Raw genomic sequence first — 55,108 nt, 5'->3', positions numbered from 1 at the left:
CGCGGGCGAGAATTCGCGACAACTGGTGCAGGGCTGCCTTGCTCGGGCCGTAGGCGTACGCCTGTTCGCCAAAGGAGGCGATGCCCGCCACCGAGCCGATATTGATGATCCGCGCCGGGTTCTGTTCTGAGCCGGCTTTGCGCAGCAGCGGCAGGCATTGCTGGATGCAGGTGAAGACCGAGGTCACGTTCAGTTGCATGACCTTTTCCCAACCCTTGGCCGGGTAGCTTTCCAGCGGGGCTCCCCAGGTGGTGCCGGCGTTGTTCACCAGAATATCCAGCTGGCCGATCTGCTGTTCCAGGCGTGCGACCAACTGTTGCACGCCGTCCTCAGTGGCCAGGTTGGCGGCCAGGCCCTGGCACTGCCCCAGGGCGCTGAGTTCTTCGGCGGTTTGCCGGCAGGCTTCGGCATCCCGGGCACAGACATAGACGCTGGCGCCGGCGTCAACAAAGGCCTTGGCAATCATTTTGCCGATGCCACGAGTGCCGCCGGTCACCAGGGCGGTGCGGCCTTGCATGGAGAAATAAGGGTGCATGGCGAGTCCTGAGGGCTTGGGATCAGTGCATACCCTAGTCGTCAGACGGGTGTAGCGAAGCCACTATTTTTGCAGGGAATACAGCGTCATGCGCAGAGGCGGTGACCGCAGTCGGCCGCCTCTGGAGGAGGGCTCAGAGCAGGTTCTCAGGGACGAACGCGCAGGGTCAGGCCCTTGAGGAAGTTGCGCAGCAACTGGTCGCCGCAAGGACGGTAGTTGGTGTGGCCGAACTTGCGGAACAGGGCGCTCAACTCAGGCTTGGACACCGGGAACTCGGCCGCCTTGAGGATGGCGTGCATGTCGTCTTCCTTGAGTTCGAAGGCCACCCGCAGCTTCTTGAGGATGATGTTGTTGGTCACCGGTACTTCGATCGGTTGCGGCGGACGGCTTTCGTCCTTGCCGCGCTTGAAAATCACCAGGCCATCAAGGAAGTGCGCCATGACCTCGTCCGGGCAGCGGACGAAGCCTTCCTCGTCTTCTTCTTTCTTGTCGAGGTAGGTCACGAGGTCGGCCAGGGTGACGTTCATACCGCCGAGCTTGATGATCTCGACCACTTTCTTGTCGCTGATGTCGAGCATGTAGCGCACGCTGCGCAGTACGTCGTTATGAATCATGGCTTGTGTCCTGATCAATGCGTCTGGAGCGCCGCGCAAGGGGCGCGGCGTCGGAATGGGGGGCTTAGAACTTTTCTTTGGCCGACAGGTAGCGCCACTGGCCCAACGGCACCTTGCCGATGGACACGCCGCCGATACGGATCCGGCGAATGGCTACCACTTTCAGGCCCACGGCTTCGCAGAGTTGGGCGATCACGCCCGGTTGCGGGTTCTTCATGGCGAAGCGCAGGCGATTTTCGTTCTGCCAGCTGGCTTTGACGGCCGGCAATTCCCGGCCTTTGTAGCTCAGGCCGTGGTTCAGGCGATTGAGGCCGTGGGCCACCATCTCGCCGGAAACCTCGATCACGTATTCCTGCTCGATCTTCGCCGAGTCGGCGGTGAGCTTGCGCAGGATCTTCCAGTCCTGGGTGAACACCAGCAGGCCGCTGGCGTTGGCCTGCAGGTCGGCGCTGGCGGTCAGGCGCAGGAAGTGACCCTTGAGCGGACGTTTGCCGTAGCGGTGCTCTTCGGACAAGGAGGCCGCGCCGAGGGATTGCATGGCGCTGTCCAGGTCCTGGCCGGCGGGTACGTTGAGCAGCAGGGTTACGGGCTCCGGCGCGGTGGCCTTGGCCTCCGGGTCGAGCTCGACCTTCTGGTTCTCGACCTTGAATTGCGGCTCGTCGATGACCTCGCCGTCCACGGTGACCCAGCCGCCCTCAATGAACAGCTCAGCCTCCCGGCGGGAACAGCCGACGAGTTCGATGAGGCGTTTGGAGAGACGAATCGGGTCAGTCATGACAGGGGCCGTAACAAAAGTGGGTACGCATTGTACCTGCCTGGCGCCGGTTAATCGCGGGTCCATTTGCAGGCTGTGGCTTTTAGCCGCGTAACGCGTGCAGCGACTGTTGCTTCAAACGCAGATGCAGTAACGGATAGGGTTGCCCCATGCCGTCGTGCTCGGTGCGGCCGATGATCTCGAAACCCTGCTTGAAGTAGAAGCCTACGGCTTGGGGGTTCTGTTCGTTGACGTCGAGCTGGTCGGCATTCAGGTGCTCGATGGCGTACCACAGCAGTTGCCTGCCCAGGCCCTGGCCACGGTGCACCGGATCGATAAACAGCATCTCCACCTTGCCCGCGGCCACCCCGGCAAAACCGGTGATGTGCTGACGCGAATCCCGCGTGCAGATCAGCATCACCGCGTCCAGGTAGCGGGTCAGCACCAGCTTTTTCAAGACCTGGATGTAGCTCTCTGGGAGGAAGTCATGGGTGGCGCGCACCGAGTCTTCCCAGACCTGGGTCAGTTCCGGGTAGTCGGTGTGTCGTGGGGTGTGGATGACCGAATGTGGGCGCATGCCGCCTGCTCCTGATGAAGGGATCGACGTCGATCCCAGAGCAAACGATAGACCTAAAAAAGCCCCGCATCTCGTCAGAGGGCGGGGCTTTTCAGTTTTTACGCCTTACAGGGTTTCGGCCCAGAGGTCGTACTCGTCGGCGTCGGTGACTCGGCACCAGACCTTGTCACCCGGCTTCAGGTCGCCGGCGCCGTCGATGAACACGTTGCCGTCGATTTCCGGGGCGTCGAAGAAGCAGCGGCCTACGGCGCCTTGCTCGTCGACTTCATCGATCAGCACTTCGATCTCTTTACCGATGCGCTGTTGCAGGCGGGCCGAGCTGATGGCCTGCTGGTGCGCCATGAAGCGCTCCCAACGGTCCTGCTTGACCTCGTCCGGCACCACGTCCAGGTCCAGATCATTGGCGGGTGCGCCTTCTACCGGCGAGTACTGGAAGCAGCCGACGCGGTCCAGCTGGGCTTCGGTCAGCCAGTTCAGCAGGTACTGGAAGTCTTCTTCGGTTTCACCGGGGAAGCCGACGATAAAGGTCGAGCGGATGATCAGCTCGGGGCAGATTTCGCGCCAGTTCTTGATCCGCGCCAGGGTCTTGTCTTCGAAGGCCGGGCGTTTCATCGACTTCAGCACTTTCGGGCTGGCGTGCTGGAACGGGATATCCAGGTACGGCAGGATCTTGCCGGCGGCCATCAGCGGGATCAGTTCGTCAACGTGTGGGTACGGGTACACGTAGTGCAGGCGGACCCAAACGCCCAGGGTGCTCAGCGCCTCGCAGAGTTCGGTCATGCGGGTCTTCACCGGCGCGCCGTTCCAGAACCCGGTGCGGTACTTGACGTCGACGCCGTAGGCGCTGGTGTCCTGGGAGATCACCAGCAGCTCTTTCACGCCGGACTTGACCAGGCGCTGGGCTTCGTCGAGCACGTCGCCCACCGGGCGGCTGACCAGTTTGCCGCGCATCGACGGGATGATGCAGAAGCTGCAGCTGTGGTTGCAGCCTTCGGAAATCTTCAGGTACGCGTAGTGGCGCGGGGTCAGCTTGATGCCTTGTGGCGGCACCAGGTCGATCAGCGGGTTGTGGTCCTGGCGCGGCGGCACCACTTCGTGCACGGCATTGACCACCTGCTCGTACTGCTGCGGGCCGGTCACCGCCAGCACGCTAGGGTGCACGTTACGGATGTTGCCTTCTTCCACGCCCATGCAGCCGGTGACGATGACCTTGCCGTTTTCCTTGATGGCTTCGCCAATCACTTCCAGGGATTCGGCCTTGGCCGAGTCGATGAAGCCGCAGGTGTTGACCACCACGACGTCGGCATCCTGGTAGGTGGACACCACGTCATAGCCTTCCATGCGCAGTTGAGTGAGGATGCGCTCGGAATCGACCAGGGCTTTTGGGCAACCCAGGGATACAAAACCGACTTTCGGGTTGGCCGGCGCGGTGGTGGTGGACATGTCTAACCTCGGTATTGGGTGTCGCGTCACTTGGGGGGCAAGTGCGACGGTTGGGCGCTGGCTGCGCCTCTGATCAAAAAGTGCGCAATTCTAGCGATGGTCGACCGACTTGACCAGCTTTATGCAGGGGAAATACGACGAGCGCTGCGCTATGCTTCGCGCCGTTGCGCCATTACAAATCTCGCAGTCAACAGTTCGTCTGTAACCGCAAGTAAAACAGCGCATGCTGCAGGGCGCCTGGCGCGGGTTGAACGACCCGACGCGTGGTCGGCGTCATGCTTTTCATATCAAGCCCCAGTCTGGGCAGTAGGAGTGGTTGATGGGTCAGGCAAGTAGTCAGGCGGCGAGTGGCGAGCACTCCGGCGGCAAGCCTCTGGGGATGCTGGTGGCGGCGGTCGGGGTGGTGTATGGCGATATCGGCACCAGTCCGCTCTACACCCTCAAGGAGGTGTTTGCCGGCCATTATGGGGTTCAGGTCAATCACGACGGGGTGTTTGGCATCCTGGCCCTGATTTTCTGGTCGTTGGTCTGGGTCGTCTCGATCAAGTATGTACTGTTCGTCCTGCGGGCCGACAACCAGGGCGAGGGCGGCATCATGGCCCTGACCGCGCTGGCCAGGCGGGCTGCCGGCTCCTATCCGCGCTTGCGTTCGATGCTGGTGATTCTGGGCCTGATCGGTGCGGCCCTGTTCTATGGCGACAGCATGATCACCCCGGCGATTTCGGTGTTGTCGGCGGTAGAGGGGCTTGAGCTGGCATTCAGCGGCCTGGAACACTGGGTGGTGCCGATGGCGCTGGTGGTACTGGTGGCCTTGTTCCTGATCCAGAAACACGGCACTGATCGCATCGGCAAACTGTTTGGCCCGGTGATGGTGGCGTGGTTCGTGGTCCTGGGCGGGCTGGGGGTCAACGGCATTCTCCAGCACCCGGAAGTGCTGCAGGCGCTGAATCCGATGTGGGGCGTGCGCTTCTTCATTGTCCACCCGGGCATGGGGGTCGCCATCCTCGGGGCGGTGGTTCTGGCATTGACCGGTGCCGAAGCCTTGTACGCCGACATGGGACACTTCGGGCGCAAGCCTATTGCCCGGGCTTGGTTCGCCCTGGTGCTGCCGGCGCTGGTGCTGAACTACTTCGGCCAGGGCGCGCTGCTGCTGGAGAACCCAGAGGCCGCCCGCAACCCCTTCTACCTGCTGGCGCCGAGCTGGGCCCTGATTCCACTGGTGGTGCTGTCTACCCTGGCCACAGTGATCGCGTCTCAAGCGGTGATTTCCGGGGCCTTCTCCCTGACTCGCCAAGCGATCCAGTTGGGTTACATCCCGCGGATGCACATTCAGCACACTTCCAGCGCCGAGCAGGGGCAGATCTACATCGGCGCAGTGAACTGGGCGTTGATGGTGGGTGTGATCCTGCTGGTGCTCGGTTTTGAGTCCTCCGGTGCCCTGGCTTCGGCCTACGGCGTGGCAGTGACCGGGACCATGCTGATCACTAGCATTCTGGTGTCGGCGGTGATCTTGTTGCTGTGGAAATGGCCGCCGCTGCTGGTGGTGCCGCTGCTGGTGGGGTTCCTCCTGGTGGACGGGCTGTTTTTCGCCGCCAACGTGCCGAAGATCTTCCAGGGCGGCGCTTTCCCGGTACTGGCGGGGATCGTACTGTTTCTGCTCATGACCACCTGGAAACGCGGCAAGGAGTTGCTGGTGGATCGCCTGGACGAAGGTGGCCTGCCACTGCCGATCTTTATCGGCAGTATTCGCGTACAGCCACCCCATCGGGTGCAGGGCACCGCTGTGTTCCTCACGGCCCGTCCGGACGCAGTGCCCCATGCCTTGCTGCACAACTTGCTGCACAACCAGGTGCTGCACGAGCAAGTGGTACTGCTGACGGTGGTCTACGAGGATATTCCGCGGGTGCCGGCGCAACGGCGCTTTGAGGTCGATTCGTACGGCGAGGGTTTCTTCCGGGTCATCCTGCATTTCGGCTTTACTGATGAGCCGGATGTGCCGGAAGCTTTGAAGCTGTGCCATCTGGATGATTTGGACTTCAGCCCGATGCGCACTACTTACTTCCTCAGCCGCGAGACGGTTATCGCTTCCAAGCTGGTGGGCATGGCCCGTTGGCGCGAGGCGCTGTTCGCCTTCATGCTGAAAAACGCTAACGGTAACCTGCGCTTTTTCAACCTGCCGGTGAACCGGGTGATCGAGCTGGGGACCCAGGTCGAGATGTAGGCCCTTGGGGGGAGCTGCAAGCTTCAAGCTATAAGCGGCAGCTGTTCTGCTTGCCGCTTGCCGCTTGCCGCTTGCTACTGCTTCTGCGCACCAGGCTGTAGGAGCTGGCTTCCCAGCGATCGGCCTACTGTGATCGCCGGCGAGCCGGCTCCTACTGTGTTCGGGGTTATTCGGCCTTGGCCTGGCGCTTCTCGATGATCTCTACCAATCGCTTGGCCAGGGCCGGGTAGTTCTCGTCGAAGTGGTGGCCGCCAGGCAGTTTCATGGCTTCGCCCACGGCAGTTTTGTCGGTGCAGCCGCTTTCGTCGGTCTCTTCTTCGCCGTAGATGCACACCACCTTGGCCGGCGGCAGCTTGGCCATTTCCGGGCCGGTGGCGGCTTCTTTGCCGGCGTTGCCGAGCCAGCCTTCCACTTCGATTTCGAAGCTGCCGGTGCGGGCGAAAGCCAGCAGGATGATTGCGTCGACGCGTTGCTGCTCGGTTTCGGCCAGGCGGTTGTAGATCGCTGGCAATACGTCTGCACCAAACGAGTAACCGGTCAGGATGAAGCGTTTGGTGCCCCATTTCTGCCGATAGTGCTGCATCAGTTCGGCGAGGTCGAGAGCGCTCTGCTCCGGGCTCTTGTGCTGCCAGTAATAGCGCAGGGTGTCGATGCCCACCACCGGGTAACCGATCTTGGCCATTTCGCCGGCCACGTCACGGTCGAGGTCGCGCCAGCCACCGTCACCGGAAAGGAACAGGGTCACGGTGTCTTTGGCTTGCCCTGCCGGAACTTCCACCACTGGAATCTGCAGACCGCCATTGGCCTTGTCGCCGCCGACGAGGATCTTGCGCAGTTCGTTGTTCAGTACTTGCGGCAGATTGATGTCGTAGTCGCTGATGCTGGTTTCGGCGTTCGGTTGATCGCGCACGAAACCCGCGCTGGCGTCGTCCGGGTTGTCGTTCCATGCCACCAGCCAGTGGCCGTGGGCGGCGGATTTTGGCAACAGGTGAGTGCAGCCAGGTTTTTCCAGGGCGAGGTCGACGGAGATGGCTTGAGCCTTGTCGTCCTTCTGCTCGGCCAACCAGCGCCAGGCCAGTACCGCGCCAGGGCCGATACCGCTGACCAGCGTTGCCGGGCCGTTCAGTTCACGCAGGCCGGTTTGCAGGGCGCGGCTTTGCAGCAGGCAGTCATTGGGCAGAATCACCTGAACGATCTGCGCCGAGGCGCTGCGGCTCAGGGTGCTCAGTTGTTTGTCGCTGAGTTTTTGCTCTTCGGTCACGGCCACCAGCACCTGAGCCTTGGGCTTGGTGCCAGGGATGACGCGGGTCATGGCGGTGCCATCGGCCGGCTTCAGCTGTTCGAGGGTCGGTTCAGGTACCGGGCGTTTGAGGTACCAGAAACCGCCGCCGGCAATCACGGCCAGCACGATCAGTGCGGCCAGGATGTACTTGAGGGAGCGTCGAATCATCAGCGTTTCACCAATCCAGTCAGGCCGCCCGCAATCAGGGCAGCGGTGTCAGCCAGCGCCACCAGCGGATCCAGTCCGGCGGGCACAGCCATGTAACGGGGTTCCCAGTCGGGCTGGAACTTGTCTTTGAAGCGGCGCAACCCTTGGAAGTTGTACAACTGCTCGCCACGACGGAACACCATCGAGCCCAGGCGCTGGGTCAGCGGCGCGCCACGGCGTGGTTGCAGGCCCGACAGGGGCACCATGCCCAGGCTGAAGCGAGCGTAGTCATGGCTCTTATAGTGCTGGATCAGGCCGACCATCATGAATTCCATGGTCAGCTTCGGCGCGTCCGGGTGGGCGCGCATCAGGTCGAGGCTGGCCAGGTCATGACTGTAGGTCTCAAGCAGGTTGGCAAAGGCCACCGGGCGCCCTTCGAAGCGGATGATGGCGATACGGAAGTGCTTGAGGTAGTCATCGCTGAAGCGGCCCAAGGAGAAGCCTTTTTCCCGCACGTTCTTGCCGGTCAGCCAAGCATCGGAAATGACCTTCAACTCGTCCATCGGCGCCTGGCCGGGCTCGTGGATTTCCAGGGACAGGCCATCGCGGGTACCGCGGTTCCAGGTGTAGCGCAGGTCCTTCATCTCTTTGCCCTTGGCTTCGAGATCAAAGCGTTTCAAGTCCACCCGGGCTTCTTCACCCAGCTTGATGGCGGTCAGGCCGATGTCCATGTAGTACGGCAGGTTCTCCGCACGGACCTGGTAGAACACTGGTCGCGCGTGGTGCAGGTCGCACAGGTCCCGGAACTGCCAGATCATCTCGGCGCGCTGCTGGGTCGGCCCGATGGGGTCGTACAGCGCCACCAGGCTGCGGCCGCGACGGGCATACATGAGGAAGGCGTCGTCGTTGGGGTGGAACAGCAGTGCCTTGTCGCCGGTGAGGGCCAGGCCGCCGTCGGGTTGCGACGAGGCCATCAGGATCTTCGCAGCGCGATCCAGTTCTTCGGTGTTGGGTAGGTGGATGACTGGGCGAGCAGTGCGCAGCAACCAGGTCAGGGACACCACCACCAGCAGCACTGCAGCACCCAGCAGCGAGCGCAGGCCGCGAGGGGCGTCGGCGTCGAGGGTGAATTGCCACCAGAGTTGGTGGCTGTAGGGCACGTCCTGATAGGCGAACAACAGCAGCCAGATCGAGGCACCGAGCACGCAGACGCTGGCCACCAGGTACAGCGGCGAGAAGGGCAGTTCGGTCAGTCGGCTCGGGCGATAGAACGAGCGGCGGAACACGGCCAGCAAGCTGGCGGTGAGGGTCATCAGGCTGGCTTCTTCCCAGTCGAAACCCTTGAGCAGAGAGAGCAGGGCGCCCACCAGCAGTAGAATGGTGGTCAGCATCCAGGCCGCCGACAGGCGTCGACGCAACCCTTGGGCCAGCAGCAGGCAAAGCACGCCGATCAGGCTGGCACCGAAGTGCGAAGCGTCCACCAGGCGGTGCGGAATCAGAAAGCCGATATGTTGCAGGCGGGTATCGATCTCCGGGGTTGCACCAGAGAACAGCAGGACCACGCCGGAGAGGAACACCAATACCGCGAGAATCGGCGCTGCCAGGCCTGAGGCCACGCGTAATGACTGGCGGGATTGGAACAGGCGCTGGGCTTCATTGATCAGCAGCAGCACACAGGCCACCAGCATCGGCAGCACCACGTAGATCAGGCGGTACAGCAGCAAGGCGGCGGCCAATGGGGCAGCGCCCAGTTGGTCGGCGAAGGCGGCCAGCAGAATCGCCTCGAACACCCCGACACCGCCGGGCACGTGGCTGAGTACGCCTGCGGCCAGGGCCAGCAGGTAAATCAGCAGGAATGCACCGAAAGGCGGGGCTTCGGGCAGCAGCAGGTACAGCACGGTGGCGGCTGCGGCGACGTCGAGGGCAGTGATGATCAGTTGCAGGAACGTCAGGCGTCGACCCGGCAGGCGTAGGGTGCGGCGCCCCGCCTTGACCAGCAGGTTGTCGGCGTATGGCTGTTCCGGCAGGCGGCGGCGATAAATGCCAATGGCCAGGACCGTGCCCAACAACAGCACGGCGATGGCAATGCCACCCAGGAGGCCTTCCGACAGATGCAGCGCTGCCGAAGCCGCAGGCAGGTTGCTCAGGGTGGCCAGGGCTGCCAGAGGCGGCAAGGCACAACCCAGGGACAGACTGGCGAACAGGGTCATGTGGGCGACGTCAGAGGCCCCCAGGCCGTGGCGCGCATACAGCCGGTAACGCACTGAGCCGCCCGAGAGCAGCGACAGGCCGATGGCATTGCCAATGGCGAAGGCGGTGAAGCCGCCCAGGGCCAGGGTGCGGGCTGGCAGATTTACCCCGGCATACCGGCTGGCGGACCATTCATAGCCCAGCAGGATAATAAAACCGGCAATGGTCGCCCCCAGTGCGCCGAGCAAGGCTGGTTTCGGCACCTCAAGAATCGAGTCGTGCAGGGCATATAGGTCGAGTTCGCTGAGCAAGTGGCGGCAGGCGATCAAGGCGATCGCGAACAGCAGCAGCGTCACAGCCAGGCCGATCGGCTGGCGGTATTTGCTCAACAGGTCCAGCCAGCGCAAGCGAGTGACTGTGATCGGTGGGGTTGTCGTGACGGTATCGGTGTCTTGTGAATCAGACGAGTTGGCGCGCATCAATCACCTCTTGGATTGTGCGCGACAGGATGGGGGTATCCAGCCAAGTTACCAATCCCTGTAGAAAAAATAATTTCAAATATTAACGCGTCTCACCGTCGTCCGGCGACCCTGCTTGAGCAAGGTTGAAAGGGGTGTTTGACACTGAGCATAGCCGTTATGGGCATGCAGTCACGGACGCGCTGACGGTTCGCTGCAGACTGACAGATCATTGTTGCGAAAGGACTTTTTCAACAGATACAAAAAAGGCCACTCTTTCGAGTAGCCTTTTTTGATGTTTGGTTGCGGGAGCCGGATTTGAACCGACGACCTTCGGGTTATGAGCCCGACGAGCTACCAGACTGCTCCATCCCGCGTCTGTGTGGCGGCATTCTACAGAGGAACGCTGGGGTGTCAATCGCTAAATTTTAAAAAGTGCTTGAGGTTCAATCGCTTAGCGCGCTGAGCAAGGTTGCTGAAGAGGCATTGGAGTAGGCGGGGCGGGGCTTGTAGCCCGATTGACCATTTTTGAACACAGGGTCAAATAAATGCGTTGGCGGGCTGGCGCTGATCGTTCGGTCACTCAAGGCACTGGTGCTATATACAGTTGCCAGTGCGATACTGGCGCCCCACTTTGCTGTCAGCGTTTTATCCGTCCATGAACACTGCCTTTAAATGATGCAGCGAAAAATCATCCATATCGATTGCGACTGCTTCTACGCCGCCATCGAAATGCGCGATGACCCGCAACTGGCCGGCAAGCCGCTGGCAGTGGGCGGCTCGGCGGAGCGGCGCGGTGTGATCGCGACCTGCAATTATGAAGCGCGCGCCTATGGCGTGCGTTCGGCCATGTCTTCTCGGCATGCTCTGTCCCTTTGCCCGGACTTGGTGATCGTCAAGCCGCGCATGGACGCCTATCGCGAGGCATCGAAGGAAATCCACACGATTTTTCGCGACTACACCGACCTGATCGAGCCCTTGTCCCTGGACGAGGCCTATCTGGATGTCTCCGACAGCCCGAGCTTTGCCGGCAGCGCCACGCGCATTGCCCAAGACATTCGTCGGCGCGTGTCCAATCAGTTGCACATCACCGTGTCGGCGGGCGTGGCGCCGAACAAATTCCTGGCCAAGATCGCCAGTGACTGGAAGAAGCCCAACGGGCTGTTTGTGATCACTCCCGACCAGGTCGAGGATTTTGTCTCGGCATTGCCAGTGAAAAAGCTGCACGGCGTCGGCAAGGTCACGGCGGACAAGCTGGGGCGCCTGGGCATCGTCGACTGCCTGCAGTTGCGCGATTGGAGCAAGCTGGCCCTGGTGCGTGAGTTCGGCAGTTTTGGCGAGCGCCTGTGGAGTCTGGCCCGGGGGATTGACGAGCGGGCGGTGCAGAACGACAGCCGCCGGCAATCCATCAGCGTCGAAAACACCTACGACGTCGACCTTCCGGACCTCGACAGTTGCCTGGAGAAACTCCCCGAGTTGATGGAAACCCTGGCGGGCCGCATTGAACGGATCGACAGCAGCTATCGCCCGGGCAAGCCGTTCGTCAAAGTGAAATTCCACGACTTCACCCAGACCACCCTGGAGCAGGCGGGGGCAGGTCGGGACTTGGAGAGTTATCGGCAGTTGCTGACGCAGGCGTTCAAGCGTGGTGGCAAGCCGGTGCGGTTGCTGGGGATTGGGGTGCGTCTGCAGGATCTGCGTGGCGGTCACGAACAGCTGGAGCTGTTTCGGGGCGTGTTGTAGGGGCCGGCAAAGCGGCCCATACAGGGATCAGTGGTTGCCGGGGTCGGCGACCAGTCGACCGGCATTCTTGGTCAGGGACTTGAGAAACTCGCTCTGCAGTTCCGGATCGTTGCGGGTCAGCTCGATCAGGCTCTGCTCCAGCTCGCTGGCTTCCTCTTCCAGGCCCAGCTCCGACAGACGTTTGACCCGGTGTACCCACTGGCTCACTTCGTCGTCTTCCAGGTCGTCGTAAATCAACCCGTGGGCTTCCACCAGTTTGCCGCGCAGGGTGCTGCTCAGGCTCAGGGACGAATCGGAGTGCACTTCGTCCTGGGCATCTTCAACACTGATCTGCAGGGTGCTGATGCGGTTCAGATCCTGTTCGGAGAAGGGGCTGTCCAGCAGGTTCAGGCGCAGTACGCCGTTGCGATCGGTGCTCAGCTCGTGGGTTAGCTTGCCGGCCTTGACCTCCACCGGACGCTCGCTCCACGGCAGGCTGGAATACTCCAGGCGCTTGTCGCGCTGGACTTCATCGATGCCCGCCAGGTTCTGCTGCGCGCGACCGTGGGATTGCACGTTCATGAACGGGTTGAGCCCCGACACGCCGTAGCTGATCCAGTCCTTGGTGACGCTGTCCGGCAGGCTGCCCAGCGCAAACACGTTGACGATGTTGGCGCCGACCCCGGCGACCACCGCTACCGCGCCCATCGGCACCTCGTAGAGTTCTCGCCAGGGTTGGTAGGGCGTGTAGCGATCGTAGCGACGTGTGACTTCGAACTCAGTGACTTCGAAGGTCTTTTGCTCGTGGATCCGCACCCGACGCTGCGGCAGCTCAAGCACCTTAGGCTCACCGACATCGATCTGCAGGCTATGGTCGAGCAATTTGCGCTCGACCCGCTCCTCGTGCTCGCTGCGTTGTGACATGTGGTTGGCACAGCCGCTGACCAGCAGGGCGCCGCACAAGGCGGCACCACCGAGGCCTAAGGTGTTTCGCTTGAACATGACTTCTCTTGATCTGGTTTCAGCGACGGATACGGGCTTGGAGGAAGGGCAGGACGTCAGCCACCGGCAACGCTTGTGCCTCGGCTTCGGTACGGCTCTTGTATTCCAGGTTGCCTTCGGCGAGGCCGCGGTCACTGACCACGATCCGGTGAGGAATGCCGATCAGCTCCATGTCCGCGAACTTGATGCCGGGGCTGGTTTTCTTGTCACGGTCGTCCAGCAGCACTTCGAAGCCGGCGGCGGTGAGTTCCGCGTAGAGCTTGTCGGTGGCTTCGCGAACCTGCTCGGTTTCATAGCGCAGGGGCACCAGGGCGATCTGGAATGGCGCCAGGGTGTCGCTCCAGATGATGCCGTTGGCGTCGTTGTTCTGCTCGATGGCGGCAGCTACCACGCGGGAAACGCCGATGCCGTAGCAGCCCATTTCCAAGGTGACCGGCTTGCCGTTATCGCCCAGCACTTCGCACTTCATCGCCTTGCTGTACTTGTTGCCCAGCTGGAAGATGTGCCCGACTTCGATGCCGCGTTTGATTTCCAGGGTGCCTTTGCCGTCTGGGCTCGGGTCGCCGGCCACCACGTTGCGCAGGTCGGCAACGGTCGGTACGGGCAGGTCGCGTTCCCAGTTGACGCCGAAGTAGTGCTTGTCGTCGATGTTGGCACCGATGCCGAAGTCGCTCATCAGCTCGACCGAGCGGTCGATGATGATCGGCAATGGCAGGTTCAGCGGACCCAGGGAGCCAGCGCCAGCGCCAATGGCGTCGCGCAGTTCGGAGTCCGTGGCCATGACCAGCGGGCTGGCTACGCCAGGCTGCTGGGCGGCTTTGATTTCATTGAGCTCGTGGTCGCCGCGGATTACCAGGGCGATCAGCTTGCCTTCTTCCTCGGCGCGCACGATCAGGGTCTTGATGGTCTTTTCAATCGGCAGATTGAATTTCTCCACCAGGGCCGCGATGGTCTTGGTTTCGGGCGTGTCCACCAGGCGCAGCTCTTCAGCCGGCGCTGGACGGGAGGTTTCCCGTGGCACGGCTTCGGCTTTCTCGATGTTCGCCGCGTAGTCGGAACCGTTGCTGAAGACGATATCGTCTTCGCCGGATTCGGCCAGTACGTGGAATTCGTGGGAGCCGGCACCACCGATGGAGCCGTTGTCCGCTTCAACCGGGCGGAAGTTCAGGCCGAGGCGGCTGAACACGTTGCAGTAGGCCTGGTGCATGCGGTCGTAGGTGACCTGCAGCGACGCCTGGTCGGCGTGGAAGGAATACGCGTCCTTCATGATGAATTCGCGGCCGCGCATCAAGCCGAAGCGTGGGCGGATCTCATCACGGAATTTGGTCTGGATCTGGTACAGGTTGAGCGGCAGTTGCTTGTAGCTGCTCAGCTCGTTGCGGGCCAGGTCGGTGATCACTTCTTCGTGGGTCGGGCCCGCGCAGAAATCGCGACCGTGACGGTCTTTGAAGCGCAGCAGCTCAGGGCCGTATTCTTCCCAGCGACCGGATTCCTGCCACAGCTCAGCCGGTTGAGTGCTCGGCATCAACACTTCAAGCGAGCCGGCGGCGTTCATTTCTTCGCGAACGATGGCTTCAACCTTGCGCATCACCCGCAGGCCCATGGGGAGCCAGGTGTACAGGCCGGAGGCCAGTTTGCGGATCATGCCGGCGCGCAGCATCAACTGATGGCTGATCACGACCGCATCGGAAGGCGTTTCTTTCTGTGTGGCGAGCAAAAATTGACTGGTGCGCATGGTAGGCCGTTGTCGGTTGCTGAAGACTAGAAATGACGGAGCATTGTACGGGCGAGTTCCGCTGGCGTACAGGATTGCGGCCGGAGGGCGCCAGGGGCTCGGGCAAAAGCGCGCAAGCCCCTGGGTTTCCTACGATTCTTCTTTGTTTACCGCGTTGTTCGGCGCGGGTTCTACCGCATCTGCCGGCGCTGCGCGGCGACTTTCCTGGAACCAGTGCAGGGCGATCAGGATCAGGGTCGGCACGCCCAGCAAGGCGGTGATCATGAAGAAGTCGTGGTAGCCGAACTTCTCCACCATCACTCCCGAGTAGCCGCCGATCAGCCGTGGCAGGAGCAGCATGATGGAGCTGAGCAGGGCGTATTGGGTGGCGGAGAACTTGAGGTTGGTCAGGCTCGACAGGTAGGCGACGAAGGCTGAGGTGGCCAGGCCGGAACTGAAGTTATCAAGGGATATGGTTACCACCAGCATCTGCAGGTTGGGCCCCATGTCCGCGAGCATCAGGAACAGTAGGTTGGTGCCGGCCGAGGCAGCGCCGCCGATGAACAGGATCGGCAGAATGCCGAAGCGCACGATCAACAGGCCGCCCATGCCGGCGCCGACCAGGGTCATGATCAGGCCGAAGATCTTGCTGACGCTGGCGATCTGGTCCTTGGTGAAGCCCTGGTCAATATAGAAGACGTTGGCCATCACCCCCATGACCGTATCGGACATGCGGTAGGTGGCGATCAGCCCCAGCAGCAGGAAGGCCTGCCAGCGGTAGCGCAGGATGAAGTCGTTGACCGGTGTCAGCACCGGCGCCAGGCCGCGGCGGCCCATGGCCGACAGGCACAACGCAGTCAGGGTGGTGTAGAGGATGGCCCGCAGGAAGGCGCGGTCTTCCAGCAGCAGGTCCAGCGGGCTGACCCCATTGAACAGCACGCTGGCGAAGTCGGTGTTGTACAGCTGGGTGCACATGGCCGGCACCGAGACCAGCAACACGATCAGCACGAACACCGAGACCAGCTGGTGCACGAAGCTGTAGCGCCCAGCTGAGAGTTGGGTGCGCAGCGGCACGGGCGGTTCACGCATAAACAGGGTGGTCAGCAAGGCGGGAATCATCAGTACGCCGAACAGCACGTAGGTGCCGGCCCAGGCTGAGTGCTTGTAGCTGAAACCGGTGGAGCCAAAACCTTCGGCAAAGAACAGGGCGCCGGCAGTGGCCAGCAGGGCGGCCACCCGATAGCCGGACATATAGCTGGCTGCCAAGGCTGCCTGGCGGCTTTCATCGGCGATTTCCAGGCGATAGGCGTCGACCGCGATGTCTTGGGTGGCGGAGGCAAAGGCCACAAGCACAGCAATGGCGATCAGCCAGGACAGGTGCTTTTGCGGGTCGCAAAAACCCATGCCGACCAGCCCGAGAATCACCAGGGTTTGCGACAGGACCAGCCACGAGCGGCGGCGTCCGAGCTTGCCCAGCAAGGGCAGGCGCCATTGGTCGAGCAGTGGCGACCAGACCCATTTGAAGGCGTAGGCAAGGCCGATCAGGCTGGCGTAACCGATGGTTTCGCGGGCCACACCAGCCTCGCGCAGCCAGACGGAGAGAGTCGAGAACACCAGCATGTAGGGCAAGCCGGCGGCGAAACCAAGCAGCAACAGCACGAGCGTCGAGGGGCTGGCATAGGCGGCGAGCGCGGCGCGCCAGGTTTTACGGGGCATGGGCTGGAATCTGCCTCAAGAAGTACGGAAACAAAGCGCGCACTCTAACCGCTGTGCTCTACCGGGCGCCAGCCATGGTGCTGAATATCCACGCGATTGTTGCGGATGAATACGCCTTCGCTGCGCAAGCGGGCGCGCTGTTCGTCGCCTGAGGGGCTGCCCAGTGGCAGGCTGATGCGTCCACCTGCGCCCAGAACTCGGTGCCAGGGCAGGCTGGTCTCGGCGGGCAATTGGCTGAGGGTGCGCCCAACCCAGCGCGCCGCGCGGCCCAGGCCGGCCATTTCGGCCAGTTGGCCATAACTCACGACCTTGCCCGCGGGTACTTGGGCCAGGGTCAGGTAGAGCGCGGTGCGGCGAATGTCGGCGGGGCTTTGAGCGTCCTCGATAGGGTCGGTCACGGGCGCGTTTCCTGATGGGCGGTCGGTCGTTGGTCGGTGGTGCTGCTGAATACGAAATGCGTATTGAACTCGGTTGCAATACCCGGGTCAGTCCAGACTGAGGTTTTTATCCTGCGGGATAATGACGTTTTTTTCCGCAAAATCGAGCCCTGTGTCCGCTTATGTTGCCCAGAACCCTGTTGTGCCTAGCTGTTTTCAGTGCCTCCACGCCCTTGCTGGCTGACACCGTGTGGTTGAAAAACGGTGACCGGTTGAGCGGCAAGATCCGGGTGTTCGACGGTGGCAAGCTGTTGATCCAGACCGATTACGGCGGCTCCATCAGTATTGACTGGAAGCAGGTCAAGACACTGGAGAGTGATCAGGAATTGCTGGTTAAGCAGGATGCTTACAGTGGCGAGAAGGCCAAGTCACTCAAGGCTTCGGACGATGGCAAAGTGGTGTTGGCCAATGGCGAGCCGAAGACCGTGGAGTTGGCCAGTATTCAACAGATCATGAAGCCCAAACCCGTGGTTGAAGACCTGGTGTGGAAGGGCAACGTGGATGTCGCCATGGATTACCAGCGGGCGGAAAAAGACACGGACGACTACGACGTCAACTTCAAGACCACGGCGCGTCATGGCCGCTGGCGGCACACCGCCGAGGGCGAATACAACCGTGAGTTCCAGGATGACGTGGTGACCACCGATAACTGGGGCGCTGAATATGCGCTGGACCGCTTCCTGACCGAGAAATGGTTCTGGCAGGGGCGCTTGAGCTATAAGCGTGACAAGGTCGAAGACCTCGCGCAGCAACGAGTGGTGGGTACCGGTCCGGGTTACCAGTTCTGGGATGACGAGCTGGGCGCTTTCTCCCTGGGCTCGCTGCTTAACCGCACCGACTATGAATATGCCGATGGTGGCAAAGACAACTTCTACTCCCTGGCCATGAAGTGGAATTACAACCGTTACCTGATCGGCAAGCGGGTCGAGTTTTTCACCAATGGCGAGGTGGGGCGGCCGTTGTCGAATGTGGCTGACTACGCGCTGGATGCCGAAATGGGCTTGCGTTACAAGGTTACCGACTGGGCTTCGCTCAATCTCAAGGCCGAGAAGGACGTGATCAGCGGGACCCAAGACAGCGATTTGAGCAAGACCCGCTACACCGCAGGTTTCGGCGTGACCTGGTAAATACAGGCGCGCTTTTGGCAGTGCTGGCTTGAGGGAGCAGGCCGGCGAGCAAGAGAAAAACCATTGGGCACAAACCTACGGGCACAAAAAAGCCCCGCTGTTGAGGGCGGGGCTTTTTACTGGATCAGTACAAGTTAGATAACTTGAACTTCTTCAGCTTGCATGCCTTTCTGACCGCGGGTAGCGATGAAAGAAACCTGTTGGCCTTCTTTCAGGCTTTTGAAGCCGTCGGATTGGATTGCTTTGAAGTGTACGAACAGGTCGTCACCGGATTGTGGAGTGATGAAGCCGAAGCCTTTTTCATCGTTGAACCACTTAACGGTACCGGTTTGGCGATTAGACATGGTGTATCTCCTTGGACAAAGTTAACTGCGACTCAGGAAAAGCCCTGGCCGAGACTGAGTGCAAAGAGCAGGAAAAATTCTTGGAGATGGTTGGATCGAAATTCAACATCGTGTAGAGATTCTCAGTGACACAAGCAACACAGTGGCGCCACCTTAACCCTTTTTCCCTAACGTGCCAATGATCTTTGCGAAGGTTTCTCAGTTTTCGTGACTGACGGTGATCTTGTCGCTCGCAAGGCCTTGTGGATTGTGGGTATCGGCGAGAAAAACCGCCCAGACTTTGAACCCGACGACGCGCCCCGGTAAGATGCCGGACAGAATTTTTCCACCTCGCTATTCAGGACACCCGCCATGAGCATCAAATCGGACAAGTGGATTCGCCGCATGGCGCAAGAGCACGGCATGATCGAACCCTTTGTCGAGCGCCAGATGCGGGGCGAAGGCGCTGACCGGCTGATCTCCTTCGGTGTGTCGAGCTATGGTTACGACGTGCGTTGCGCCGACGAATTCAAGGTATTCACCAACATCAACTCGGCCACCGTCGATCCGAAAAACTTCGATGAAAAGAGCTTTGTCGATATCAAGAGCGACGTGTGCATCATCCCGCCGAACTCCTTCGCCCTGGCCCGCACCGTCGAGTACTTCCGTATTCCACGCAATGTGCTGACCATCTGCCTGGGCAAGAGCACCTACGCCCGTTGCGGCATCATCGTCAACGTGACGCCGCTCGAACCCGAGTGGGAAGGCCACGTGACCCTGGAGTTCTCCAACACCACCACCTTGCCGGCGAAAATCTACGCCAACGAGGGCGTGGCGCAGATGTTGTTCCTGGAGTCGGACGAAGAGTGTGAAGTGTCCTACAAGGACCGTGGCGGCAAGTACCAGGGCCAGCGTGGCGTCACTCTGCCGCGTACCTGAGTTCGTCCTCCTGACGAACCGTGGGAATTCCTGAGCGGGCAGGCACTCTATTGGGTGTACTGCTCCGGTTCGCGCAAGGCGTACCGGGCACAGCTCAGGAGTGCCCTATGAAGATCGATCCGCGAATAAGTGCAGCACTGGCCAAGCTTGAGCCCAATCAGGTGGGCGTATTGGCCTGGTCCTTGTTGGCCCATCCTCCCATAAGTCTGGCAGGCGGCATTCCCGGTCAGCCCGATCCTGACTACCCACAACCCACTGAACCGACCGAACCTGGCGAGCCCACCTTGCCGGACGAACCGCCTCCCGCGCCTGTGGCGTGAGCCTTGAGCGTGATGCGCCCCGCCCGTCGAGAATCCTGGGAGTCCGTCTGGCGGGGCCACTCAGCGCTTATTTAAGGTTGCCGCTGAGAAACTGCTGCAAGCGCTCGCTTTTTGGATGCCCCAGTACTTCCTCGGGTGTGCCTTCTTCTTCTACCAGGCCTTTGTGCAGAAACAGCACCTGGCTGGATACCTTTCGGGCGAAGCTCATTTCATGGGTGACCATAATCATGGTCCGGCCTTCTTCGGCCAGGCCTTGGATCACCTTGAGCACTTCGCCCACCAGTTCCGGGTCCAGGGCCGAGGTGGGTTCGTCGAACAGCATGACTTCCGGTTCCATGGCCAGGGCCCGGGCAATCGCCACCCGTTGTTGCTGGCCGCCGGAGAGGAACGCCGGGTATTGGTCGGCGACGCGCGCCGGCAGGCCGACCTTGTCCAGGTAGCGCCGTGCCCGCTCTTCCGCCTCCTGCTTGCCGACGCCCAGCACTCGGCGCGGAGCCATGGTGATGTTCTCCAGTACGGTCATGTGGCTCCACAGGTTGAAGTGCTGGAAGACCATGGCCAGGCGAGTGCGGATTCGTTGCAGTTCGGCGTCGTCGGCCACGCGCATGCCGTGGCGGTCGCTAACCATGCGGATCTGTTGGCCGTCCAGGCTCATGGCGCCGTCGTCAGGGGTTTCCAGGAAGTTGATGCAACGCAGAAAGGTGCTTTTGCCCGAGCCGCTGGCGCCGATCAGGCTGATCACGTCACCGGTCTTGGCCTTGAGCGAAACGCCTTTGAGCACTTGGTTGTCGCCATAGCATTTGTGCAGGCCTTCGATGGTCAGTTTGTACATGGGGCGTGCATCCTCAAGGCGAAAGTAGGTAGCCGGTGCGATAGGCCTGTTGGCCGGCAATGTGAGCAACCACCATGCCGGCAGTGGCCATGCGTCGCAGCGAGCGGGCGTAGAGCAGCCCGGCGTTCTGGCAGTGCACCGGGGTTACCCGATCGGTGATCGGATCGATGATTTGCGCCACCTCCTGGCCGGCTTCCAGGTACTCCCCCGGCAGCACGCTGAACACCAGCAGGCCGCCCTGCGGAGTGGCGACCGGCTCCACCGCCGCCAGGGGCGTGGCCGGGTAGGGCAGCTCTGGCAGCGGCGGCGCCTGGCCGTCGATGGCGCCGAAGTGGGTCAGGTAATCCAGCAGGGCCTGGCAGTCGAGGCTGGCCAGGCCGTGATTGACGTCGCCCTGGCCGCGCAGCTCCAGGGTCACGGAGAAGCTGCCTTGGGGGATGGCATAGCGATCGCCGAAGCGTTGCTGCAATTGCCACCACAGCAGGGTGAAGCATTCGTCGAACGACTGACCGCCCGAATCAGTGGCCAGCAGGCTGGCTTCCGAACCGATGTAGCGCGCCAACGGCTCCACCTCGGGCCAGGCTTGCGGGGTGGTGTACAGGTGGGCCACGGCTTCGAAATCGCAATGCAGGTCCAGCACCATGTCCGCATCGCAGGCCAGGCGTTGCAGGGCCAGGCGTTGGGATTGCAATTGGGTGGCGGGTGCCTGGCGGGCCAGGGCTTCGCGCAAACTGCCGCGGATCTGCTCGAGGTTGTGTTGCGGGTCGTCGCTCAGCAGCCCCTCGACCCGGTCGCCGACCTCGTCACTGAGGTCGACGAACCAGCGATTGAAGTTCTGCCCGCTCTCCAGTTCGTAGCGCCCCAATGGAACGTCCATCAGCACCTGCTCCAGGCCCACCGGGTTGGCCACAGGGACCAGGACGATTTCGCTGCGCAGGCGCCCGGCGGCTTCCAGCTCGCTCAGGCGTTGCTTGAGGTGCCAGGCCACCAGCATGCCGGGCAATTCATCGGCATGCAGGGACGACTGGATGTAGATCTTGCCCGGCCCCTCGGTGGGCCCGAAGTGAAAACTGTGGATCTGCCGCGCAGTGCCCGGCACCGGGGCAAGCAGGTCATGAGTCTGGTGGCGCATGGGTGGTTCGATTCTCGCAGCAGGTTCTAGTGAGTCGGTCCGAGGAAGGCCAGCCAGCGACGCTCGGCGAGGCGAAACAGCCCCACCAGGGCAAAGGTCACGCCCAGATAGATCAGCGCGGCAATGCCGAAGGACTGGAAGGTCAGGAAAGTCGCCGAGTTGGCATCACGGGCGACTTTCAGCACATCCGGAATGGTTGCGGTGAAGGCCACGGTGGTGGAGTGCAGCATCAGGATCACTTCGTTGCTGTAGTAAGGCAGCGAGCGCCGCAGCGCCGAGGGCATGATCACGTAGGCGTACAGTTTCCAGCCGCTCAGCCCATAGGCTTTGGCGGCTTCCACTTCGCCGTGGGCCATGCTGCGGATCGCCCCGGCAAAAATCTCCGTGGTGTAGGCGCAGGTGTTGAGGGCGAAGGCCAGGATGGTGCAGTTCATGGCGTCGCGAAAAAATGCATCCAGCACCGGCTGGGCGCGGATCGCCGCGATGCTGTAGATCCCCGTGTAGCAAATCAGCAACTGGATATACAGCGGCGTGCCCCGGAACAGGTAGGTGTAGAACTGCACTGGCCAGCGGACATAGCGCTTGGGCGAGACACGGGCGATGGACAGCGGGATCGACACCAGGAAACCGATGCAGATCGAGGCGCTGAGCAGCCACAGGGTCATGGCCAGGCCGGTGATGTTGTAGCCGTCGCTATAAAGGAAGGGGCGCCAGTATTCCTGCAAGAGCTCGATCATCGCACGGCCTCCCGGGAACCTGCGGCGTAGCGGCGTTCAAGCCAGCGCAGGACGACGTTGGACGCGCTGGTGATCAGCAGGTAGATCAGCGCCGCGATGACCAGGAAATAAAACAGTTGATACGTGCTTTTGCCCGCGTCCTGGGCCGCCTTGACCAAGTCCGCCAGGCCGATGATCGACACCAGGGCCGTGGCCTTGAGCATGACCATCCAGTTGTTGCCGATGCCCGGCAGGGCAAAACGCATCATTTGCGGGAAGACCACGAAGCGAAAGCGCTGGGCGCGTTTCAGGCCGTAGGCCGTCGCTGCTTCCACCTGGCCGCGGGGCACGGCGAGGATGGCGCCGCGGAAGGTTTCCGTGAAATAGGCACCATAGATAAAGCCCAGGGTGATGACCCCGGCGCTGAATGGGTTGATTTCGATGTATTCCCATTCCATGAAGTCGGTAAAGGAGGTCAGCCAGGTTTGTAGGCTGTAGAAAATCAGCAGCATCAGCACCAGGTCCGGCACCCCGCGAATCAGCGTGGTGTAGAGCTGGGCCGGGACCCGCAGCAGTTTCAGGCGGGACAATTTGGCGCTGGCGCCGATCAGGCCGAGCAGGACGCTCACCAGCAGCGACAGTACCGAGAGCTTGATGGTCATCCAGGTGCCTTCCAGCAACAAGGGGCCGAAGCCCTTCAGGCTGAATGCTGAAAGCCCTAGGCTTTGCAGGAGTTCTTCGAACATAAATCGGGGACCTGTGGCGATAAAAAAAGCGCCCATCGGGAGATGGGCGCCAGGGCATTATTTACCGCTGTAGAGGTTCAGATCGCCGAAGTGCTTTTTCTGGATAGTGGCGTAGGTGCCATCATCGTGTAACGCTTTGATACCTTTATCCAGAAGGGCTTTCAGCTCTTTGTTACCTTTCGAGATGCCGACGGCGGTCTTGGAAGGGAGCAATGGATCATCCACCGGCTTGCTGACCTCGTAGTCAGCCCCTTGTGGCGACTTCAGGAAGCCCAGCTCGGCTTGCAGCATGTCTTGGATCGAGGCGTCCAGGCGGCCGGAAATCAGGTCGGAGTAAACCTGGTCCTGGTTCTGGTAGGCCTGGGTCTTGACCCCGGCCTTGTCCAGCACGGCCTTGGCGTAGGCTTCCTGGATGGTGCCTTGCTCGTAACCCACGGTCTTGCCTTTCAGGGAGGCGGTTTCTTCGGTCAGCCCCGAGCCTTTCTTGAACACGAAGGACGTCGGGCCGGAGAACAGTTCGTTGGAGAAGTCGATGACCTTTTCCCGCGCCGGGGTCACGGTCATGGACGAGATCACGCCGTCGAATTTGTTGGCCTTGAGGCCGGGGATCATGCCGTCGAAGTCGCTTTCAACCCACTTGCACTTGACCTTCAGCTCCGCGCAGATGGCGTTGCCCAGGTCGATGTCGAAGCCCACCAGGCTGCCGTCGGCTGCTTTGGACTCAAATGGGGCGTACGACGGGTCCACGCCAAAGCGCAGTTCCTTGTAGTCCTTGGCCAGGGCGGAGCCGGCGGCCATGCAGAGTGCCAGTGCAGAAAGGGTCAGCAATGCTTTTTTCATTATTCAATCCCTAAAAACCAATATGAGCGCTTGTGGCGCATGAGTACTGTTACTGGAACGCATCAGACTCAATGAAAGTAGCAATTTCCGAACCAGAGTCCCGAACAAGCGTTTTAAAAGGTGGGGAGAGAGGTGCTTGAGCATCGCTGCCGCCCTGAAATCGGGCGCGACGAAATGCCTGCCTCAATACAGGGCGAAGGGGTAAGCAAGGGGGAGGTCGCGGGCAAGCCCGCTCCTGCACCAGTGCAGGGCGGGCTTGGGCGAGGTTACTTGCCGGGCACCAGGGTCAGGCGGGTTTTGCCGTAGCTGCGCTCGAAGTTCTGCGGTTGCAGCGGCAGGCTCAGGTACTGGCCCTTGAGCCAGCCGTCGATGCCGTTGGCGTAGAAAGGGCTGGCCGGATTGCCCGACTGGCCCGTGCTGTTCATGGCGGTCAGCGGTTCGAGCTGGCCGAAGTCGACGATAAAGCGCAGGGCCGGGGTATCGCTGACAGCGAAGTCCTGGCCCCAACGATAGGCCGCACCGTTCAGGGTGCTGTGGTCGCCACCCGCTTGCAACGGCGCGCGCAGGGCTTGGCCATTGGCGGCGTTCCATTGGTAGCTGTGCAGCTTGCCCCATTGCCAGGCCTTGCGGTCGGCGCCCATCAGGCTTTCTCCGGCACTGATGCTGGCCGCCAGGCTGCGGGCGAGGATCGCCGGCTTGTCTTCCTTCTGCGGGGTCCGCGAGTCGTCCCAGAACGGGCTGTCTTCGCGGCCCAGCAGGTGGTCGGCCTGGGCCGAGTAGGACAGTTGGGCGTTGCTGACGAAGGCTTTCCAGGTGGCGCTGGATTCCGGGCCCAGTTTGTCGAGGAAGATCTGCTTCGCGCTTTCCTGCAGGAACAGTTCATAAATAGCCGCGTCCGCCGAGCTGGCGCTGACCCGGCCATCGAATGCCATCAGTCGGCTGTAGGCTTCGCGAGCCTTGCTGCGTTCTGCGTCCGGCAGGGCATCGATGGCCTTTTTCAGCGGCTGTGCCATGCCCGGTGCTTCAAACATGGCCTTCAGTTTGGCAGCGAAGGTGCTGCCCTGGTCGTACTGCAGGGCCACCAGGGCGCGGTTGTCGAGTTTGCCCCGGCCCGCCAGTTCAGCCTGGCGCTCGGCCCGCTCCGGGTAGTACCAGGAGTTGGACAGTTGCATGCCGTAACCCTGGGTGATCACCCGTTGGTTGGCCGTGCCCAGCCAGCCCTTGGTGGGGTCCTGGTCGTAAGGGTGGAGCATCGGGTCGGCGTAACCGTCCCAATCGTAGCGCCCGTCCCAGCCCGGCGATGGCAGCAGGCCCTGGCCTTCACGGCGATTGGGGAAGCGGCCGGTGACTTGCCAGCCGATGTTGCTGGCGTCGGCGAACACCATGTTCAGGGCAATGGCGCGGATCTCGCGGCTGGCGTCCGACGCCTTCTCGACGTTCTGCGCCCGGGACAGGTCGAAGAACGCGTCGAGGCTCTTGTCGTCCTTGAAGTCGGGCATTTGCAGGGCCAGGCCGTAGCCACTGGTCAGCGCATTGGCACCGCCCAGGGCACTGTTGAGCAGTGGGCCGTGACGGGTTTCATAGACGGCTTCGCGGATCGGTCGCTGGCCTTTGACGAAGTAGGTTTCATTGCGCACGGTGACCGGCTGCCATTTGCCGCCGGCTTCGTAGTACAGGGCGTTGCCCTGGCGCTTGAGTTTTTCCAGGAACAGGTCCTGGTTGTCACCGTTCACCGAACTCAGGCTCCAGGCCACCTTGCCGTTGAACCCCTGGAGAATGGCTGGCAGGCCGGCGATCGAGGCGCCTGCGGCCTGGTATTTCGGCGCGCGGATCTGCACGTAGTGCCAGGCCGGCAGATAGCTGTCCACAGCCAGCAGGCTTTTGCCACTGCGGCTGCGCTGGGGAGCGACGGCCAGGTTGCTGCCAGTGGCGATGCCCAGGGTGTTGAGGCGGGCCAGTCGTTCGGTGGCGGCGCTGACCTCGGCCAGGCCGGCGACCTTGAGCGGCAGGCCTTTGAGTTTTTCGCTTTCGCCCAAGGGCAGCGGCTCATCCGGGTAGCTCGGGGTCAGCCAGGGCAGCTTGTCGCTGCCCACTTGCTGAGCCAGCACCAGAGCGTTGATCTCCTCCTGCAGATTGGCCGACTGGCCGAAATTCAGCAGGCAGAAGATCAGGGCCGAGTCTTCAGGCTTCCAGTACTCGGGCTTGTAGCCGGTGGCGGCCAGGTCTGGCGGCAGCTTGTCGCGGTAGCGGAACAGGTAGGCATTGACGCCCCGGGCATAGACTTCGAAGAAGCGCTTGATGCGCGGCGACGAGGCTTTGTACAGCTCGTCGGCGTTCTTGCGCAGGTTCACCGCACGCATCAGGCGGTCGACTTCCAGGGCGTCGGCCCCGGACATTTCTGCCAGGCGGCCTTGGGCCAACAGGCGCAGGGTGACCATCTGGCTGATGCGGTCGCTGGCCTGGACATAACCCAGGGTGAACAGGGCGTCGTGGAAGCTATTGCTTTCGATCAGCGGCACGCCTGTGGCATTGCGGCGTACCGAGACGTTTTGCGCCAGGCCTTTGAGCGGCTGCACGCCAGAGGTGGGTGGCAGGCTGTCCTGGGTGTTCCATGACTGGCAACCGGCCAGGCTGAGAACGCCGGCCACTGCCGCGGCCACGCCGAGCCGGGGAAGAAAAAGTGAGAGGGCTGGCGAGGCCATGGCAAAGCTCCTGCGGGGGTTGCGTCGATAAAGGCGCTACGTTAGTGAGCGCAACAGTGCCGCGCAAGCAGGGTTTGCGGGTATTTGCAGGTTGCAAGACAAATAGCCGGCTCCGGCGGCCGTTTGCCGGAGCCAGCCGGCTTTATGCCTTGGGCGGATTGACCTGGGCCACCAGTGCGTAGGCTCGCTCGGTGGCGGGTCGTGCCTTGATCCGATTGAACCAGCGCTGCACGTTGGGGAAGTCCTCCAAGTGCTGGCCCTGCCATTGATGGGAGACGATCCACGGGTAAATCGCCATGTCAGCGATGCTGTAGTCCTGGCCGGCGACGAACTCGCGATCCGCCAGGCGACGGTCCAGCACCCCGTACAGGCGGGCGGTTTCATCGACATAACGCTTGATCGCGTAGGGGATTTTCTCGGGGGCGAAGCGACTGAAGTGGTGGTTCTGCCCGGCCATTGGTCCCAGGCCACCCATCTGCCAGAACAGCCATTGCAGGGCTTCCTGGCGACCGCGCAGGTCAGTGGGCAAAAATTTCCCGGTTTTTTCCGCCAGGTACAGCAGGATGGCCCCGGACTCGAACAGCGACAGCGGCGCACCGCCATCGTCGGGTTGCTGATCGACAATGGCCGGGATGCGGTTGTTGGGCGCGATCTTGAGGAATTCGGGTTTGAACTGCTCGCCCTGGCTGATGTTCACCGGGTGCAGGTTGTAGGGCAGGCCGGCCTCTTCAAGAAACAGGGAAATCTTGTGGCCGTTGGGGGTGGTCCAGTAATACAGGTCGATCATGCAGCTCTCCAGAAGGGATGGGTCTTTATGGAAGGACAGCAAATGCCGGCATTAGGTCGTCCTGTCTGCTGTGTATCGCTTGCCTGTGGGTGAAAGGTGATGTTGAAGTGCGGGAAATTCAATGACTCGCAAGAGAAAAGCCGCCATGGAGTTCAAAGGCAACGCCACCCTGATCCTTATCGACCAGCAACAGGGCATTCATCACCCCAAGCTGGGGCGTCGCAACAATCCGCAGGCCGAAGATTGCATGGCCGAGTTGCTGGCCCTGTGGCGGGAAAGCCTGCGCCCGGTGATTCACGTGCAGCACCTGTCACGCTCGCCGGACTCGGTGTTCTGGCCGGGGCAGTCGGGGGTGGAGTTTCAGCCGCGCTTTGTGCCGATGGTGCATGAGGCGGTGATTCAGAAGCAGGTGCCGGATGCCTTCAGTGGCACGACCCTGGAAGCGGACTTGCGGCGGGCGGGGGTGGAGCAATTGGTGATCGTCGGGGTGGCCACCAATAACTCGGTGGAGTCGACGGCACGCACGGCGGGCAACCTGGGGTTTGTCACCTGGGTGGTGGAAGACGCTTGCTACACCTTCGACAAGCCGGACTTCTATGGCCGAGCCCGTACAGCCGAAGAGGTGCATGCCATGTCCCTGGCCAACCTGCACGGTGAATATGCCACCGTGGTCCGGCTGTCGGAGATGCTGTAAGAGCCGCCGGGGCGGCTCTTACAAGGGCATCATGCGCCGTGGCACTTCTTGAATTTCTTGGCGCTGCCGCATGGGCAAGGGTCGTTGCGGCCGACGTCTTTCAAGGTATTGCGCACAGGCTCCTGAGGGGCGTGGTTGCAATGCGGGCCGTGAACATGGCCATGGTCGTGATCATGATGGTCGTGATGGTCATGATCGTGGTTGCAATCTGGGCCATGGACATGGGGTTGCTGGGTCATCGAGGTCACTCCGGAAAATAATCGGCGGGAATTATCTCGCCATTGCGCTTCAGGTGCACGTCCTTGCCGATGAATAATCCGGTTTCCAGCTCACCTTCCAGGCGATAAGGGATAGGGCGCTGGGGTTTGCGCAGCAATTTCACCACGTCGCGGATCTGCGGCCAGAGGTTGGTGCGCACCGGTACCTTGAAATAGCCGCTGCGGTGAGGGCCGACGGTGAACCAGTGTTCGTGCTCGCCCTCGGCCAGCAGGAAGCGCTGCAAATGGATGCGGTAACTCAGGTGGCGCACCGTCAAATCGTCGTCATTAGGGTTGTCGACGCGAAAGTGCAGGTTGAAGCGCTGCTCCAGCAGGTTGGCCTTGACCACCTCTACCTTGACCAGATGCACCGCCGGGTCTCGGTCCTGGTCGCCCCACCAGGACATGCAGCCCGACAAGCTCAAGGCCCAGAGCAGACTGACAGTCCTTAGTACGTGCCGCCGAGTGAGCATGCCGTTACTCCGTTTTAACTCCCAATCAGGCAACCGTGGGCGCGGGGTAAGGGGGTGGCGTTATTGGCCGAAGTAACCGTCGCAGCATTTCTTGAACTTCTGGCCGCTGGCGCAGGGGCAAGCGTCGTTGCGCCCGGCCTTGACCGCGACCGTGGGGTCGATGAAATACCAGCGCCCGTCATTCTGCACGAAGGAGGAGCGTTCGCGGTGGCTGTGTTCGCCCTGGCTGTCGTGCCAGCGTGCGGTGAAGGTGACGAAGGCGTGTTCGGGCTGGCCGCCGAAAACTTCCGAGCTTTCCACCTCAAGGCCCAGCCAGGTGCTTTGCAGGCTCCAGTCCTTGATGGACGTGCGATCCAGCCCGTCCTGCTGGGCCGGCAATGTGGTCTGCACCAGGTAATCCACCAGGCCCAGGACATAGGCGCTGTAGCGCGAACGCATCAGCGCCTCGGCGCAGGGCGCAGGATGGCCCGAATGATAGTGGCCGCAGCAGGCATCCAGCAGGTTGCCGCTGCCGCAGGGACAAATAGAAGCACTCATTGCATTACCACCAGTACTTGCCGAAGTTTTCCGGGTTTGCCCAGAACCTTGAGTTGAGCCAGTCGGGCACCTGTTTGTAGTCAAGCAGATCGTAGGTAAACAGGGTCAGTTCCTGCGCTTCACGCTGGAAGCGCTCGCTGGCTTGCAGGGCCAGGGAGAAGAAGTCGGTGTCCAGCCAGCCGCAGGCGTCCAGGTCGGCCAGCACCGCGATGCGGCTGGCGTTGAGGTTACGGATCCCGCCCAGCAGGTTCAGGCCGTCGCGCTTGGGCAAGTGCTCCAGGCAATCCACCGCCAGGGCCAGGTCGAAGCGGCGTGCAGCCAGCTCCGGCGGCAAAGGGCCAGGGGCCGCCTGGGCCACGCAGGTGTCGGGGTGGGCTTGCTTGAATGCCTCAAGGGCCGGGAAGTCACTGGCGCCGATCAGCAACAGCTGTTGCGGTGCATAACGGTCCAGTAAAGCCGCCAGAGCTTGCTGGGGCGTGCGCGAAGAAATGCCAGCGGTCATCGTCGATCCTCAATCAGAACTGCAAAGACTAGCGCGCCGGCCCCTGCTGGCCTAGAGCGGTTTTTCACTTAAACCCCGGGCGCCCGTAATTGTTGGGCCAAAGCCGAGATGGCCTATTGCTGGCGGAGATTAAAAGCGCGGTCTTTACTCCGATGATCGGCTTCGGGCCGATCCCCTCAGGAGAAACTAGATGAGCATCATTCGGACAGCATTACCCTTGGTTCTGCTAACCAGTGTGTTGACTGGTTGTGCAGGCTTGCAGAAAACCGACTGGCCGACCTGCGCCGCAGTCGGCGGCGTGACCGGTGCCGCCCTCGGCGCCACCGAGAGTGCATCGTGGGCCGGCGGTGGTGCCTTGGTGGTGGGTGGCTTGGCCGGCGCCTATTGCTGGGTGCACGGCGATGGCGATGAAGACGGTGATGGCGTCCCGGACAGCCGCGACAAGTGCCCGCATACGCCCAAGGGTGTGCAGGTCGATGCCAATGGCTGCCCGCCACCGGTGCCGGTCGCCGTGGTCGAAGAAGTGGTGGTGGTCAAGGAAGAAACCATCGTCATTCGCGATGTGCACTTCCAGTTCGACTCGGCCAAGCTGACCGCCGCCGACCAGAGCAAGCTCGGCACCATCGTCACCCGCCTGAAACAAGAAGCGCCGACTGCACAGCTTCGGGTGACTGGCCACACCGACAGCGTCGGCAGTGACGTCTACAACCAGAAACTCTCGGAGAAGCGCGCCCATTCGGTGGTGGAGTACCTGATCAACAACGGCATTCCACGGGCCAGTTTCGTCTCGGTCTCCGGTGCCGGTGAAAGTCAGCCGGTGGCCGACAATAAAACCGCTGACGGGCGCGCCTTGAACCGCCGCACGGAAATTCAGATCAACCGCTGAAGCCCTTTGTCTACGCGGCTTGTGTAGCTGCCGATGGCGGTCTTTACTCCAGTGTTACCGGTCTCTCCGGTGACACTGGAGCATTCTTGATGAACGTTCTCTCTCGGACCGTGTTGCCGGTCCTGCTGTTCGGCAGCCTGCTCACAGGTTGCGCAACCCACAGCGATGGCACTGCCCCCCTCAATCAACGGACGTGGCCGATCTGCAGCCTGCTTGGCGGGCTGGTGGGCGGTGGGCTGGGCGCGATCGAAAGCGCGGGCTGGGCCGCCGGCGGTGCGGCCCTGGGGGTGATCGGTGGTGGCCTCATCTGCTACGCCCAGGACGGTGATGAAGACGGTGATGGTGTCTTCGATCGCCGCGACCGTTGCGCTGACACCCCCGCCAATACCCCGGTGGACAATCGCGGTTGCCCGTTGCCTCAGTACCCGGCGGCCAAGGCTCCTGCGCCCGAGCCTGCACCGGCCACCGAGGTGATCACCCTCAGCGATCAGGGCCATGTGCTGTTTGCCTTTGACTCTGCGGAATTGACCGCCGAGGCCCGTAACCAATTGCAGGGGCTGATGGCCAAGTTGGCCCATGCCGATGTGGTGAGCATCAAGGTGATTGGCCACACCGACAGCCAGGGGTCGGACGCCTATAACCAGGCGCTCTCCGAGCGTCGCGCCAGCAGTGTCGCGGCCTTTTTGCTCAGCCAGGGCCTGGCGCCGAACAAGCTCACCAGTCAGGGCCTGGGGGAAAGCCAGCCGGTCGCGGATAACGCCACCGAACAAGGGCGGGCATTGAACCGCAGGGTTGAACTGCATCTGCAGCGCTGATGCTTGGCGCCGGGTCGGCGATCCTCGTCGATCCGGCGGCTAAAGCGTGGTCTTGAGAAGAATTTTCATCCCCCACTGGCTTATCGCCGAGATAAGTCGTTACTGTGCGTCCAAAGAAAAAAGCGCAAGGGGGGGCATATGAAAATCGTGTGGGGGTTGGGGAAGTTTCTGACCTTGGTGTTTTGGCTGGTGGTCCTGATCAATCTGGCCAGGCCCTTGATCAACCCGTTTCACCTATTGGTCAACCTGGCGGGCAGCTTGTTGCTGCTGACCCATGTGCTGGAGTTGCTGCTGTTCAATGGCAGCCTCAAAGGACGTATCCACCCTTGGCGTGACCGCCTGCACATTTTGCTGGTGGGGATTTTCCATGTGCAAACCCTTCCGGCCCCTGTTTCGGTGGAGGCCGATCATGCATAAGTATTGCCTGCTGGCGTTGTTCTGCAGCCCCTTGGCCCTGGCTCAAGCCGTGACGGTGGAAACCAACTCCCTGATGCGTTTGCCCAATACCACCAGCACCCTGCAACTGGAGCGGTTGAGCGTCGCCGATTACGGCACCCTGCTGATTCCTGCCAACGTCACCCAAGTGCAGATCGGCGAGTTGCACCTGGGCCGCGAGGCACGTATTGCCATCGTTCCCGCCGAGCAGGCGTTGCAATTGAGTGTGCAGCGCGCCGAACTGGAGCCGGGCAGCCAGATCACCTCGCGCGGGGCGCCGGGCACCTATCAGAAGGCGGCCAAGCCAGGGCGTAATTTGAGCCTGCGGATTGAGTCGCTGACGGCCGATGAATTGTCGGTGGATGCCCGTGGCGGTGCCGGGGCTCCGGGGTATGTCGGGCTCGACGGGGCCAATGGCAAGGAACCAGGGTGCACCTGGGGTCAGGCCGGGCGGGGTGCCGATGGCGACAGTGGTGGTGATGGCCGGCCGGGTGCGCCGGGCGCTCAGGTGCGGGTGGAATTGCCGCGGGACTATCCGGACGCGCAGATCAAGGTCTGGGTCGATGGCGGTGTCGGTGGTGTCGCCGGTGCGGGCGGCAAGCCGGGGGCCGGTGGCAAATCCAAGGGCTGCTTCGTATACCGTACCGATGGCGGCAAGAGCGGACGGGCCGGTGCCGAAGGCTTGCCGGGCGCCGCGGGGGCACCGGGCTCGCTGACGGTGCAGCGTTTGTAAGCGCGTCGACTATTGCGCCGCAGTCAGGCAAGCCCTATGCAAGCCCGCCCCTATTAAAGGGGGCGGGCTTGTTGCATTCAGGGCCGTTGAAAATCTATCACCTCTAGAACATCGGGCGAGCGGCGGCCAGCGCCACCAACAGCAGGCCGATGATCAGGTTGCAGCCCACCAGCCTGCGAATCCGCCCCAGGGCCGCCGCGCCCGCCGGCCAGTCTTCGGCCGCAACGGCCAGGCGCAGTTCCGGCAGTTGCAAGGACTGGATACGGATAAACAGCGCGGTCATCACCAGGTACACGCCCATCATGATCTGTACGTAGCGCGGTGCCGTTTCAAAGCCGTTGAAGCGCAGGTGCAGCAGGCCCATGCCACTGATCGGCAAGACCGCAACCGCAACCCAGACCCAGACAAAAAAACGTTGAAACACTTCCACCCACAGCTTCAGTCGCGCCGGGCCCTCCAGTGCTGCGCCAGCCGCCGGGCGCAGCACCATCCAAGCGAAAAACATGCCGCCGACCCAGACGAGGGCGGCCAGTACATGCAGGGCGTAAGCAAGGGCAAAGGCGGTCATTCGGGTACTCCGTTCTGCGCAGGATGAATTAGCGCGTTATGATAGCGGCCGATCCGAACCACTGAAAATTTATCCAGCGTTTTCCGCGCCCGAAGAACCATGATCAGCAACGAACTCAAAACCACGATCCAGGGAGCCTACTCGCGTTTCCTCGAGGCCAAGAGCCTCAAGCCGCGTTACGGCCAGCGCCTGATGATCGCCGAAGTGGCCAAGGTCCTGGGCGATATCGACACCGATGACGAAGGCCGCCGCAGCGGCGACCCTGCCATCGTGGCAGTGGAAGCCGGCACCGGTACCGGGAAAACCGTGGCCTACAGCCTGGCCGCGATCCCCACGGCCAAGGCCGCCGGCAAGCGCCTGGTGATTGCCACCGCCACTGTCGCCCTGCAGGAGCAGATCGTCTACAAAGACCTGCCCGACCTGATGCGCAACAGCGGCCTGAACTTCACCTTCTCCCTGGCCAAGGGGCGTGGGCGCTACATGTGCCTGTCCAAGCTCGACATGCTGCTGCAGGAGGGCCACGCACAAACCGCCACTGCCCAGCTGTTCGAGGAAGAAGGCTTCAAGATCGAAGTGGATGAGGCCAGCCAGAAGCTGTTCACCAGCATGATCGAGAAGCTCGCCGGGAATAAATGGGACGGCGACCGCGACAGCTGGCCCAATGCCCTGGAAGACGCCGATTGGGCGCGCCTGACCACCGATCACAGCCAGTGCACCAACCGTCATTGCCCGAACTTCGGCCAGTGCGCCTTCTACAAGGCCCGCGAAGGCATGGGCAAGGTCGATGTGATCGTCACCAACCATGACATGGTCCTGGCTGACCTGGCCCTGGGCGGCGGCGCCGTGCTGCCGGACCCGCGCGACACCCTGTATGTGTTCGACGAAGGCCATCACCTGCCGGACAAAGCCATCGGCCACTTCGCCCACTACACCCGCCTGCGTTCCACCGCCGACTGGCTGGAGCAAACGGCCAAGAACCTCACCAAGCTCCTGGCCCAGCACCCGCTGCCGGGCGACCTGGGCAAGCTGATCGAGCAGGTGCCGGAGCTGGCGCGGGAGATCAAGACCCAGCAGCAGTTCATGTTCACCGCCTGCGAGCAGATTGCCGACTTCAAGACCGGCGAAGACATGGAAGGCCGCGAGCGGCCGCGCCATCGCTTTGTCGGCGGGTTGATTCCCGAGCACATGCGGGAAATGGGCATCGAGCTGAAAAAAGGCTTTTCCCGGCTCACCGACCTGTTCACCCGCCTGACCGAGTTGCTCAAGGAAGGCATGGATGGCGAGGTCAATATCGGCATCGCCAGCAACCAGGCCGAGGAGTGGTATCCGCTGTTCGGCAGCCTGCTGGCCCGGGCGTCGGGCAACTGGGAGTTGTGGACTGCGTTCACCGTCGAGGACCCGGAAGACAACCCGCCCATGGCGCGCTGGCTGACCCTGGCGGAAAGCGGTTCGCTGTTCGATATCGAGGTCAATGCCAGCCCGATCCTCGCGGCGGAGATGCTCCGGCGTAACCTGTGGAACGTGGCCTACGGGGCCCTGGTGACTTCCGCGACGCTCACCGCCCTGGGCACCTTCGACCGCTTCCGCATGCGCGCCGGGCTGCCGAAAAAGGCCGTGACCGCCGTGGTGCCCAGTCCTTTCCACCATGCCGATGCCGGCGTGTTGCGGGTCCCCGACCTGCGTGCCGACCCCCGGGATGCGCCTGCACATACCGCCGCAATCATCCGCGACTTGCCGGAACTGGTGGAAGGCTCCCGGGGCACCCTGGTGCTGTTTTCGTCGCGCAAGCAGATGCAGGACGTGTTCGACGGCCTGGATCGCGACTGGCGCAAACAGGTGTTTATCCAGGGCAACCTGTCGAAGCAGGAAACCCTTAACAAGCACAAGGCGCGGGTCGACGGAGGGGACTCCAGCGTGCTCTTCGGCCTGGCCAGTTTTGCCGAAGGCGTGGACTTGCCCGGCGCCTATTGTGAACACGTGGTGATCGCCAAGATTCCATTCTCTGTGCCCGACGACCCCGTGGAAGCGGCGCTGGCAGAGTGGATCGAGGCGCGAGGAGGCAATCCGTTTATGGAGATTTCGGTGCCGGATGCCTCCCTCAAGCTGGTCCAGGCCTGTGGTCGCCTGCTGCGGACCGAACAGGACCGCGGCACCATCACCCTGCTGGATCGACGCCTGGTCACCCAGCGTTATGGCAAGGCGATCCTCAATGCCTTGCCGCCGTTTCGCCGGGAAATATCTTAAGCGCGGCCCGCATATTGCTCCGCCGCGCTGTCTATTGCCTGTCACCGAATCAATACCGGCCGATTGATCGGCCGCAAGGGAGAATTTGCTTTTTATGATGCGCCGCTCGTTGCCCGCCATTTTTGCTCTGTTGTGCTCTACGCCGCTGCTCGCAGCGCCGGCGGGCCAGCAGACGCTGTTCAACTTTGTCCGGCCCGCCGATGTGGTGCGGGTGGCGACACAAGATGCCAGCCTGCCGCAATCCAACGCGGAGCAAACGGCCGAAGGCGAGGTGTTGCGCCGCGTGACCTTTAACCCCGTTACCGAGCCCAGCCTGCGCCTGACCCCGCAGACCGGCGCCTGGGACTGGTCGCAGTCGGGGATGATGAGCTTGCGCATCCAGAGCGCAATGAACTGGGCGCTGACTCTCTACGTCAAGATCCAGAGCAACGACGGCAAGACCCTGGTCAGCCGCATCGACTTGCCGGCTGGCCCGGCGCAGACCTTGCTGGTGCCGCTGGTGCCCAGCTCTCCGTTGAGCCAGGGCATGAAAGCCGGCCCGCCGATGCCGATGACCGTGGACGGCCAACGCATCCTGCTGGCCAGCAGCGAGGGTGAACTGGACCGCGGCCAAGTGGTGTCGGTGACTTTGTCCCTGGATAAACCCAACGCGGCTCAGAGCATTCTGCTGGAGCGCTTTGGCGTGCAGGACGGCGAGGGCGTGGTGCAGGCGGTCTATGGCTCGCTGGTGGATGCCTATGGCCAGTCGACCCGGGCCAAATGGCCGGAAAAGATCAGCAGCGACGAGCAGCTCAAGGCCGCAGATGCCAAGGAACAACAGCAACTCAAGGCCTGGCTGGCGGAACGCGAAAAGGCGTCCCTGGACAAGTTCGGTGGCTGGACCCAGGGCCCATCGTTCAAGGCCAGTGGTTTTTTCCACACCGAGAAGCGCGACGGTCGCTGGTACCTGGTGACCCCCGAAGGCCATCCGTTCTACTCCTTGGGGGTCAATACCGTCACCCCCGACAACAGCCAGACCTACATTGCCGGACGAGAGTGGATGTTCGGCGGCCTGCCGACGGCTGATGAGCCCCTGGCGGCCTTCTACGGCGAGGGCGACAACCGTGGCGGCAACGGCGCCGACAAGGGCCGCGCCTACAGCAATGGACGCTGGTACGACTTCTATGGCGCCAACTTGCGGCGCACCTACGGCACAACCTGTGTTCCGGGCAGCGAGTCCCCGGCCGGTGTGGCCGTAGCTGCCAAGACCGAGGCCGCCAAGACCGAATCCGAGGTCAGCACGGACCAGACCGAGGCCGCCGCAGTCGCCCCTTGCGTGGCCGCGCGCCTCGATGAAAAACGCTGGGTTGGCCATACCCTGGACCGCTTGCAGGCCTGGGGCTTCAACACCATCGGTAACTGGAGCGCACCGGCCCTGGACTTGAATGCCCGGGTGCCCTACACCTTGCCGCTGTCGATCGTCGGTGATTACGCCAGCATCAGCACCGGCAGCGATTGGTGGGGCGGCATGCCCGACCCCTTCGACCCGCGCTTCGCCATGGCCACCGAGCGAGCCGTGGCGATTGCCGCTCGCGATCACCGCGACGATCCCTGGCTGATCGGTTACTTCGCCGACAACGAACTGGCCTGGGCCGGCCCTGGCGACGATGCCAAGGCCCGTTATGCCCTGGCCTATGGCACGCTGCGCCTGACCACCGACGTGCCGGCCAAGCGCGCATTTCTCAAGCAACTGCGGGACAAGTACCGCAACCAGGCGGGCCTGTCGAAGGCCTGGGGCATCGACCTGCCGGCCTGGGAATTGATGGAAGACCCAGGTTTCGTGCCGCCGCTGCCAAGCCCGGAACATCCGGAGATCGAAGCCGACTTCAAGTACTTCCAGAAGGTCTTCGCCGACACCTATTTCAAGACCATCTCTGATTCGTTGAAGTGGCATGCGCCGAACCAGCTGTTGCTGGGCGGTCGTTATGCCGTCAGCACACCGGAGGCGGTGGCTTCCTGTGCCCAGTACTGCGACGTGCTGAGCTTCAATATGTACACCCTCAAGCCCCAGGACGGTTACGACTTCGAACAACTGCGCAGCCTGGACAAACCCGTGCTGATCACCGAGTTCAACTTCGGCTCCCGCGATCGCGGCCCGCTGTGGGGCGGGGCGACCGAGTTGGCCCGGGAAGAAGACCGAGGCCCGGCCTACGCCAACTTCCTCAAGCAGGCGTTGAGCGAGCCGTCGATTGTTGGCGTGCACTGGTTCCAATACCTCGATCAACCGGTGACCGGTCGTTTGCTGGATGGCGAAAATGGCCACTTCGGCCTGGTGGGGATCACCGATGTGCCGTTCCAGGGCTTTGTCGACAGCGTGCGCAAAAGCAACCTGCAGGCCGTTGATCAACTGAGCAAGGAAGCTGCAAAGGCCCAGGTGGTTAATGACAGCCACGGTGGCGACGGTGGCCAGAAAGGCCATGACGGCAAGGGCCAAGGGCCCGGTGCCGGTCGCGCGGGTGGCCATTCGGGCAATGGTCACTAAGGGGCATCTTTTTCAGGCGCTGGCGCTGAGACTTAGGGTCATCTCATCGGCCGCTCGACGCCTGCCGGGGTTGTTTCCAAAAGCCTTCAGGGCTGGAACAATACCGGCCACTTTTCAATGCGGGTTCCGGGGGCATCACGGTGCAGATTCAGGGTCATTACGAACTTAAATTCGAAGCCGTGCGCGAAGCGTTCGCGGCACTCTTCGAGGATCCCCAGGAGCGCGGTGCCGCGCTGTGCATCCAGATCGGCGGGGAAACCGTGATCGACCTGTGGGCCGGTACGGCCGACAAGGACAGCGCCGAGGCCTGGCACAGCGACACCATCGCCAACCTCTTCTCTTGCACCAAGACCTTCACCGCGGTGACCGCGCTGCAATTGGTGGCCGAAGGCAAGCTCAAGCTGGATGCGCCGGTTGCCCAGTACTGGCCCGAATTCGCAGCAGCCGGCAAGGAACGCATCACCCTGCGCCAGTTGCTGTGCCATCAGGCGGGCCTGCCGGCCTTGCGTGAGCTGCTGCCGGCCGAGGCGCTTTACGACTGGTCCACGATGGTCGCGGCCCTTGCGGCCGAGCAGCCGTGGTGGACGCCGGGTGAAGGCCATGGCTATGCGGCCATCACCTACGGCTGGCTGGTCGGGGAGTTGCTGCGTCGCGCCGATGGGCGCGGGCCGGGGGAGTCCATCGTGGCGCGAGTGGCCAAGCCGCTGGGCCTGGATTTTCATGTCGGGCTGGCGGATGAGGAGTTCTACCGAGTGGCGCACATCGCCCGAGGCAAGGGCAATGTCGGCGACGCCGCCGCCCAGCGTCTGTTGCAGGTCACGATGCGTGAGCCGGCGGCCATGACCACGCGGGCCTTCACCAACCCTCCGTCGATCATGACCAGCACCAACAAGCCGGAATGGCGGCGCATGCAGCAGCCGGCGGCCAATGGCCATGGCAACGCCCGCAGCCTGGCAGGCTTCTACAGTGGCCTGCTCGATGGCAGCCTGCTGGAAGCCGACATGCTGGAAGAACTGACCCGGGAGCACAGCCTCGGCATGGATAAAACCCTGCTGACCCAGACGCGCTTCGGCCTGGGCTGTATGCTCGATCAGCCCACGGTGCCCAATGCCACCTTCGGCCTCGGTGCACGGGCCTTTGGCCATCCTGGAGCCGGCGGTTCCGTTGGTTTTGCCGACCCGGAACATGATGTGGCCTTTGGTTTTGTCACCAATACCTTGGGGCCCTATGTATTGATGGATCCCCGGGCACAGAAGCTGGTGAGGGTTCTGTCGGATTGTCTGTAAAAAGGTTGCTGTTAAGAACTTTTTTGCTTAAACATGCTTGGAAATCTGCGGGATGGAACCCTGTGGCTTTTATAATTTCCAAGCGTCTGTTGTACGGGTCGCATAGACCGTAATTTTTACCTCATTTCGTGGATATCCCATGTCGTCGAACAAGTCTTTAGCCTTGGCCATCTGCCTGACCGTCACCGGTTGCGCGCAAACACCACAAAATGATGCAGACGGTGGCCACTGGTGGTCGTTCGGTTCCGATAAGGCGACCAGCAAGGACGTGGCGCCCGCCGCAGAAAAACCGGCCACCGTGGCAGCGCAACCCGCTGCCCCCGCCGCCAAGCCTGCTGCCCCGGCCGCTCCAGCCGCCGCGAACAAATCTACCGCCGCCGCCAAGCCTGCGGCTACGCCGGCCAGTAAAGCCCCGGCCAGCAAAGCCGCTGCGGCACCGGCGCCAGCCGCCAAACCCGCCGCCGTTGCTGAAGCGCCAGCCCCGGCAGCGGCCGCTGTTGCCGAACCCGTTGCCAAAGCCGAGAGCGGTGGCAGCTGGTGGTGGCCGTTCTCTTCCAAGGATTCGGACGCTGACAAGCCTGTCGCCGAGACCAAGAAAGTCGAAGCCGCACCGGCTCCGGTTGCCGTCGCTGCAAAAGCCGACAGCGAGACCCATTGGTGGTGGCCGTTCGCTAAAAGCGAGCCCAAGCCGCTGAGCAAGGTGGACGTGGCGGACATCCCGATGCCTGATCCGAAAATCACCCAGGCCTGGCTGGACACCTACGAGCCGCGCCTGCGTGAAGCGATCAAGGACAGCAAGCTGCAACTGGAACGCCGTGAAAACGTACTGGTGGTGATTGCCCCGGTAGACGGCTCGTTCAACCCGGATCGTCCAGCCATGCTGCTGCCCGTGACCCTGGGTCCGTTCACCCGCGTGGCCAAGGCCGTCGAGGGCGACACCAAGACCGCCGTGCTGGTCTTGGGCCATGCCGACACCACCGGCGCCGCCGGCGTCAATCAGAAGCTGAGCCGTGATCGTGCCCAGTCCGTGGCTGCGATCTTCAGCCTCAGCGGCCTGAAGCAAGACCGCCTGATGCTGCGTGGCATGGGTTCGGTGATGCCGCGTGCAGCCAATGACAGCGCTCCGGGCCGTGCTTTGAACCGCCGCGTTGAAATCATGCTGACTCAGCGCAGCACCATGCTCGGCCTCCTGAGCAAGTACAACCAACCGACGCCTTCCGAAGCCGAACTGGTGGCTGTACAGGACGTTAAGCCAGCCGTGGCTCCAGCCGCCGGGAAGAAGTCCGCTGCGCCGGCGAAAAAAGCCGCTGCTGCGAAGAAACCAGTGGCCAAGAAGGCCCCGGCGAAGAAAGCGGCTGCTCCGGCAAAAAAAGCCGCGACCGGTACCGCCCAGGTTAAAAACTGACACCCAAGGGAAAGGAAGCTGCCATGACTGCCTTGGCTGATATGCGCCGCGACTACACGCGTGATGGCTTGACTGAGGCTCAGGCCCCGGTTGAGCCATTCGGCTTGTTCCATCAGTGGTTCGCGGATGCGGTGAAGACCGAGCAAGCCCCGGTTGAAGCCAACGCCATGACCCTGGCGACCGTCGATGAAGACGGCCGCCCCCATTGCCGGATCCTGCTGCTCAAGGGCCTGGATGAACAAGGTTTTACCTTTTTCACCAACTACGAGAGCGATAAGGGCCGGCAATTGGCCGCGCGCCCCTTTGCGGCCATGACGTTTTTCTGGCCCACGCTGGAACGCCAGGTGCGTATCGAAGGCCGCGTGGTCAAGGTCAGTGCACAAGAGTCCGATGCCTATTACCAGGTGCGGCCGCTGGGCAGCCGCCTGGGGGCCTGGGCTTCGCCGCAAAGCCGGGTAATTGCCGACCGGGCCGAGTTGGAGGGGTTGCTCAAGGCGACGGAGGCGCGCTTCAGCGACAGCCAGCCCGATTGCCCGGAGCACTGGGGCGGTTACCGCCTGCTGCCGGAGCGCATCGAGTTCTGGCAAGGGCGGGCAAGCCGTCTGCACGATCGCTTGAACTACCGTCTGCAGGGCGCCGACTGGCTGCGTGAGCGCCTGGCCCCTTAAAGCCGTTGCAGTGTCATTCGCCGGGATAACCGGCCGCAGCGGCCTTGAGCCACTGCGGCAGGTCCCGGCGTTTTACTTTCTGCCGATGGGCCGAGGCCAGTTGTTGCAGCATGAACTGCTTCTTCCCCTCGTCGGCGCCGGCCAGCGACAAGGCCAGGTCGCGATCCATCCAGCGCTTGATGCGGACATACAGCCAGCCGTGAAAATACAGGCCGGCCAGGGTAGTGGCGACGATGATGAAGTAGTCCATGGAAATCCTTTCGGCGGAGTGCAGCCTTGTAAATTAGCGCTAAGGTTTTGAGCGTTCTTGGCGTTTGTGCAGTCTGTACTTAGGCTGAATGAAAACAATTTTATCCGGGCCATGCCGTGACAGGTATCAAGCTGCGGAGTTTAATGTTCGTCTGTCCTTTGGAGTTGATCCTATGCGTAAGTCTGTTCTGCTGGTTGCGTCCTTCACCACGATGGCGATGTTGCTCGGTGGCTGTGCCTCGAACCTGACCGGTGACTCTTACTCCCGTGATGAAGCGCGTCGGGTTCAGAGCGTCCGCCTGGGTACCATCGAATCCTTGCGTCCGGTGAAAATCGAAGGCACCAAGACCCCAATCGGCGGCGCTGCAGGCGCCGTGATTGGTGGCGTGGGCGGCAGTGCTATCGGCGGCGGCCGTGGCAGCATCGTTACCGCGGTGATCGGCGCGGTGGCCGGCGGCCTGCTGGGCTCGGCCACGGAAGAAGGCCTGACCCGCACCCAAGGCGTGGAAATCACCGTCCGTGAAGACGACGGCGGTATTCGTGCCTATGTGCAACAGGTCCAGGAAAACGAAGTGTTCCGCGTCGGTGAGCGTGTGCGCATCATGACCGTGGATGGCACAAGTCGCGTTTCCCACTAAGCCTTCAGCGCTTAAAACAAAACCCCGACCAGGCAACTGGTCGGGGTTTTGTGTTTTCAGGCCTGGATCAGGAAGCCAGGCTGTTGTTCTTGCGGCTGGCGGCGGCGGTCACCGCATAACCGATCAAGGCGGCGAACAAGGAACCGGTGAGGATCCCCATGCGGTCCATGCCCGCGTAATCGCTGCTGCCCGGGACAAAGGCCAGGGAGCCGACGAACAAGCTCATGGTGAAGCCGATCCCGCAGAGGATCGCCACCCCCAGCACCTGACCCCAATTGGCGCCGCTGGGCAGGGCCGAGAGGCCGCTCTTGACTGCCAGCCAGGTCAAGCCGAAGACCCCCACGGTCTTGCCCAGCAGCAGGCCGATGGCGATGCCCATCGGCACGGCGTGGGTGAAGCTTTCGAGGGTTACGCCGCTCAGGGACAGCCCGGCGTTGGCGAAGGCGAACAAGGGCAGGATGCCGTAAGACACCCAAGGGTGCAGGGCGTGTTCCAGGCTACGCAGTGGCGAGGGCTCGGCGTTTTTGGTGCGCAGCGGAATGCAGAAGGCCAGGGTCACGCCGGCCAGCGTCGCATGCACCCCACTCTTGAGTACGCAGACCCAGAGAATCAGGCCGATGATCATGTAAGGCCCGAGCTTCACCACCCCCAGGCGATTCATCGCCACCAGGGCCGCCAGGCACGCGGCCGCCAGCATCAGCGACAAGGTCGACAGGGCACCGGAATAGAAGATCGCGATGATCACGATGGCCCCCAGGTCATCAATGATCGCCAGGGTCATCAGGAACAGCTTCAGCGACACCGGCACCCGTTTGCCGAGCAAGGCCAGCACACCAAGGGCGAAGGCAATGTCCGTGGCGGTGGGAATGGCCCAGCCGTTCAGGGCTGGCGGGTTGTCGCGGTTGAGGAACCAATAGATCAGCGTCGGCACCAGCATCCCGCCGATGGCCGCCGCACCGGGCAGGACAATCTGCGAAGGCTTGGACAGGTGGCCTTCCAGGACCTCCCGCTTGACCTCCAGGCCGATCAGCAGGAAGAACAGGGCCATCAGGCCGTCGTTGATCCACAGCAACAGCGGCTTGGCGATTTTCAGGGCGCCGATCTGGGCCACCACCGGGGTTTCCAGCAATCCGTTATAGAGCCAGGACAGCGGCGAGTTATTGATGATCAGGGCCAGCACAGCGGCGGCAATCAATAGCAGGCCGCTGGCAGCTTCCATGGCAAAGAAACGAGTGAAAGTGCTACGCAGAGGCAAGGTCGCTCTCCCCAAAAGCTAAAAAGATGGCACACCCTAACCCGTACTCTTAGTTGTTAAAACAAAAATTATATTCTTTTTTGTTATAAGCAGGGTCCAGAGGGTCTGTTGAAAAAGCCCGTCGGCAGTTGTGTTGCCAATTGCTTCCTAGCTGTACCTGTGAGGGGCCGAAGATATTTCCTAAGATGTCCGCCCACAGCCTTTTCGGCCCCGGTTTATGGGATGTTGCAGGCATTGCGGACCGTCCATTTTTGCGCGCCCGTGTGGCGCCCAGCCAAGTGAGTAGTGAGCATGAGTGATTCGCGTCAATGGGCCCGCGAGGCTATCCGCATCATCGAGGCCGACTTCCAGCGCAGCGCCGACACTCACCTGATTCCGTTGCCATTGCCGGGCCTGCCGGGCATCGAGCTGTACTTCAAGGACGAGTCGAGTCACCCCACCGGCAGCCTCAAGCACCGCCTGGCGCGGTCGTTGTTTCTCTATGCCTTGTGCAACGGCTGGCTCAAGCCCGGCGCGCCGGTGATCGAGGCATCCAGCGGTTCGACGGCGATTTCCGAAGCCTATTTTGCGCGCCTGCTGGGCTTGCCCTTTATTGCGGTGATGCCGGCCAGCACCTCCCAGGAAAAGATCGCCCAAATCGCTTTTTACGGTGGGCAAAGTCACCTGGTGCAGGACCCGACGCAGATCTACACCGAGTCCGAGCGTCTGGCCCGTGAAAGCGGCGGCCACTTTATGGACCAGTTCACCTACGCCGAACGGGCCACCGACTGGCGGGCCAACAACAACATCGCCGAGTCGATTTTCCAGCAGTTGCGCTGCGAGCGTTATCCAGAGCCCAGCTGGCTGATTTCCAGCCCGGGCACCGGTGGCACCACCGCCACCCTGGGCCGTTATGTGCGTTATCGCCAGCATCGCACTCGCGTCCTGTGCGCCGATGCCGAGCGTTCGGTGTTCTTCGATTACTACCAGAGTGGGGACGCCAGCCTGCGCCTGGACTGCGGGTCGCGCATCGAGGGGATCGGCCGGCGCGGGTGGAAGCGTCGTTCCTGCCCAAAGTGATCGATGCCATGGTCAAGGTGCCGGACGCCCTGTCGCTGGCGGCCATGCATTACCTGGCACAACGCCTGGGACGCCGGGTCGGCGGCTCCAGCGGGACCAACCTGATTGGCGCGCTGATGGCCGCGCAACAGATGGCGGCGGCGGGGGAGTCGGGGTCGATCGTGGCGATCCTATGTGACGGCGGCGAGCGCTATGCGACCACCTACTACGATGAGCAGTGGCTGGCGGGGCAGGGCTATGAGTTGAGCGGGTTGATCGCCGAGGTGGCAGCCAGTGTGGAGCGGGGCGCGGTATTGCCGGCCAGCGTATTGCGCGCTGGCCTCTGAATACAACTGTAGGAGCCGGCCTTGCCGGCGATTCAGCCTTGAGCCATGTATCGCTCTGGGGGGCGCTATGGCCGGCGAGCCGGCTCCTACACAAGCCAGGTTTAGGCTTCGATGCCGAGGATGCTGCGGGCCACGGCTTCGGCGATCCGAATTCCGTCCACACCGGCAGAGAGAATCCCTCCAGCGTAACCAGCGCCTTCTCCGGCCGGGAACAGGCCTTTGACGTTGAGGCTCTGCATCGTTTCGTCACGGGTGATGCGCAGTGGCGATGAGGTGCGGGTCTCGATGCCGGTCAGCACCGCGTCGTGCAAGGAGTAGCCCTTGATCTGACGCTCGAAGGCCGGCAGTGCCTCACGAATGGCCTCAATGGCGAAGTCCGGCAAGGCCAGGGCCAAATCGCCCAGGGCCACGCCCGGCTTGTAGGATGGCTCGACGCTGCCCAGTGCCGTCGACGGCTTGCCGGCGATAAAGTCGCCCACCAGTTGTGCCGGGGCCTCGTAGTTGCTGCCGCCGAGGACAAAGGCGTGGGATTCCAGGCGCTCTTGCAACTCGATCCCCGCCAGCGGGCCATCCGGGTAATCCACTTCAGGGGTAATGCCAACCACGATGCCTGAGTTGGCATTGCGCTCGTTGCGTGAGTACTGGCTCATGCCGTTGGTCACTACCCGATTCGGCTCGGACGTGGCCGCTACCACCGTGCCACCTGGGCACATGCAGAAGCTGTAGACCGAACGGCCGTTTTTCGCGTGGTGCACCAGTTTGTAATCGGCGGCCCCGAGTTTCGGGTGGCCGGCGTACTTGCCCAGGCGCGCGCTGTCGATCAGCGATTGCGGGTGCTCGATACGGAACCCCACCGAGAACGGCTTGGCCTCCATGAACACGCCCCGGCCGTGGAGCATGCGGAAGGTGTCCCGAGCGCTGTGGCCGAGGGCCAGGATCACGTGCCGGGAGAGCAGTTGTTCGCCGCTGTTGAGGGTCACGCCGCACAGTTGGCCGTCTTCGATCAGCACGTCGGTGACCCGCTGTTCGAAGCGCACTTCACCGCCCAGGGCAATGATCTGCTGGCGCATGTTCTCGACCACGCCGGTGAGGCGGAAGGTGCCGATGTGCGGTTTGCTGACGTAGAGGATTTCTTCCGGCGCGCCGGCTTTGACGAACTCGTGGAGGACTTTGCGGCCGTGGTGTTTCGGGTCCTTGATCTGGCTGTAGAGCTTGCCGTCGGAGAAGGTCCCGGCACCGCCTTCGCCGAACTGCACGTTGGACTCGGGGTTGAGCACGCTTTTGCGCCACAGGCCCCAGGTGTCTTTGGTGCGCTGGCGCACTTCCTTGCCACGCTCGAGGATGATCGGTTTGAAGCCCATCTGCGCCAGCAGCAGGCCGGCGAAAATCCCGCACGGGCCAAAGCCGACGACGATCGGGCGCTGCGCCAGGTCGGCCGGGGCCTGGCCCACGACTTTGTAGCTGACATCCGGTGCCGGGTTGACGTTGCGGTCGTCGGCGAAGGTTTTCAGCAGCTTGGCCTCGTCGCGCACGTCGAGGTCGATGGTGTAGATAAAGCACAGCTCCGAGGACTTCTTGCGGGCATCGTAGCTGCGCTTGAACAAGGTGAAATCGAGCAGGTCATCACTGGCGATGCCCAGGCGCTGCAGGATCGCAGGGCGCAGGTCTTCTTCGGGATGGTCGATCGGCAACTTGAGTTCGGTGATTCGTAACATGACAGGATCCGGTTCGCGGGACGCACCAATGCGCCAGGGCGTTTTTCGAACCGGCGATTATAAGCCGCAATCCTGAGTTGCCGTGAGGTTAAAACGGTTGCCCGTCGACTCAGTCGTTGCGTGAGCCGCCGAAATAGCCGCAGCCCCGCTGTACCTGGCCGTTGACCCGCAGTTCGGCGGTCAGGTGCTGCACGCTGCCGGTCTTACTGTCGATGCAGCGTTGCGGGGCGACCCAGAGTTCGACGTGCTGGTTGTTGGCTTCGCTGCTGAGGTTGAAGCGGCCATCGCCCAGTTGTTCTTCCAGATAGGGCAGGGCCAGGGCCGGCTGGCCGGTACGCTCGATCACCATGCCTTTGGTGCTGACGTCGACGCTCCACTCTGGCTCATGGCCGCTGGCGCGCAGGATCAGGCGTTGGAAGGTCGGGTCGTTGCAGGCGTTGCTGGTGCGTTCGATGCGATACAGCTGGCTCACTTGCAGCTGGCCATCGCTGCCAGCGAGCGGTTTGGCGTCGAGCTTGCCGCGCAGGTCGGCGAACAGGGTGCCCTGTTCATCAGCCAAGGCCGCGGCTTGCTGCAGCACGCTGGTGTCGCCGCTGTCCTTGAGGGCATAGCGCCGCTGTTCACCGCAGGGCTTGAAGAGCAGTTGGCCGTCGGCGGCGCTGAGCTCGCCTTGCAGACGCGTCATGCCGGCGAGCGATGGCGCCTGGGCCTGGTTATTCAACAACGGCAGCATCTGGCAACCGGCAAACAGGGGCAGCAGGGCAACACACAGCAGGGAACGGACGGCGCGCATCAGGGGGTCTCCAGGCAAGTGCCGCCACGTTACGCAGCCTGGGCGCCCACCACAACCCCACGGACGACCCATGTTGGCGCCGGAGGCCGGCGCCATGCCGATCAGCCGACGTGATAGGTCTGGCCGGTCTGCAACCCTTCCACGCTTTTGGCGTAAGCCAGGGCCACGTCTGCCGCCAGCACCGGCTTGAAGCCGCGAAAGTACGGGGCATAGCTGCCCATGGCTTCTTCCAGCACCGTGGGGCTGACGCTGTTGACCCGCAGGCCACGGGGCAACTCGATGGCCGCCGCGCGGACGAAGCTGTCCAGCGCGCCGTTGACCAGGGCCGCCGAGGCGCCGCTGCGGATCGGATCATGGCTGAGCACGCCGCTGGTGAAGGTGAATGAGGCGCCATCGTTGGCGAACTCGCGGCCGATCAGCAGCAGGTTGACCTGGCCCATCAGTTTGTCCTGCAAGCCCAGGGCGAAGTGCTGTTCGGTCATGTCCCCCAGCGGAGCGAAGGTCACGTTGCCAGCGGCGCAGACCAGGGCATCAAAGCGGCCGGTCTGCTCGAAGAGGCGGCGGATCGAGGCGCTGTCGCTGATGTCCACCTGGAACTCGCCGCTGCTGCGGCCGATACGGATGACGTCGTGACGCTGGGAAAGCGCTTGGTCCACCGCTGAACCAATGGTGCCGGCCGCGCCGATCAATAGAATCTTCATGCTGTTGTCCTCAGACGGGGAAATGAGGTTGCAGTCTAGGGTGGTTTTTTCTGTTGATTAACGCGCTAATGGGCAACCTTTGGTTTTCAAATGGAAACAATCGCATGAGCGAAATGGATGACCTGGCGGCCTTTGCCGTGCTGATGGACGCCGGCAGCTTCACCCTGGCGGCCCAGCAATTGGGCTGCAGCAAGGGCCAGTTGTCCAAGCGCATCAGCGCCCTGGAAGCGCGGTTCACGGTGCGGCTGTTGCAGCGCACCACCCGCAAGCTGAGCCTGACCGCCGCCGGTGCGGCCTTGCTGCCTCAGGCCCAGGCATTGGTGGTGCAGGTGCAGCGAGCCCATCAGGCCCTGGCCCGGCTCAAGGAGGAGATGGTCGGCCCGGTGCGTCTGACGGTGCCGGTGTCACTGGGGGAGACGTTTTTCGATGGCCTGCTGCTGGAGTTTTCTCGGCATTACCCCGAGGTGCAGATCGAGCTGGAGCTCAACAACAGCTACCGCGACCTGTCCCGGGATGGCTTTGACCTGGCGATTCGTTCCGAGGTGGCCAATGACGAGCGCCTAGTGGCCAAGCCGCTGCTGGCCTGGCACGAGATGACCTGCGCCAGCCCGGCGTACCTGGAGCAATACGGCGAGCCGCTGGTGCCCAAGGCCCTGGCCGAGCACCGTTGCCTGCTCAACAGTCACTACAGCGGGCGCGAAGAGTGGCTGTACCACCAGCAGCACGAATTGCACCGGGTGCGGGTGTCCGGCCCCTTTGCCAGCAACCACTACAACCTGTTGAAAAAGGCCGCGCTGGTGGGCGCCGGCATCGCGCGCCTGCCGTCCTACATGGTCCATGCCGAGTTGGCTGATGGCCGCCTGCGCTGGTTGTTGCGCGACTATCAGACCCGCAGAATGCCGATGTACCTGGTGCACCCGTACCAGGGCGGTTTGCCCAGGCGCACCCAGGTGCTGGCGGATTACCTGATCGGCTGGTTCAAGCGCAGTGGCGAGGCCCTGGATCGCCTCTAGGGCTGTGTGGCTCTGGCGCATTTGCCACGAGCCAGTGGAATCGAGAGCAAAAAAAACGGCCCGCAGGCCGTTTTTTCGTGTCACCAGTGCTTAGCCGCCCAGATAGGCTTCGCGCACTTTTGGATCGGTCAGCAAGGCTTCACCAGTGCCCTGCATCACCACCCGGCCGTTTTCCAGCACGTAGGCGCGGTCAGCGATTTTCAACGCCTGGTTGGCGTTCTGCTCCACCAGGAACACCGTCACACCGTCCTTGCGCAGCTGTTCGATGATGTCGAAGATCTGCTGGATGATGATCGGCGCCAAGCCCAGGGAGGGCTCGTCGAGCAGCAACAGCTTGGGCTTGCTCATCAGCGCGCGGCCGATGGCGAGCATTTGCTGTTCGCCACCGGACATGGTGCCGCCGCGCTGGCTGAAGCGTTCCTTGAGCCGTGGAAACAGGTGCAGCACCTTGTCCATCTGCTCCTGGTAGTCGCCTTTTTCAGTGAAGAACCCGCCCATGGCCAGGTTCTCCTCCACGGTCAGGCGAGCGAACACCCGACGGCCTTCCGGCACCACGGCAATGCTCTTGCGCATGATCTGCGCCGAGCTTTGCCCCACCAGTTCCTCGCCCAGGTAGCGGATGCTGCCGCTGTGGGCTTGCGGCGAACCGCAGAGGGTCATCAGCAGGGTGGATTTGCCGGCGCCGTTGGCCCCGATCAGGGTGACGATTTCGCCCTGGCGGATCTCCACGTTGACGCTGTGCAGGGCCTGGATCTTGCCGTAGAAGGTGGAAACGTTTTCGAATTGCAGCATTTACGCTTCCCCCAGGTAGGCTTTGATCACTTCAGGATTGTCGCGGATCTGCTCCGGCGTGCCGTCGGCCAGGGGCGTGCCCTGGTTGATCACGACGATGTGGTCGGAAATGCTCATGACCAGTTTCATGTCGTGTTCGATCAGCAGCACGGTGACGTTGTGCTCTTCGCGCAGCACGCTGATCAGCGCCTTGAGGTCTTCGGTTTCCTTGGGGTTGAGGCCGGCTGCCGGCTCGTCGAGCATGAGGATCCGCGGGCGGGTCATCATGCAGCGGGCGATTTCCAGGCGGCGTTGCTGGCCGTAAGCCAGGGTCCCGGCAGGGCGGTTGGCGAATTCCCGCAGGTTGACCTTGTCCAGCCAGTACTCGGCGTACTCCATGGCTTCGCGCTCGCTCTTGCGGAACGCAGGGGTCTTGAACAGACCGGCCAGGAAGTTGGTGTTGAGGTGCCGATGCTGGGCGATCAACAGGTTCTCGACCGCCGTCATGTCCTTGAACAGGCGCACGTTCTGGAAGGTCCGCACCACGCCTTTGCGGGCGATCTCATGCCCGGCCAGGCCTTCGATGGCTTGGCCATCGAGGAGGATGCTGCCCGCGCTGGGCTTGTAGAAACCGGTCAGGCAGTTGAACACCGTGGTCTTGCCGGCGCCGTTCGGACCGATCAGCGCCACCACTTGTTTTTCCTTGACGGTCAGGGCCACGCCGTTGACCGCCAGCAGGCCACCAAAGCGCATGCTCAGGCCCGTTACTTTGAGGATCTCACGGCTCATTTGCGCAGCTCCATGTGAGGACGTTGCATGGGCAGCAAGCCTTGAGGACGCCAAATCATCATCAGCACCATCATGGCGCCGAACATCAACATGCGGTATTCGCTGAATTCACGCATCAGCTCCGGCAACAGGATCATCACGATCGCCGCCAGGATCACACCCAACTGTGAACCCATGCCGCCCAGTACAACGATGGCGAGGATGATCGCCGACTCGATGAAGGTGAACGATTCCGGGGTCACCAGGCCTTGGCGCGCGGCAAAGAAGCTACCGGCAAAACCGGCGAACGCGGCGCCCAGGGTAAAGGCCGAGAGCTTGATGACCGTGGGGTTCAGGCCCAGGGCACGGCAGGCGATCTCGTCTTCACGCAGGGCTTCCCAGGCACGGCCGATGGGCATGCGCAGCAGGCGGTTGATGACGAACAACGCCGCCAGCGCCAGCAGCAGGGCCACCAGGTAAAGGAAGATCACCTTGTTGATCGAGTTGTACTGCAGACCGAAGAACTCGTGGAAGGTCTGCATGCCTTCGGCGGCCTTGCGCTCGAACGTCAGGCCGAAGAAGGTCGGCTTTTCGATGTTGCTGATGCCGTTGGGGCCGCCGGTGAGATCGGTCATGTTGCGCAGCAGCAGACGGATGATTTCACCAAAACCCAGGGTCACGATCGCCAGGTAGTCACCGCGCAGCCGCAATACCGGGAAACCCAGCAAGAAGCCGAAGGTGGCCGCCATCAAGCCGGCAATCGGCAGGCAGATCCAGAAGCTCAGGCCGAAGTAGTGCGACAGCAGCGCATAGCTGTAGGCGCCCACCGCGTAGAAGCCGACGTAACCCAGGTCCAGCAGGCCGGCCAGACCGACGACGATGTTCAGGCCCAGGCCGAGCATCACGTAGATCAGGATCAGCGTGGCAATGTCCACCGCACCGCGGGAGCCGAAGAACGGCCAGATCAGTGCCGCGACGATCAACGCGAGGATGATCCAGCGCTGGGTCGTTGGCAGGGTCAGGAAGTTGCTGGCCTTGGCCGGGATCAACGGCATGTTGGGCGAGGATTTCCAGGCCGCGCTGATCTGCTGGTTGAACAGCACCCGCAGGAACATCAGCACCGAGCAGATCGCGATGATCGCCAGGGTGGTGTTGCTGGTGTTGTGGACTTCCAGGTTGATGCCGACGATGGTCAGTTTCAGGCCCAGTACCGGGTAGGCAACGGCCCAGACCAACAAGGCGCTGAACAGCGCCGATTTAAGATTCCTAGTCATACTTTCTCAACCTCCGGACGGCCCAGAATGCCGGTCGGCCGGAACAACAGCACCAGAACCAACAAGCCGAACGCCACGACGTCCTTGTACTGGTCGCCGAAGATATCGGCGCCAAAGGCTTCGGCTACCCCCAGCACCAGCCCGCCGAGCATGGCGCCCGGAATGCTGCCGATGCCGCCCAAGACCGCTGCGGTGAAGGCCTTGAGGCCCACCAGGAAGCCGGCGTTGGGGTTGATCACGCCGTACTGCATGCTCAGCAGCACCGCTGCTACAGCGGCCAGCGCGGCACCGACGACGAAGGTCAGGGCGATGATGTTGTTGGTGTTGATGCCTAGCAGGTTGGCCATCTTGATGTCTTCGGCGCAGGCGCGGCAGGCACGGCCCAGGCGAGAACGGGAGATGAACAGAGTGAGGCCGAGCATGGCGACCAGGGTCACCACGAACACCACGATTTGCATGTAGGAAATCAGCACTTCATGTGCCCCGCCTGGCCCGATGGAGATGTTGCCCGGGATCAGGTTGGGGATGGACTTGTCCTTGGAGTCTTGCGCCAGCAAAACCGTGTTTTGCAGGAAGATCGACATGCCGATGGCAGAGATCAGCGGGATCAGGCGGTTACTGCCACGCAAGGGGCGGTAGGCGATCCGTTCGATGCTGTAGCCGTAGGCACTGGTGACGACGATGCTGGCGATAAAGGCGGCGGTCATCAACAGCGGCACACTGTCGAGTCCCATCATGGCCAGCCCGGCAATGGCGATGAACGCCACGTAGGAGCCGATCATGTACACCTCGCCGTGGGCGAAGTTGATCATTCCAATGATGCCGTAAACCATCGTATAGCCGATGGCGATCAGGGCATACGTGCTGCCAACGGTCAGACCGTTAACCAGCTGTTGGAAAAAGTGATAGATGTCAGGCATTACAAGCTCCTAAAAACCTGATACGCATTTCACTGGTGGAGTCATTTTCCCGCTCAGGCCCCGTGGATCTGCACCCACTTCGAGCTGAGTTTTGCCAGCGAACCGCTGATGACGGTTTTGAGATTTTCAGGTGGGAAGGCCCCGGATCACGGAAGCACGGCCCAGTACATTCGTAAAACAAAGCCCACGGCACGCCGTGGGCTTTATTGGCAGTCGGTCAGGACCGAACCTTACTGAGGCGAGGCTTCGGTTTTAGGTTTGCCGAAGTGCCACTCGTAGACCACGAATTTGAAGTCTTTCAAGTCACCCTTGGCGTCGAAGCTCAGGTCGCCAGTAGGTGTCTTGAAGGTGCCGGCGTGGATGGCTTCAGCCACTTTGCCAGCGTCTTCGCTCTTGGCCGCAGTGATGCCGCCAGCGATGACTTCAACGGCCGAGTAGGCCGGGAATACGAACGGACCGCTTGGGTCTTCCTTCTTGGCCTTGAAGGCATCCGCCAGGGCGACGTTGGCCGGGTCTTGGTCGAAGGATTTCGGCAGGGTCACCAGCAGGCCTTCGGACGCGTCCTTGGCGATCTGCGAGATGGAGTCGTTACCCACGCCTTCCGGACCCATGAACTTGGCTTTCAGGCCTTTTTCCTGGGCTTGGCGCAGGATCAGGCCCAGCTCTGGGTGGTAGCCGCCGTAGTAGACGAAGTCGACGTTGGCTTGCTTGAGCTTGGCGATCATCGAGGAGAAGTCTTTGTCGCCGGCGTTGATGCCTTCGAACACGGCAACTTTGGTGCCTTTCTTCTCAAGGGTCTGCTTCACGGCGGTGGCGATGCCTTCACCGTATTGCTGTTTGTCGTGCAGGACGGCAACGATTTTCGGCTTCACGTGGTCGGCGATGTAGTTGCCGGCAGCTGGGCCTTGGGCGCTGTCCAGGCCGATGGTGCGGAACACCATTTTGTAACCACGGGCGGTGATGTCCGGGCTGGTGGCAGCCGGGGTGATCATGATCACGCCTTCATCTTCGTAGATGTCGGAGGCCGGCTGAGTGGAGCTGGAGCACAGGTGGCCGACCACGAACTTGACGCCGTCGTTGACCACTTTGTTGGCCACGGCTACGGCTTGTTTCGGATCACAGGCGTCGTCGTATTCAACAGCTTCGAGTTTCTTACCGTTGACGCCGCCCTTGGCGTTGATTTGTTCGATGGCCATTTTTGCGCCACTGAATTGCATGTCGCCGTATTGGGCTACAGGGCCGGTCTTAGGGCCGGCAATGCCGATCTTGATGGTGTCAGCTGCGAACGAATGGCTGGCAACCCCGGCCAGAACCATAGCGGCAAACAGTTTGGAAATCTGCTTAGTAGCCTTATTCATAGTGCTCCACTCTTACTGTTGTATTTTTTATAGTCCTGGCGGCCAAAGTCGCAGAACCGGGTCAGATAGTTCTTTATTAACCCCGGAAATGCCCCTGGCAACTGTACCGGTACAGTGTAGAGCGCCGGTCGTTCGCTTGAAAAGCTGGCTGCTGGGGGCAAAAACGTGGGGTGTCGCTTTATTGAAAGAAAAAGTCAGAATTGCGGCGGGATTTTGCTGGGCATAACGGCCTGTTCAACGGCAATCCTTGGCTTTCCTACGCTTCTCTATCGATGACGCCATTGCATCTGGGTTTTTCTGCCAGAACCGCGACGTTATGATTGCGCCGATTTCTTTTCTGGACAGACCCATGAACCAAGAACCTAGCACCCTCTATGCCAAGCTGCTTGGTGAAACCGCATCAATTTCCTGGAAGGAGTTGGAGCCGTTCTTCGCCAAGGGTGCCCTATTGTGGGTCGATCCCACGCTGGATCTGATCGAAGCGGCGCAGGCCGTGGCCGAGAACGAAGCCGAGAAAGTGGCGGCCTGGCTGGCCGACGGGAAGTTGGAGAAGCTGTCTGCGACGCGGGCGCTGGATCTGCTGGAGCGTGATCCACAGTTGTGGGCGGTGGTGGTTTCGCCGTGGATTATGGTCCATGAGCGGGCGTCTGCCTGATCGGTTGCGCCTTTTTGGTGCGTGATTTTCGCCGTTAAAAGTGTGTAGCCGAGTAACCGCCGCGAGCATGATGGCAACTTGCCGTGGAGAAAGGCCCCATCAGATTTTTCCGCCTGGGTGACGTTTGCGGAAGGGGAACAGTTGAGTGGCCCGCCCCGGGCGTTCCAATTGTTTCGTGATGTGAGCAAACGCCCTGCATGTGCCTACCCATTGGCCAGGCGACAGGGCTTCTTCATTTCTGCGGACGTCATCGCTGGCAAGCCAGCTCCTACAGGTGTGTTGGCGACGCACCCGTGTAGGAGCCGGCTTGCCG

General features: G+C 62.1%; 52 protein-coding genes, 1 tRNA gene and 1 pseudogene (1 of these 54 cut by a window edge). 19 read left to right on the top strand and 35 right to left on the bottom strand.

Going from position 1 to position 55,108, the window contains the following annotated elements:
• The 5 genes from M1B34_RS19065 to rimO form a co-directional block, all read right to left on the bottom strand.
• Positions 1–535, bottom strand: the 5' portion of a protein-coding gene (locus M1B34_RS19065; protein ID WP_268265949.1) for an SDR family oxidoreductase. Its footprint begins 236 nt before the window's first position; the window shows 535 of its 771 coding nt (coding positions 1–535); the start codon lies at positions 533–535; the stop codon falls past the left edge of the window.
• A 146-nt stretch (positions 536–681) separates the two neighbouring features.
• On the bottom strand, positions 682–1,149 hold the full coding sequence (locus M1B34_RS19060) for a YehS family protein (RefSeq protein WP_123336571.1): 468 nt from the start codon (positions 1,147–1,149) through the stop codon (positions 682–684).
• Between the two features lie 64 nt (positions 1,150–1,213).
• The gene (locus tag M1B34_RS19055) at positions 1,214–1,924 is read right to left on the bottom strand and encodes an rRNA pseudouridine synthase (protein ID WP_123336570.1); all 711 of its coding nucleotides are present in this window, start codon (positions 1,922–1,924) and stop codon (positions 1,214–1,216) included.
• A gap of 82 nt (positions 1,925–2,006) precedes the next feature.
• Positions 2,007–2,480, bottom strand: a complete 474-nt coding sequence (locus M1B34_RS19050; protein ID WP_268265948.1) for a GNAT family N-acetyltransferase — start codon at positions 2,478–2,480, stop codon at positions 2,007–2,009.
• Between the two features lie 105 nt (positions 2,481–2,585).
• Positions 2,586–3,923, bottom strand: coding sequence for a 30S ribosomal protein S12 methylthiotransferase RimO (gene rimO / locus M1B34_RS19045; protein WP_268265947.1), 1,338 nt, complete (start codon positions 3,921–3,923; stop codon positions 2,586–2,588).
• Positions 3,924–4,302: 379 nt separating this feature from the next.
• Here rimO and M1B34_RS19040 point away from each other — a divergent pair, with 379 nt between their 5' ends.
• Complete coding sequence (locus M1B34_RS19040; protein WP_425273525.1) at positions 4,303–6,144, top strand: potassium transporter Kup; 1,842 nt, start codon at positions 4,303–4,305, stop codon at positions 6,142–6,144.
• 166 nt (positions 6,145–6,310) lie between these two features.
• Here the strand turns inward: M1B34_RS19040 and M1B34_RS19035 are convergent, their stop codons facing one another.
• The 3 genes from M1B34_RS19035 to M1B34_RS19025 form a co-directional block, all read right to left on the bottom strand.
• The gene (locus M1B34_RS19035; RefSeq protein ID WP_268265945.1) at positions 6,311–7,594 is read right to left on the bottom strand and encodes a virulence factor family protein; all 1,284 of its coding nucleotides are present in this window, start codon (positions 7,592–7,594) and stop codon (positions 6,311–6,313) included.
• Positions 7,594–10,242 carry a bifunctional lysylphosphatidylglycerol flippase/synthetase MprF gene (mprF, locus tag M1B34_RS19030; RefSeq protein WP_268263650.1) on the bottom strand — a complete coding sequence of 883 codons (2,649 nt, stop codon included), beginning with the start codon at positions 10,240–10,242 and terminating at the stop codon, positions 7,594–7,596. The genes M1B34_RS19035 and mprF overlap by 1 nt, the downstream gene beginning before the upstream one ends.
• Positions 10,243–10,521: 279 nt before the next feature.
• Positions 10,522–10,598: transfer RNA gene (locus M1B34_RS19025), tRNA-Met, on the bottom strand.
• Between the two features lie 298 nt (positions 10,599–10,896).
• On the opposite strand from M1B34_RS19025, the gene dinB reads away from it, so the two are divergent.
• Positions 10,897–11,964 carry a DNA polymerase IV gene (gene dinB / locus M1B34_RS19020; protein ID WP_268265944.1) on the top strand — a complete coding sequence of 356 codons (1,068 nt, stop codon included), beginning with the start codon at positions 10,897–10,899 and terminating at the stop codon, positions 11,962–11,964.
• Positions 11,965–11,991: 27 nt separating this feature from the next.
• On the opposite strand, the gene M1B34_RS19015 is transcribed toward dinB, so the two are convergent.
• The 4 genes from M1B34_RS19015 to M1B34_RS19000 all read right to left on the bottom strand — a co-directional run bounded on the left by M1B34_RS19015 (position 11,992) and on the right by M1B34_RS19000 (position 16,773).
• Positions 11,992–12,945 (bottom strand): hypothetical protein, encoded by a 954-nt coding sequence (locus tag M1B34_RS19015; RefSeq protein ID WP_268263652.1) that lies wholly within the window; start codon positions 12,943–12,945, stop codon positions 11,992–11,994.
• 19 nt (positions 12,946–12,964) lie between these two features.
• The gene (locus tag M1B34_RS19010) at positions 12,965–14,680 is read right to left on the bottom strand and encodes a proline--tRNA ligase (protein WP_268265943.1); all 1,716 of its coding nucleotides are present in this window, start codon (positions 14,678–14,680) and stop codon (positions 12,965–12,967) included.
• A gap of 129 nt (positions 14,681–14,809) precedes the next feature.
• Positions 14,810–16,375, bottom strand: a complete 1,566-nt coding sequence (locus M1B34_RS19005) for an AmpG family muropeptide MFS transporter (protein WP_268265942.1) — start codon at positions 16,373–16,375, stop codon at positions 14,810–14,812.
• Between the two features lie 44 nt (positions 16,376–16,419).
• The gene (locus M1B34_RS19000) at positions 16,420–16,773 is read right to left on the bottom strand and encodes an MGMT family protein (protein WP_268263654.1); all 354 of its coding nucleotides are present in this window, start codon (positions 16,771–16,773) and stop codon (positions 16,420–16,422) included.
• 161 nt (positions 16,774–16,934) lie between these two features.
• Between M1B34_RS19000 and M1B34_RS18995 the strand changes: the two genes are divergently transcribed.
• On the top strand, positions 16,935–17,939 hold the full coding sequence (locus tag M1B34_RS18995; protein ID WP_123336548.1) for a DUF481 domain-containing protein: 1,005 nt from the start codon (positions 16,935–16,937) through the stop codon (positions 17,937–17,939).
• Positions 17,940–18,073: 134 nt separating this feature from the next.
• On the opposite strand, the gene M1B34_RS18990 is transcribed toward M1B34_RS18995, so the two are convergent.
• Positions 18,074–18,283 (bottom strand): cold-shock protein, encoded by a 210-nt coding sequence (locus M1B34_RS18990; RefSeq protein ID WP_002554837.1) that lies wholly within the window; start codon positions 18,281–18,283, stop codon positions 18,074–18,076.
• A 351-nt stretch (positions 18,284–18,634) separates the two neighbouring features.
• On the opposite strand from M1B34_RS18990, the gene dcd reads away from it, so the two are divergent.
• Positions 18,635–19,201, top strand: coding sequence for a dCTP deaminase (dcd, locus tag M1B34_RS18985; RefSeq protein ID WP_017126297.1), 567 nt, complete (start codon positions 18,635–18,637; stop codon positions 19,199–19,201).
• A 107-nt stretch (positions 19,202–19,308) separates the two neighbouring features.
• Entirely contained in the window at positions 19,309–19,521 is a 213-nt protein-coding gene (locus M1B34_RS18980) for a hypothetical protein (RefSeq protein WP_123336546.1), read from the top strand.
• A 67-nt stretch (positions 19,522–19,588) separates the two neighbouring features.
• On the opposite strand, the gene M1B34_RS18975 is transcribed toward M1B34_RS18980, so the two are convergent.
• From M1B34_RS18975 to M1B34_RS18945, 7 genes are all read right to left on the bottom strand, one after another.
• Positions 19,589–20,353 carry an ABC transporter ATP-binding protein gene (locus M1B34_RS18975; protein ID WP_123336544.1) on the bottom strand — a complete coding sequence of 255 codons (765 nt, stop codon included), beginning with the start codon at positions 20,351–20,353 and terminating at the stop codon, positions 19,589–19,591.
• Between the two features lie 13 nt (positions 20,354–20,366).
• Complete coding sequence (locus tag M1B34_RS18970; protein WP_123336542.1) at positions 20,367–21,485, bottom strand: succinylglutamate desuccinylase/aspartoacylase family protein; 1,119 nt, start codon at positions 21,483–21,485, stop codon at positions 20,367–20,369.
• A 26-nt stretch (positions 21,486–21,511) separates the two neighbouring features.
• A complete protein-coding gene (locus tag M1B34_RS18965; protein ID WP_123336540.1) occupies positions 21,512–22,222 on the bottom strand; it encodes an ABC transporter permease in 711 nt (236 codons plus the stop codon).
• Positions 22,219–22,947, bottom strand: a complete 729-nt coding sequence (locus M1B34_RS18960; RefSeq protein ID WP_123336538.1) for an ABC transporter permease — start codon at positions 22,945–22,947, stop codon at positions 22,219–22,221. The genes M1B34_RS18965 and M1B34_RS18960 overlap by 4 nt, the downstream gene beginning before the upstream one ends.
• Positions 22,948–23,004: 57 nt before the next feature.
• Positions 23,005–23,787 (bottom strand): transporter substrate-binding domain-containing protein, encoded by a 783-nt coding sequence (locus tag M1B34_RS18955; protein WP_123336536.1) that lies wholly within the window; start codon positions 23,785–23,787, stop codon positions 23,005–23,007.
• 266 nt (positions 23,788–24,053) lie between these two features.
• A complete protein-coding gene (locus tag M1B34_RS18950; protein ID WP_268265941.1) occupies positions 24,054–26,489 on the bottom strand; it encodes a penicillin acylase family protein in 2,436 nt (811 codons plus the stop codon).
• Between the two features lie 142 nt (positions 26,490–26,631).
• Positions 26,632–27,276 carry a glutathione binding-like protein gene (locus M1B34_RS18945; RefSeq protein WP_268263657.1) on the bottom strand — a complete coding sequence of 215 codons (645 nt, stop codon included), beginning with the start codon at positions 27,274–27,276 and terminating at the stop codon, positions 26,632–26,634.
• A gap of 145 nt (positions 27,277–27,421) precedes the next feature.
• On the opposite strand from M1B34_RS18945, the gene M1B34_RS18940 reads away from it, so the two are divergent.
• A complete protein-coding gene (locus tag M1B34_RS18940; RefSeq protein ID WP_268265969.1) occupies positions 27,422–27,970 on the top strand; it encodes a cysteine hydrolase family protein in 549 nt (182 codons plus the stop codon).
• 29 nt (positions 27,971–27,999) lie between these two features.
• On the opposite strand, the gene M1B34_RS18935 is transcribed toward M1B34_RS18940, so the two are convergent.
• From M1B34_RS18935 to M1B34_RS18920, 4 genes are read right to left on the bottom strand one after another with little or no spacing between them, the layout of a single operon-like run.
• Entirely contained in the window at positions 28,000–28,209 is a 210-nt protein-coding gene (locus M1B34_RS18935) for an SEC-C metal-binding domain-containing protein (RefSeq protein ID WP_123336528.1), read from the bottom strand.
• Between the two features lie 5 nt (positions 28,210–28,214).
• Positions 28,215–28,700 (bottom strand): LEA/WHy family protein, encoded by a 486-nt coding sequence (locus tag M1B34_RS18930; RefSeq protein WP_268265940.1) that lies wholly within the window; start codon positions 28,698–28,700, stop codon positions 28,215–28,217.
• A gap of 60 nt (positions 28,701–28,760) precedes the next feature.
• On the bottom strand, positions 28,761–29,237 hold the full coding sequence (locus tag M1B34_RS18925; RefSeq protein WP_268265939.1) for a YchJ family protein: 477 nt from the start codon (positions 29,235–29,237) through the stop codon (positions 28,761–28,763).
• 4 nt (positions 29,238–29,241) lie between these two features.
• The gene (locus M1B34_RS18920) at positions 29,242–29,739 is read right to left on the bottom strand and encodes a DUF6231 family protein (RefSeq protein WP_268263660.1); all 498 of its coding nucleotides are present in this window, start codon (positions 29,737–29,739) and stop codon (positions 29,242–29,244) included.
• Positions 29,740–29,929: 190 nt separating this feature from the next.
• On the opposite strand from M1B34_RS18920, the gene M1B34_RS33755 reads away from it, so the two are divergent.
• The 4 genes from M1B34_RS33755 to M1B34_RS18895 all read left to right on the top strand — a co-directional run bounded on the left by M1B34_RS33755 (position 29,930) and on the right by M1B34_RS18895 (position 32,608).
• The gene (locus M1B34_RS33755; protein ID WP_279653360.1) at positions 29,930–30,625 is read left to right on the top strand and encodes a PA1041 family peptidoglycan-binding anchor lipoprotein; all 696 of its coding nucleotides are present in this window, start codon (positions 29,930–29,932) and stop codon (positions 30,623–30,625) included.
• An 89-nt stretch (positions 30,626–30,714) separates the two neighbouring features.
• Positions 30,715–31,440 carry a PA1041 family peptidoglycan-binding anchor lipoprotein gene (locus M1B34_RS18905; RefSeq protein ID WP_268263661.1) on the top strand — a complete coding sequence of 242 codons (726 nt, stop codon included), beginning with the start codon at positions 30,715–30,717 and terminating at the stop codon, positions 31,438–31,440.
• 138 nt (positions 31,441–31,578) lie between these two features.
• A complete protein-coding gene (locus tag M1B34_RS18900; RefSeq protein WP_268265938.1) occupies positions 31,579–31,857 on the top strand; it encodes a DUF1145 domain-containing protein in 279 nt (92 codons plus the stop codon).
• Positions 31,850–32,608: a collagen-like protein gene (locus tag M1B34_RS18895; protein ID WP_268265937.1), complete on the top strand. Its 759-nt coding sequence runs from the start codon at positions 31,850–31,852 to the stop codon at positions 32,606–32,608. The genes M1B34_RS18900 and M1B34_RS18895 overlap by 8 nt, the downstream gene beginning before the upstream one ends.
• Before the next feature lie 103 nt (positions 32,609–32,711).
• On the opposite strand, the gene M1B34_RS18890 is transcribed toward M1B34_RS18895, so the two are convergent.
• The gene (locus tag M1B34_RS18890; protein WP_268265936.1) at positions 32,712–33,176 is read right to left on the bottom strand and encodes a CopD family protein; all 465 of its coding nucleotides are present in this window, start codon (positions 33,174–33,176) and stop codon (positions 32,712–32,714) included.
• Positions 33,177–33,275: 99 nt separating this feature from the next.
• On the opposite strand from M1B34_RS18890, the gene dinG reads away from it, so the two are divergent.
• From dinG to pdxH, 5 genes are all read left to right on the top strand, one after another.
• Complete coding sequence (gene dinG / locus M1B34_RS18885; RefSeq protein ID WP_123336511.1) at positions 33,276–35,420, top strand: ATP-dependent DNA helicase DinG; 2,145 nt, start codon at positions 33,276–33,278, stop codon at positions 35,418–35,420.
• Between the two features lie 94 nt (positions 35,421–35,514).
• Positions 35,515–37,941, top strand: a complete 2,427-nt coding sequence (locus M1B34_RS18880; protein ID WP_268265935.1) for a beta-galactosidase — start codon at positions 35,515–35,517, stop codon at positions 37,939–37,941.
• 140 nt (positions 37,942–38,081) lie between these two features.
• A complete protein-coding gene (locus tag M1B34_RS18875; protein WP_268265934.1) occupies positions 38,082–39,227 on the top strand; it encodes a serine hydrolase domain-containing protein in 1,146 nt (381 codons plus the stop codon).
• A gap of 139 nt (positions 39,228–39,366) precedes the next feature.
• Positions 39,367–40,632: an OmpA family protein gene (locus M1B34_RS18870; RefSeq protein WP_268265933.1), complete on the top strand. Its 1,266-nt coding sequence runs from the start codon at positions 39,367–39,369 to the stop codon at positions 40,630–40,632.
• Between the two features lie 23 nt (positions 40,633–40,655).
• Positions 40,656–41,300, top strand: a complete 645-nt coding sequence (gene pdxH / locus M1B34_RS18865) for a pyridoxamine 5'-phosphate oxidase (protein ID WP_268263665.1) — start codon at positions 40,656–40,658, stop codon at positions 41,298–41,300.
• A gap of 13 nt (positions 41,301–41,313) precedes the next feature.
• Here the strand turns inward: pdxH and M1B34_RS18860 are convergent, their stop codons facing one another.
• The gene (locus tag M1B34_RS18860) at positions 41,314–41,550 is read right to left on the bottom strand and encodes a hypothetical protein (protein WP_123336501.1); all 237 of its coding nucleotides are present in this window, start codon (positions 41,548–41,550) and stop codon (positions 41,314–41,316) included.
• Between the two features lie 172 nt (positions 41,551–41,722).
• On the opposite strand from M1B34_RS18860, the gene M1B34_RS18855 reads away from it, so the two are divergent.
• Positions 41,723–42,187 carry an outer membrane lipoprotein gene (locus tag M1B34_RS18855; protein WP_123336499.1) on the top strand — a complete coding sequence of 155 codons (465 nt, stop codon included), beginning with the start codon at positions 41,723–41,725 and terminating at the stop codon, positions 42,185–42,187.
• 67 nt (positions 42,188–42,254) lie between these two features.
• Here M1B34_RS18855 and nhaA read toward each other — a convergent pair whose 3' ends face one another.
• Entirely contained in the window at positions 42,255–43,442 is a 1,188-nt protein-coding gene (gene nhaA / locus M1B34_RS18850) for a Na+/H+ antiporter NhaA (RefSeq protein ID WP_268265932.1), read from the bottom strand.
• A gap of 291 nt (positions 43,443–43,733) precedes the next feature.
• Between nhaA and M1B34_RS18845 the strand changes: the two are divergent.
• A pseudogene (locus tag M1B34_RS18845) lies at positions 43,734–44,827 on the top strand (PLP-dependent cysteine synthase family protein).
• A gap of 101 nt (positions 44,828–44,928) precedes the next feature.
• Here M1B34_RS18845 and M1B34_RS18840 read toward each other — a convergent pair.
• From M1B34_RS18840 to M1B34_RS18830, 3 genes are all read right to left on the bottom strand, one after another.
• On the bottom strand, positions 44,929–46,542 hold the full coding sequence (locus M1B34_RS18840) for an NAD(P)/FAD-dependent oxidoreductase (protein ID WP_268265931.1): 1,614 nt from the start codon (positions 46,540–46,542) through the stop codon (positions 44,929–44,931).
• A gap of 109 nt (positions 46,543–46,651) precedes the next feature.
• Positions 46,652–47,335, bottom strand: a complete 684-nt coding sequence (locus M1B34_RS18835; RefSeq protein ID WP_123336491.1) for a COG3650 family protein — start codon at positions 47,333–47,335, stop codon at positions 46,652–46,654.
• Positions 47,336–47,436: 101 nt separating this feature from the next.
• Positions 47,437–48,036: a short chain dehydrogenase gene (locus M1B34_RS18830; protein WP_123336489.1), complete on the bottom strand. Its 600-nt coding sequence runs from the start codon at positions 48,034–48,036 to the stop codon at positions 47,437–47,439.
• A 104-nt stretch (positions 48,037–48,140) separates the two neighbouring features.
• Between M1B34_RS18830 and M1B34_RS18825 the strand changes: the two genes are divergently transcribed.
• The gene (locus M1B34_RS18825) at positions 48,141–49,049 is read left to right on the top strand and encodes a LysR family transcriptional regulator (RefSeq protein WP_268265930.1); all 909 of its coding nucleotides are present in this window, start codon (positions 48,141–48,143) and stop codon (positions 49,047–49,049) included.
• 90 nt (positions 49,050–49,139) lie between these two features.
• Here the strand turns inward: M1B34_RS18825 and M1B34_RS18820 are convergent, their stop codons facing one another.
• From M1B34_RS18820 to M1B34_RS18800, 5 genes are all read right to left on the bottom strand, one after another.
• Positions 49,140–49,841: an ABC transporter ATP-binding protein gene (locus M1B34_RS18820; RefSeq protein WP_123336485.1), complete on the bottom strand. Its 702-nt coding sequence runs from the start codon at positions 49,839–49,841 to the stop codon at positions 49,140–49,142.
• The gene (gene livG / locus M1B34_RS18815; protein ID WP_123336483.1) at positions 49,842–50,609 is read right to left on the bottom strand and encodes a high-affinity branched-chain amino acid ABC transporter ATP-binding protein LivG; all 768 of its coding nucleotides are present in this window, start codon (positions 50,607–50,609) and stop codon (positions 49,842–49,844) included. It abuts the gene before it with no gap.
• Positions 50,606–51,862, bottom strand: coding sequence for a high-affinity branched-chain amino acid ABC transporter permease LivM (locus M1B34_RS18810; protein ID WP_123336481.1), 1,257 nt, complete (start codon positions 51,860–51,862; stop codon positions 50,606–50,608). The genes livG and M1B34_RS18810 overlap by 4 nt, the downstream gene beginning before the upstream one ends.
• Positions 51,859–52,782, bottom strand: coding sequence for a high-affinity branched-chain amino acid ABC transporter permease LivH (gene livH, locus M1B34_RS18805; protein ID WP_123336478.1), 924 nt, complete (start codon positions 52,780–52,782; stop codon positions 51,859–51,861). The genes M1B34_RS18810 and livH overlap by 4 nt, the downstream gene beginning before the upstream one ends.
• A 230-nt stretch (positions 52,783–53,012) precedes the next feature.
• Complete coding sequence (locus M1B34_RS18800; protein WP_123336476.1) at positions 53,013–54,140, bottom strand: branched-chain amino acid ABC transporter substrate-binding protein; 1,128 nt, start codon at positions 54,138–54,140, stop codon at positions 53,013–53,015.
• Positions 54,141–54,489: 349 nt separating this feature from the next.
• Between M1B34_RS18800 and M1B34_RS18795 the strand changes: the two genes are divergently transcribed.
• On the top strand, positions 54,490–54,795 hold the full coding sequence (locus tag M1B34_RS18795; RefSeq protein WP_123336474.1) for a DUF2288 domain-containing protein: 306 nt from the start codon (positions 54,490–54,492) through the stop codon (positions 54,793–54,795).
• Positions 54,796–55,108 lie beyond the last annotated feature (313 nt).

Origin of the sequence: Pseudomonas morbosilactucae, assembly GCF_023241715.1 — a bacterium.
Taxonomy (GTDB): Bacteria; Pseudomonadota; Gammaproteobacteria; order Pseudomonadales; family Pseudomonadaceae; genus Aquipseudomonas; species Aquipseudomonas morbosilactucae.
This window is presented reverse-complemented; position numbering and strand designations above follow the sequence as displayed.

Excerpts from the sequence above, each read along its gene's own strand:
- M1B34_RS19055 (WP_123336570.1), bottom strand. The coding sequence starts at position 1,924 with ATGACTGACCCGATTCGTCTCTCCAAACGCCTCATCGAACTCGTCGGC.
- M1B34_RS19035 (WP_268265945.1), bottom strand. The coding sequence starts at position 7,594 with ATGATTCGACGCTCCCTCAAGTACATCCTGGCCGCACTGATCGTGCTG.
- M1B34_RS18905 (WP_268263661.1), top strand. The coding sequence starts at position 30,715 with ATGAACGTTCTCTCTCGGACCGTGTTGCCGGTCCTGCTGTTCGGCAGC.
- M1B34_RS18975 (WP_123336544.1), bottom strand. The coding sequence starts at position 20,353 with ATGTACAAACTGACCATCGAAGGCCTGCACAAATGCTATGGCGACAAC.
- M1B34_RS33755 (WP_279653360.1), top strand. The coding sequence starts at position 29,930 with ATGAGCATCATTCGGACAGCATTACCCTTGGTTCTGCTAACCAGTGTG.
- M1B34_RS18945 (WP_268263657.1), bottom strand. The coding sequence starts at position 27,276 with ATGATCGACCTGTATTACTGGACCACCCCCAACGGCCACAAGATTTCC.
- M1B34_RS18840 (WP_268265931.1), bottom strand. The coding sequence starts at position 46,542 with ATGTTACGAATCACCGAACTCAAGTTGCCGATCGACCATCCCGAAGAA.
- rimO (WP_268265947.1), bottom strand. The coding sequence starts at position 3,923 with ATGTCCACCACCACCGCGCCGGCCAACCCGAAAGTCGGTTTTGTATCC.
- M1B34_RS18830 (WP_123336489.1), bottom strand. The coding sequence starts at position 48,036 with ATGAAGATTCTATTGATCGGCGCGGCCGGCACCATTGGTTCAGCGGTG.
- M1B34_RS18895 (WP_268265937.1), top strand. The coding sequence starts at position 31,850 with ATGCATAAGTATTGCCTGCTGGCGTTGTTCTGCAGCCCCTTGGCCCTG.
- M1B34_RS18835 (WP_123336491.1), bottom strand. The coding sequence starts at position 47,335 with ATGCGCGCCGTCCGTTCCCTGCTGTGTGTTGCCCTGCTGCCCCTGTTT.
- M1B34_RS18980 (WP_123336546.1), top strand. The coding sequence starts at position 19,309 with ATGAAGATCGATCCGCGAATAAGTGCAGCACTGGCCAAGCTTGAGCCC.
- M1B34_RS18995 (WP_123336548.1), top strand. The coding sequence starts at position 16,935 with ATGTTGCCCAGAACCCTGTTGTGCCTAGCTGTTTTCAGTGCCTCCACG.
- M1B34_RS18935 (WP_123336528.1), bottom strand. The coding sequence starts at position 28,209 with ATGACCCAGCAACCCCATGTCCATGGCCCAGATTGCAACCACGATCAT.
- M1B34_RS18795 (WP_123336474.1), top strand. The coding sequence starts at position 54,490 with ATGAACCAAGAACCTAGCACCCTCTATGCCAAGCTGCTTGGTGAAACC.
- M1B34_RS18920 (WP_268263660.1), bottom strand. The coding sequence starts at position 29,739 with ATGACCGCTGGCATTTCTTCGCGCACGCCCCAGCAAGCTCTGGCGGCT.
- M1B34_RS18925 (WP_268265939.1), bottom strand. The coding sequence starts at position 29,237 with ATGAGTGCTTCTATTTGTCCCTGCGGCAGCGGCAACCTGCTGGATGCC.
- livG (WP_123336483.1), bottom strand. The coding sequence starts at position 50,609 with ATGAGCCGTGAGATCCTCAAAGTAACGGGCCTGAGCATGCGCTTTGGT.
- M1B34_RS18960 (WP_123336538.1), bottom strand. The coding sequence starts at position 22,947 with ATGTTCGAAGAACTCCTGCAAAGCCTAGGGCTTTCAGCATTCAGCCTG.
- M1B34_RS18990 (WP_002554837.1), bottom strand. The coding sequence starts at position 18,283 with ATGTCTAATCGCCAAACCGGTACCGTTAAGTGGTTCAACGATGAAAAA.
- M1B34_RS18965 (WP_123336540.1), bottom strand. The coding sequence starts at position 22,222 with ATGATCGAGCTCTTGCAGGAATACTGGCGCCCCTTCCTTTATAGCGAC.
- M1B34_RS18860 (WP_123336501.1), bottom strand. The coding sequence starts at position 41,550 with ATGGACTACTTCATCATCGTCGCCACTACCCTGGCCGGCCTGTATTTT.
- pdxH (WP_268263665.1), top strand. The coding sequence starts at position 40,656 with ATGACTGCCTTGGCTGATATGCGCCGCGACTACACGCGTGATGGCTTG.
- M1B34_RS19060 (WP_123336571.1), bottom strand. The coding sequence starts at position 1,149 with ATGATTCATAACGACGTACTGCGCAGCGTGCGCTACATGCTCGACATC.
- livH (WP_123336478.1), bottom strand. The coding sequence starts at position 52,782 with ATGCCTGACATCTATCACTTTTTCCAACAGCTGGTTAACGGTCTGACC.
- mprF (WP_268263650.1), bottom strand. The coding sequence starts at position 10,242 with ATGCGCGCCAACTCGTCTGATTCACAAGACACCGATACCGTCACGACA.
- M1B34_RS18955 (WP_123336536.1), bottom strand. The coding sequence starts at position 23,787 with ATGAAAAAAGCATTGCTGACCCTTTCTGCACTGGCACTCTGCATGGCC.
- M1B34_RS19040 (WP_425273525.1), top strand. The coding sequence starts at position 4,303 with ATGCTGGTGGCGGCGGTCGGGGTGGTGTATGGCGATATCGGCACCAGT.
- dcd (WP_017126297.1), top strand. The coding sequence starts at position 18,635 with ATGAGCATCAAATCGGACAAGTGGATTCGCCGCATGGCGCAAGAGCAC.
- M1B34_RS18890 (WP_268265936.1), bottom strand. The coding sequence starts at position 33,176 with ATGACCGCCTTTGCCCTTGCTTACGCCCTGCATGTACTGGCCGCCCTC.
- M1B34_RS19015 (WP_268263652.1), bottom strand. The coding sequence starts at position 12,945 with ATGTTCAAGCGAAACACCTTAGGCCTCGGTGGTGCCGCCTTGTGCGGC.
- M1B34_RS19005 (WP_268265942.1), bottom strand. The coding sequence starts at position 16,375 with ATGCCCCGTAAAACCTGGCGCGCCGCGCTCGCCGCCTATGCCAGCCCC.
- M1B34_RS19050 (WP_268265948.1), bottom strand. The coding sequence starts at position 2,480 with ATGCGCCCACATTCGGTCATCCACACCCCACGACACACCGACTACCCG.
- M1B34_RS18820 (WP_123336485.1), bottom strand. The coding sequence starts at position 49,841 with ATGCTGCAATTCGAAAACGTTTCCACCTTCTACGGCAAGATCCAGGCC.
- M1B34_RS18950 (WP_268265941.1), bottom strand. The coding sequence starts at position 26,489 with ATGGCCTCGCCAGCCCTCTCACTTTTTCTTCCCCGGCTCGGCGTGGCC.
- M1B34_RS18940 (WP_268265969.1), top strand. The coding sequence starts at position 27,422 with ATGGAGTTCAAAGGCAACGCCACCCTGATCCTTATCGACCAGCAACAG.
- M1B34_RS18800 (WP_123336476.1), bottom strand. The coding sequence starts at position 54,140 with ATGAATAAGGCTACTAAGCAGATTTCCAAACTGTTTGCCGCTATGGTT.
- M1B34_RS19010 (WP_268265943.1), bottom strand. The coding sequence starts at position 14,680 with ATGCGCACCAGTCAATTTTTGCTCGCCACACAGAAAGAAACGCCTTCC.
- M1B34_RS18970 (WP_123336542.1), bottom strand. The coding sequence starts at position 21,485 with ATGCGCCACCAGACTCATGACCTGCTTGCCCCGGTGCCGGGCACTGCG.
- M1B34_RS18870 (WP_268265933.1), top strand. The coding sequence starts at position 39,367 with ATGTCGTCGAACAAGTCTTTAGCCTTGGCCATCTGCCTGACCGTCACC.
- M1B34_RS18880 (WP_268265935.1), top strand. The coding sequence starts at position 35,515 with ATGATGCGCCGCTCGTTGCCCGCCATTTTTGCTCTGTTGTGCTCTACG.
- M1B34_RS18825 (WP_268265930.1), top strand. The coding sequence starts at position 48,141 with ATGAGCGAAATGGATGACCTGGCGGCCTTTGCCGTGCTGATGGACGCC.
- dinG (WP_123336511.1), top strand. The coding sequence starts at position 33,276 with ATGATCAGCAACGAACTCAAAACCACGATCCAGGGAGCCTACTCGCGT.
- M1B34_RS18855 (WP_123336499.1), top strand. The coding sequence starts at position 41,723 with ATGCGTAAGTCTGTTCTGCTGGTTGCGTCCTTCACCACGATGGCGATG.
- M1B34_RS18930 (WP_268265940.1), bottom strand. The coding sequence starts at position 28,700 with ATGCTCACTCGGCGGCACGTACTAAGGACTGTCAGTCTGCTCTGGGCC.
- M1B34_RS18810 (WP_123336481.1), bottom strand. The coding sequence starts at position 51,862 with ATGACTAGGAATCTTAAATCGGCGCTGTTCAGCGCCTTGTTGGTCTGG.
- M1B34_RS18900 (WP_268265938.1), top strand. The coding sequence starts at position 31,579 with ATGAAAATCGTGTGGGGGTTGGGGAAGTTTCTGACCTTGGTGTTTTGG.
- dinB (WP_268265944.1), top strand. The coding sequence starts at position 10,897 with ATGATGCAGCGAAAAATCATCCATATCGATTGCGACTGCTTCTACGCC.